Consider the following 55,891-nt stretch of genomic DNA (forward strand, 5'->3'; position numbering starts at 1 on the left):
ACATCGGGTCGGTGCGAGTGGCACGGTCAAGGCCGGAGAGCTTCGCTCCCCGGCGCCCGCCGGTAGCGGATGGCGAGATCGACTTCGGGGGCGGCTGCTGGACGTGTCGGCGCAAGGCCGCTCAGGTGCCGTTGCCGCGCTGGTCGTTGGCGATGACAGCGGACTATCGCCAGCCGACTGGCAAGTCCTGCAGGCGACAGGCACCGTGCATCTGATGGTTATTTCCGGGCAGCATGTCGGCATGCTGGCCGGCTTGCTCTATGGCCTGGTCGCGTTGGCGGCCAGGTGGGGGCTGTGGCCATCACGCCTGCCCTGGCTGCCCTGGGCCTGTACCCTGGCTGGCGGCGGGGCCTTGGCCTATGGCTGGCTGGCCGGCTTCGAAGTGCCGGTACAGCGTGCCTGCATGATGGTGGTGCTGGTATTGGTCTGGCGTTTGCGCTTTCGCCATCTCGGTGTCTGGCTGCCGGTGCTGGTCGCCCTGGATGTCGTGCTCATTTACGACCCTCTGGTCGCGCTGCAATCCGGGTTCTGGTTGTCCTTTCTGGCCGTGGCGATGCTCGCTTTCGTGTTCCGTGGGCGACTGGGAGTGCTGCGGTGGTGGCGGACGCTTGGCCGAGCGCAGTGGAGTATGTCGCTGGGATTGCTGCCTGTACTTCTGGCACTCGGCTTGCCCATCAGCCTGACCGCACCCTTGGCGAATCTGATCGCTGTGCCGTTGGTGAGTGCGGTTATCGTCCCGCTGTCGCTGCTGGGTACCTTGCTGCTGGGTGTACCCCTGCTCGGCGAGACGGTGTTGTGGATCGCCGGCGGGCTTATCTCGATGTTGTTCGGATGCCTGGATGTGCTGGCGGCCTGGCAGCCGGCATGGCTGGCGCCGTCGATGCCATTGTGGGCCTGGGTGATGGTCTGGCTCGGTACCCTTGTCATCTTGCTGCCGGCTGGCATCCCCGGTCGCGCGTTGGGCTGGCTGCTACTCGCGCCTCTGTTGTTCCCGCCCATAGACAGGCCGGAGCCGGGGCAGGCCGAGGTCTGGGTGATGGACGTTGGGCAGGGGCTGTCCGTGCTGGTCCGCACCGCCGAACATGCGATGCTCTACGATGCGGGGCCCCGCTATGGCGACTTCGATATAGGTGAGCGTGTCGTGCACCCGGCGCTTCGTGGTCTGGGCATAGCCGGTCTGGACCTTCTGCTATTGAGCCATGCCGACAGCGACCACGCAGGTGGCGCGTTGGCCATCCAGCGTGGCCTCGAGCCGCTGCGGGTGGTCAGCGGCGAGCCGGATAGACTGCCAGCCGCGCTCGGCCCTGAGCCGTGTCGCTCCGGCCAACGCTGGGAGTGGGATGGCGTCCGTTTCGCCCTGTGGCGGTGGAATGAGGCGAAGGACGGCAATGGCGCATCTTGCGTGCTGCTCGTCGATGCAGGAGGCGAGCGGCTACTGTTGACCGGTGATATCGACGTAGCGGCTGAACAGGCACTGCTGGAGAGCGCCATGCCGATCAGGGCGAGGTGGCTGTTGCTACCGCATCACGGCAGCCGGAGCTCGTCCTCGGAGGCCTTCATCGAGGCGGTGGGCGCCCGTGATGCCCTCGTCTCGCGCAGCCTGCATAACGCTTTCGGTCATCCACACCCAGAGGTCGTCGAGCGACTGCGGCAGGCAGGCATAGGGATTCACGATACCGCGATTTCCGGCGCGCTGCGGCTGAGGCTCGGGCGCTTCGAACCGGTATCGGCATTACGCGACGAGCAGCGATTCTGGCGGGAAAAATGAGAACCCGGGCCGTCGGCGGGCTCTCGCCCCTATGCTAGAGTGGCGCCACTTTTTCGAGGGGGATTCGTCTCGTGTGGGAGCTGGTCAAAGCAGGTGGCTGGATTATGCTACCGATCATTCTCTGTTCCATTGCGGCCGCCGGCATTATCGCCGAACGCCTATGGACGCTGCGGCCCAGCCGCGTCACGCCTCCACATCTGCTAGGCCAGGTGTGGAAGTGGATCAAGGACAAGAAGTTGAGCAATCAGAAGCTCAAGGAGCTCCGGGCCGACTCACCGTTGGGCGAGATCCTGGCGGCCGGGCTGGCCAATTCCAAGCACGGCCGGGAGATCATGAAGGAGTGCATCGAGGAGGCCGCGGCCCGGGTGGTCCACAACCTGGAGCGCTACCTGAATGCCCTCGGCACCATTGCCGGGATTGCGCCCTTGCTGGGCCTGCTCGGCACGGTACTGGGCATGATCGAGATATTCAGTGCCTTCATGGGTTCGGGCATGGCCAATGCGCCGTTGCTGGCGTCCGGTATCTCCAAGGCGCTGATCACCACGGCCGCTGGCCTGATGGTCGGCATTCCGGCCCTGTTCTTCCATCGCTTCCTGCTTCGCCGCGTCGAGGAGCTGGTGGTTGGCATGGAGCAGGAAGCCATCAAGCTGGTCGAAGTCGTGCAGGGTGACCGTGACGTCGATCTGGGCGAGGGCAAAGCGTGAAATTTCGACGCAAGGCGCGGGACAACGTCGATATCGGACTGGCCCCCCTGATCGACGTTGTCTTCATTTTGCTGCTGTTCTTCGTGGTCACCACGACCTTTACACGCGAGACGCAACTGAAGGTCGATCTGCCGGAGGCTGCCAGTGGCACGCCGCCGGAGCAGGCCGAGAAGAAACAACTCGAGGTTGTCATCGACGTCGACGGCACCTTCTCGCTCAACGGCAAAGCTTTGATCAAGCATGATCTGAATACGCTCATGGCCGCCCTGGCCAAAGAGTCGGCAGGCGACACCAGCCTGCCCATGATCATCAGCGCGGACGGCAAGAGCCCCCATCAGGCCGTCATTACCGCGATGGATGCCGCTGGCAAGCTGGGCTTCGCCCACCTGCGCATCACGACCGTCGAGGCACAGCCGGAGCCCTGATGACCTTCGTCGAGCGGCTCCAGCGAGCCTGGTACCACGGCCATCCCGCGCTCTCGCTGCTTCGGCCGCTCGAGGTCCTGTATCGCCAGGTGGTAAGCGTTCGACGACAGCGCTTTCTGGCAGGTGCCAGCGAGAGTTATCGGGCGCCAGTACCGCTTATCGTCGTCGGCAACGTCACGGTTGGAGGTACCGGCAAAACTCCCTTGATCCTGTGGCTGATCGAGCATTGCCGAAGCCGAGGTTTGCGGGTCGGTGTTGTCAGTCGCGGTTACGGGGCCAAGCCGCCATCGCTGCCCTGGCGCGTGGGGGCAGAGCAGACCGCCGAGCAAGCCGGTGACGAGCCCTTGCTGATCGTTCAGCGCACTGGCGTGCCGCTGGTCATCGACCCTGATCGTGCGCGGGCCGTGCAGTATTTGTTGGCCAGCGAGACGCTCGACCTTGTGTTGTCCGATGACGGGCTTCAACACTATCGACTCGCCCGGGACCTCGAGCTGGTCCTGATCGATGCCGCGCGCGGGCTTGGAAACGGACGTTGTCTGCCGGCTGGCCCGCTGCGCGAACCGGCCGAGCGCCTGCAGAGTGTCGATGCGGTGCTGCTCAATGGTGCGATGGCGGACACGATGCAAGGCTATGCGTTTTCGTTGGAGCCTTCGTGTCTTGTCGAGCTGGCTTCTTCAGCGCGGCTGCCGCTCGACCACTTTCCCGCTGGCCAATCGATGCACGCCGTTGCCGGGATCGGTAATCCGGAGCGTTTCTTCGCTACGCTCGAGGCGCTACACTGGCGACCGATTCCGCATCCGTTCGCCGATCACGCCCATTACAGTCTCGAGCAACTGACATTCAGTCCTTCGCTCCCGTTGGTGATGACCGAGAAGGACGCGGTCAAATGCCGGGCATTCGCGCCTTCCGGCTGGTGCTATCTGCAGGTGCGGGCCAAGCCCTCTTCCGCCTTCGTCGCCTGGTTTGATACGCAGTTGGATCGGTTGTTGCCCGATCAATCATAAGCCGCTTGCCTGCCTTGCAGTCGGCGGCTTTCAAGGACTGCGCATGGACACCAAACTTCTCGATATTCTCGCCTGCCCGCTCTGCAAGGGTCCCCTGAAGCTCGCCGACGACAAGTCGGAATTGATTTGCAAGGCCGACGGCCTCGCCTTTCCTGTGCGGGATGGCATTCCCGTCATGCTCGAGGGTGAAGCGCGGACGCTGGATGTCGATGAGCGTCTGGACAAATGAGCACCGCTTTTACTGTCGTTATTCCGGCACGCTATGCCTCGAGCCGTCTGCCTGGTAAGCCGCTACAGGACATCGCTGGCAAGCCGATGATTCGCCACGTCTGGGAGCGGGCTTGCCGAAGCGCCGCGCAGCGCGTCGTCGTCGCCACCGATGACGAGCGGATCCTGAAGGCGTGCCAGGACTTTGGTGCCGATGCGGTGCTGACCCATGTCGAGCACAACTCCGGAACCGACCGTCTGGCAGAGGTGGCACACGCGCTGCGGCTATCGAGCGATGCGATTGTCGTGAACGTCCAGGGTGATGAACCCTTGATACCACCCGCCGTTATCAATCAGGTGGCCGGAAATCTTGCCGCTCACCCCGAGGCGGCGATCGCAACCTTGGCCGAGCCTCTCGAGCAGGTCGAGGCGTTGTTCAATCCAAATGTGGTCAAGGTGTTAACCGATATCAACGGGTTCGCATTGACGTTCAGCCGCGCGCCGTTGCCTTGGGCCCGTGACGAGTTCGGCAATGAGCCTTCGGCGCTACCGGCTGGTGTGCCGTATCGTCGTCACATCGGCATCTATGCCTACCGGGCGGGTTTTCTCGCCGACTTCGTGGCATGGGGGCCGTGCTGGCTGGAAAATACCGAGTGCCTAGAGCAGCTCCGCGCGCTTTGGCATGGCAAGCGTATCCATGTCGATGACGCGGTCGAGCCGCCGCCGGCGGGTGTGGATACGCCGGAAGACCTCGTACGCGTCCGCGGGCTGCTTGGGGCGCCGGCGTGAGGATACTCTTCGTTTGCATGGGAAATATCTGCCGCTCACCGACGGCGGAAGCGGTCGTTCGTGCCAAGCTCGACGAGGCGGGACTCGCTGACCGGATCCTCATCGACTCGGCAGGCACCGGTGATTGGCATGTGGGCAAGGCGCCGGATCCGCGAGCATGCGAGGCGGCGGCCTGTCGCGGCTACGATCTGAGCGCTTTGCAAGCAAGGCAGGTCAGTCCTGACGACTTCCATCAGTTCGACCTGATTCTGGCGATGGATCACGACAACCTGACTCGCTTGCAGGCGCAGCGCCCCGGGGATGCTAGGGCCGAGGTCGACTTGCTGCTGCGTCGATATGGCGCCGATGTGGATGAGGTTCCAGATCCCTACTACGGCGGGGCCGAGGGCTTCGAGTATGTGTTACGGCTCATTGAACAAGCCGCAGACGGTCTGCTCGCCGAAGCCAGGAGACGCCTGTGAGTCTGGTGGTCGAGGCGCAGCGTTCCTTGTTGCCGTTCAACACGCTTGGCATAGAGGCGCGTGCGGCGCGTTATGCCGAAGCGAAGTCCGACGCGGATGTCTGCGACGCCATTCATGCCGCGCGTGGGCTCGGCCTCCCGTTGCGGGTAATCGGTGGTGGTAGCAATCTCGTCCTGACTGCTGATGTTGAGGCGCTCGTGTTGCGGATGGCAAGCCGCGGCATTCGCATCCTGGCCGATGCGGGTGACGAGGTGGTCGTCGAAGCCGAGGCGGGCGAGCCCTGGCATCCATTCGTGCGCCATTGCATCGACTTGGGGCTCTCAGGGCTCGAGAATCTCAGCCTTATACCGGGAACGGTCGGGGCTGCACCCATTCAGAACGTGGGCGCTTACGGTGTCGAGATCAAGGATGCGTTCGTTGGGCTGACGGCAATGGACCGTCAAACCTGTGAGCTCCGGGACTTCGATTTGAATGCCTGCCAGTTCGACTATCGCGACAGCATATTCAAGCGCGCGCCTGAGCGCTTCGTGATTCTTCGCGTACGCTTCAATCTCCGGCGCATGCCGGTGCTCAAGCTCGACTACGGCCCGCTGCGGCAGCGATTGCAGCATGACGGCATCGAGCGACCGACTGCGGCTGATGTCAGCCGCGTCGTCTGCGCCATTCGCAGCGAGAAGCTCCCTGACCCGGCGCAGTTGGGAAATGCCGGTAGCTTTTTCAAGAACCCGCTGGTGGCTGAGTCGGTCGCGGCCACCCTGCGCCAGGAATATCCCGATCTGGTCGCGTTTCCACAGCCAGACGGGCAGGTAAAGCTGGCGGCTGGCTGGCTAATCGAGAAGGCTGGCTGGAAGGGCTACCGTGACGGTAATGCCGGGGTTCACCAGCATCAAGCCCTGGTGCTGGTGAATTACGGTGGCGCAAGCGGTGGGGCGATTCTGGCGCTGGCCGGTCGGATACAGGCCGATATCGCCAACCGTTTTGGCGTCGAACTGGAGATTGAGCCAAACGTGCTTTGAGAGGCGTGCGGCTGGTCATTCAACAGTATCACCTTAGGCGCTAACGTCTTCCTGCTGCTTCCATCGCATCCTTTTCTAAAAACGGGTCAGAAGGTGTAAAGCTATTCAGGACGGAACAGCCAAATAAAAAAGGGATGCCGAAGCATCCCTTTTTCCATTTGCCGATCAGTTCTGGCGCTTCTGCTGATCGTCAGGCTCGGCCTTGGTCGGGGCACTTTCCTGTTGCTCGCCGTCCAGCGGGCTCGGACCGGCTTCCCGCTCTGTCGCTGCTACGGACTCGACCGCGTCGGTAGACGGCTCGGTCGCATCCGCTCGCTTCGGAGCCTCTGGCTCATCAGCTGCGGTTGGCGCCGGAATCTCTTCCGCTTGTTCCGGTGTGGTTACGCTGGCAACAGGCGCTTCTTCTTGCACTGCTGCGGCAGCAGGGGACTCGACCACGTCGCTCGCAACGACCTCCGGGCTCGTCAACGGCTGTTCGGCTGCGACTTTGGCTTCGGCTTCCGCCTTGGTTTGAGCCTCGGCAGCTTCTTTGGCGAGCCGTTCCTGTTCCAGGCGACGGCGACGGACCTCGCGAGGGTCGTTCGGCGCGCGGCCCGACGGGGTGAGGACGGTTGCAGTAACCGCTGGAGGCGCAGCAGGTTCGGACGGGGCCGCCTGCTCGGGCTCGTCTGGCGTAACGGGCGCGCTGGTTTCGGCGGTGGGGGCTACAGGCGCGCGCACCTCCTGGCTCGTTTCGCTGATGTCAGCAGCGGCTGGCGCTTCGATTTCTTCGGCGACTGGCGCAATCGCTGCCGGTTCGGCGGCCGTGCTGACGTCAGCGGCCAGCGGAGTAGCTTCGGGCTTGGGCTGCTCCTCCGTATCCGCGGTGTTGGCGGCAAGGGCTGCAGCGGTTGCGGCGATGGCAACCTGCTCGGATTTGACCGGCGCGTTGTCTTCGCTTACTTCACCGTTGGCCGCTGTCGTCTCGGTCTCGCCCTCGATTTCGTTACCGTTGGCGTCGCGCTGGCGGTCACGACGGTTGCTGCGGCGACGCTGACCACGTGAGCGCCGGCGAGGCCGCTCGTTGCCTTCCGTGTTCTCCTGTTCCTCTTGAGCATTTTCGTCGCTGATTTCCTCGTTCTGCTGCAGTGCTTCTTCGGTCACTGCCTGTTCTGGACGAGGCTTGCGCTCTTCGCGAGGCGTACGGGGTTTGCGTTCGCTGATCTCTTCGGTTTCTGGCGTAGGCTGTACGGCTTCATCCAGCGGTGCGCGTAGCTCACGCTTGCGCTCTTCGCGAGGCTGGCGATCTTCGCGCGGTGCGCGCTCGCGGCGGGCTTGTGGCTGGGCCACGGTATCCGCATTGTCCGATTGCGGCTCACGAACTTCGCGGGGCTCACGCGGCTTGCGATCTTCGCGTGCTGCGCGTGGCTGGCGTTCTTCACGCGGCTGGCGCTCTTCGCGTGCCTGCCGATCTTCGCGCGGTGCGCGCTCTTCCCGGGGCTTGCGCTCTTCGTCGCGATTGCCGCGCGAGTCACGACGGCGATTCTGTTGACGGCTGCTGCGGCGCTCGTCATTGCGCTGTGGCCGGTTGCCGCTTGGCTTCTTCTCTGCTTCGACCTGAGGCGTGTCCTGCTTGCCTGCGAACAGACCAATCAGCGACTTGACCAGGCCCTTGAACAGGCTCGGCTCCTGTGCTGCCGGTACCGCTACGGAGGCAGTCGGGACAGGCGTGGGGGCCGGGGCAGGGGCCGTCCGCTGCGGCGCGGTCTTGACGGCTGCTTCCTGGCGGACCAGGGTGCGCGTAGAGCTGACCGGCTGAGTCTCTTCGACTTCTGTCGGACTCATTTCGTAGCTCGCCTGGCCGGCAATGATGTCCGGGCTGTCGTCACGCAGGCGCTGCACTTCGAAGTGGGGCGTCTCAAGATGGTCGTCAGGCAGGATGAAGATGCGAGCGCGGGTGCGCAGCTCGATCTTGGTGATGGCGTTGCGTTTCTCGTTGAGCAGGAACGCGGCCACCTGGAACGGCACGCGTGCTCGTACCTCAGCGGTACGATCCTTGAGCGCCTCTTCTTCGATCAGGCGCAGGATCGCGAGCGACAGCGACTCGACGTCCCGGATGATGCCCTGGCCGTTGCAGCGTGGGCAGACGATGCCGCTGGTCTCACCCAGGGACGGGCGTAGGCGTTGACGCGACATTTCCAACAGGCCGAAGCGTGAGATACGACCAACTTGGATGCGCGCGCGGTCGGCCTCCAGTGCCTCGCGCACTTTCTCTTCGACGGCACGCTGGTTCTTGGCTGGCGTCATGTCGATGAAGTCAATGACGATCAGGCCGCCGATGTCACGCAAGCGCAATTGGCGGGCAATCTCTTCGGCCGCTTCGAGATTCGTCTGCAGCGCGGTTTCCTCGATATCGCCACCCTTGGTGGCGCGTGCCGAGTTGATGTCGATAGAGACGAGTGCTTCGGTCGGGTCGATGACGATGGAGCCGCCAGATGGCAGCTTCACTTCCCGCTGGAAGGCGGTTTCGATCTGGCTTTCGATCTGGAAGCGGTTGAAGAGGGGGACGCTGTCCTCGTAAAGCTTGATCTTGCTAGCGTACTGCGGCATCACTTGCTGGATGAAGCTAAGCGCTTCGTTCTGCGCTTCTACGCTATCGATCAGCACTTCGCCAATGTCCTGGCGCAGGTAATCGCGGATCGCGCGAATGATGACGTTGGATTCCTGGTAGATCAGGAAGGGCGCCGCGCGATCCTGAGACGCTTCTTTCACGGCTGTCCAGAGCTGCAGCAGGTAATCCAGATCCCATTGCAATTCTTCACTGGAACGGCCGAGGCCGGCAGTGCGGACGATGAGCCCCATGTCGGCCGGGACATCAAGGCCGTTGAGTGCTTCACGAAGCTCGTTTCGTTCCTCGCCTTCAATGCGGCGGGAAATGCCGCCGGCGCGAGGGTTGTTCGGCATCAGTACGAGGTAGCGTCCTGCCAGGCTGATAAAGGTAGTCAGGGCGGCACCCTTGTTGCCTCGCTCTTCCTTTTCGACCTGGACGATGACCTCCTGGCCTTCGCTCAGGACGTCCTTGATGTTTACCCGGCCTTCAGGCGCCTTCTTGAAATACTCGCGGGAGATCTCTTTGAGCGGCAGAAAGCCGTGGCGATCGGCACCGAAGTCGACGAAGGCAGCCTCGAGGCTGGGTTCGACACGAGTGATCTTGCCCTTGTAGATATTCGCTTTCTTCTGTTCGCGGGCGCCGGATTCGATGTCGAGATCGAACAGGCGTTGGCCATCGACCAGTGCGACACGCAACTCTTCGGGCTGAGTTGCGTTAATTAGCATTCTTTTCATGTTGTACCGTCGGTTTCCAATGTGGCGGAAACAACGTTCGGCACACACGACTCTCGCGGTCGGTGTCAGGTGAGTCAGGAATGGTTGTAAGGCACTCCAGTGTCCAGCGATGTGAGGCCAGTTGGGCCGGCGTCGCGACGACGTCTCCTGCAGGCTGCCGAAACAGCTGCAATGGTTCGGGAGGAGGAATCAGCAATCGGTTGCGGACGAAATGAAGCGTCTGCGAAAGCTTGTGCTACGCAACCGGTGGCTGTGCATCTCCACCCAACACTCATACTTTGAAAATCGGGTGCCGCTCGCAGAATCCGGGAGCGGGTTGTCGATTGTCGCGATTCCCCAACGGGGGCACGCATCATGTCTTCAAGGCTTGTTTCGGGGCTTCACCGCTACTGGAGGGAAGCTCCGTCGGACGGCCTCACGTCCTCGAACATTGCTGGGTCGGGAATGGCGATTTCGCTTGCATTCCGCGGCCTGGCCACTTTTGGTGGCGTCCGGGACTATAACAGCAATGTTTAAGTGCTTCAAATCCATGAAAATTGATATGATCCGTCGATGACCAATATCCCCTCCCAGACCTCTGGCGTGCAACTGCTCGAGGTGTCGCCCGAGCTCGCTGGCCAGCGCATCGACAATTTTCTTCGAACCCAACTGAAGGGTGTGCCCAAGACCCTCATCTACCGCATCCTTCGCAAGGGTGAGGTGCGTGTCAACAAGGGGCGCATCAAGCCTGAATACAAGCTTCAGGCTGGCGACATGGTGCGTGTGCCTCCGTTGCGGATTGCCGAGCGCGACGAGCCTGTGCCGCTGGCGCAGGGGTTACTGGAGCGGCTGGAGGCGGCCATACTGTATGAAGACAAGGCACTGATGGTGATCAACAAGCCTGCCGGTATCGCGGTACATGGCGGTAGCGGCTTGAGTTTCGGAGTGATCGAGGCGCTGCGACAGCTGAGGCCCGAGTGCAAAGAGCTCGAATTGGTCCATCGGCTGGATCGTGACACTTCCGGGCTGCTCATGGTGGCGAAGAAGCGCAGCATGTTGCGTCATCTGCACGAGCAGCTTCGCGGTGACGGTGTCGACAAGCGATACATGGCGCTCGTTCGCGGCCGCTGGGACTCAGGCAAGAAACAGGTCAGTGCGCCCTTGCTGAAGAACACGCTGCGTTCCGGGGAGCGGATGGTCGAAGTGACCAGTGATGGCAAAGAGGCGTTGACGCTGTTTCGTGTGTTAAGGCGATTCGGTGATTTCGCCACGCTGGTCGAGGCCAAGCCCGTCACAGGGCGCACTCATCAGATTCGCGTGCACGCGCGGCACGCTGGTCACGGCATCGCGGGTGACTCGAAGTATGGTGACGAAGACTTTTCTCGGGAAATTCGCGAACTGGGCGGCAAGCGCCTGTTCCTGCATGCCTATGCCTTGACGGTGCCGCTACCCGATGGAGCGGAATTGAAGCTCGAAGCGCCTGTCGATGAGCTCTGGACCAGCACCTTGGAGAGGTTGGGTGGATAAGTACAAAGTTCTGATATTCGATTGGGACGGAACGCTTGCCGATTCGATCGAGCGTATCGTTCATTCGATTTCGCGGGCTTCCGAGGCCTGCGGCTTGCTGCCACTAGATGATAATGCGATCAAGGGTATCATCGGGCTGGGTCTGCCGGAGGCCATCGCGGTGCTGTATCCGGACGTGACCGATGTGGCGCTTGTCGAAGCGTTTCGTCGTGCCTACGCCGAACATTATCTACAGTTGGAAAAGGAGCCGTCGGCACTTTACCCGGGTGTGCGCGAGGGGCTTGCGCGCTTTCGAGAGATGGGCTATCTGCTCGCGGTAGCTACCGGGAAGGGGCGCCGAGGATTGAATCGGGTACTCGATGCCCATGGTTGGGGTGGGTACTTCGATGTCACCCGCTGTGCGGACGAGACGGCCAGCAAGCCTGACCCCTTGATGCTTCGTGAAATCCTAGCGCACTGCGGTGTGCAAGCGGAGCAGGCGTTGATGGTCGGCGATTCGGTGTTCGATATCGAAATGGCGCGGCGAGCGGGCGTCGACAGTGTCGCGGTATCGTATGGCGCTCAGTCGGCTGCGGTTCTCCAGGCCTGTGAGCCTTACCTGGCAATCGATCATTTTTCCGAACTCGGCGAGTGGTTGTGCGCCCCTCGCCTCGCAAAAGTAGGTGCGTATGTCTGATCAATGGAAGGAGCCCGTGCAGGGCGACAAGGAAGAACGCAACAGCTGGCGCTTGCTGGAGCGGACTCTGCTGGCCACTGTGCAGGAGCAGCGTCGCGCCAGGCGCTGGGGTATCTTTTTCAAGCTGCTGACGTTCGCCTATCTATTCGTGGCGTTGGCGCTGTTCTCACCTCTGCTACCCATGGGTGGCGATAAGCGAGCCGAGGATTCTCACACGGCCGTGATCAATGTGCGGGGCATGATTGCCGACGAGGAAGCCGCCAGTGCCGACAACATTGTCGGGGCGTTGCGCGAAGCCTTCGAGAACGAGGGTACAAAGGGAGTCGTGCTGCGGATCAACAGCCCTGGCGGCAGTCCGGTACAGTCGGGCTATATCTTTGACGAGATCCGCCGTTTGCGTGGAGAGCACCCGGAGATCAAGGTCTACGCCGTGATCACCGATCTGGGTGCGTCGGGTGCTTACTACATCGCCAGTGCAGCGGACGAGATTTATGCGGATAAGTCCAGCCTGGTGGGGTCGATAGGCGTGACAGCTGCGACATTTGGTTTCGTCGAGACCATGGACAAGCTGGGCGTCGAACGCAGGGTCTATACCTCTGGCGAGCACAAGGCCTTTCTTGATCCATTCCAGCCGGAAAAGCCGGAGGAAACGGCGTTCTGGAAAGGTGTCTTGGCCACGACGCATCGGCAGTTCATCGAGAGCGTCAAGCTGGGCCGGGGAGACAAGCTTCAGGTCGCCGACCATCCCGAGTTGTTTTCAGGTTTGATCTGGTCTGGCGAGCAGGCGCTGGAGCTTGGCTTGATCGATGGCTTGGGGAGCACCAGTTACGTGGCTCGTGAAGTCATTGGCGAGGCGGAGTTGGTCGACTTTACGGTCAAGGATTCGCCGCTGGACCGATTCACCAAAAAACTCGGTGCCAGCGTCGGTGCTCAATTGGCGCTTTGGATGGGCTTGCAAGGGCCGAGCCTTCGCTGAGCAGCTCAGGGTATTGCCACTCCCGCATGGTTCAGCATGCCAACGAGGCTGATAAGCGGCAGGCCGATTAGACTGGTTGCATCGTTGCCTTCGGTTGCACGAAACAGGCTGATGCCCAGGCCCTCGGCCTTGAAACTGCCGGCGCAGTCGAACGGCTTTTCGGAGCGCAGATAGCGGTCGATCTGCTCATCGGTCAGGTTGCGGAAGTGGACTTTGAAGCTTACGCAGTCGACCTGGATGTGGCCGTTGCGGCTGTCCAGCAAGGCCAGGCCCGTCAGGAACTCCACACTTCTGCCGCGACTCGCCTTGAGCTGCTCGGTCGCTCGGTCAAAAGTGTATGGTTTGCCAAGTATCTGCTCGTTGATAACGGCGGCCTGGTCGGAGCCGATGATCAGGTGGTCGGCATAGCGGTCAGCGAGCGCCTCGGCCTTCTGGCGGGCCAGTCGTATAACGAGGTCTGCTGCCCGTTCCTGCGGGAGGGGGCGTTCGTCAATTTCCGGTGCGGCGCTTTCGAACGGCAGCTGCAGGCGTGAAAGCAGCTCGCGCCGATAGGGTGAGCTTGATGCGAGAAGCAGCTGACGCATGTGGCCTTCCTTATATATAGAGGAGGATTCTTTCCCGTCGGGAGAGTGGATATTGTGGGATGGAATTCCTTTGACAGTCGAGAGGTGCGTCCCTAGAATGCCGCGCTTATGTTGAAAGGACCAATACCTCCGCACGTTGATCCGCGCAAGCTCGCAGACCGAGCGGCTCGCTTTGAAGGCGAGCTGCAATTGTCTGGGCTGAAGCGGTTAGTCGATCCTCTCGAGGACGATCAGGGTGTGGTGCTCGCCAGTTTCGATTTCGGGCGTGACGAGCAGCGGACGGTGGTTATCCATAGTCAGCTGGATGTTGCGGTCACCATGATTTGCCAGCGCTGTCTGGAGCCTGTTGTTCTCCCTATTCATAGCGAGTGTGACTACGCCGTGGTGAATGAGGGGGCGAACACAGAGCACCTGCCCAAGGGCTATGACGTGCTGGAAGTGGGAGAAGATCCTCTGGATCTGCTGGCGCTGGTTGAAGAGGAGCTGTTGCTCGCTCTTCCGATTGTTCCACTCCATGACCCAGAGATTTGCCAGCCGCCGACCGGGCCGGAAACGCCCGAATCGAGTGAGAACGAGGTATCGCGGTCCAACCCGTTCAGCGTACTGGCGCAGTTAAAGCGTGACCCAAACGTTTAGGAGTTGATTCAATGGCTGTTCAGCAGAACAAAAAATCTCGTTCCGCACGCGACATGCGTCGTTCGCACGACGCCCTCGAGCCGAACGCGCTGTCCGTGGAGAAGAGCACGGGTGAAGTTCACCTGCGTCACCATGTTTCCCCGGAAGGTTTTTACCGTGGTCGCAAGGTGATCGACAAGGGCGCTGACGAGTAAGTCTTGTCCGCTCCGATCATCGCGATCGATGCAATGGGTGGGGACTTCGGTCCCCACTGCATTGTTCCGGCCAGTCTCGATTGTCTGGCTGAATCCCCCTCGCTGCACCTGGCCCTTGTCGGCCAATCCTCCGTTCTCGAAGAGCTGGTTTCCCGCCACAAGGGTGTCGATCGGTCGCGCCTGCTGATCGTGCATGCGGAGGAAATCATCGGCATGGATGAAAAGCCTGCCCAGGCGCTCAGAGGAAAGCCGCAGTCTTCGATGCGTCTGGCGCTGGAGTTAGTGCGAGAGGGGCGCGCGCATGCCTGCGTCAGTGCGGGCAACACCGGAGCGTTGATGGCGCTGGCGCGGCTCGTGCTCAAGACCCTGCCTGGTGTCGATCGGCCAGCGATGATGACGGCCATTCCGACCCGCGAAGGTACCTGCCTGCTGCTCGATCTCGGTGCGAATGTCGATTGCTCTGCCGAGCAGCTTTATCAGTTCGGCGTGATGGGGTCGGTTGCCGCTCAGAGTCTTGGCATTGCCTCGCCGAGGGTGGCCTTGCTCAACGTCGGTACCGAAGACATCAAGGGTAACCAGCAGGTTAAGGGTGCATCGCTCCTGCTGCAGCGGGCCCGGGACCTCAACTACCAAGGATTCATCGAAGGCGACGGCCTTTTTCGTGGCGACGCGGATGTTGCTGTTTGCGATGGTTTCGTTGGCAATATCCTGCTTAAATCGAGCGAAGGATTGGTGCAAATGGTGGCTTGGCGCGCTGAAGCCCTCTTTCGCCGCTCCTTGATGTCGCGCATCGTCGGGGCGTTGGCGCTTCCGCTGTTGCGTCAGCTTCGAGCAGATCTGCGGCCTGCCCAATATAACGGTGCGTCTTTTCTCGGCTTGCAAGGTATCGTGGTCAAGAGCCATGGTGCGGCGGGGCGGGAAGGTTTTCGGGCGGCGGTGCGGCGGGCTACCGAGGATGTCCGGCACAATTTGCCGCAGCGGTTGCACAGTCGTCTCGAAGACCTTTTGGTTTCGCAGCGGAGCGATAACTCCGGCGACGATGTGACCGCGACTGGCGGCTCGCCATCCAACTGACTTCGCAGCGCCTTTCAGGCGTGTTCTTCTGATCAACAATCAAAAGAGAGCAGTTCATGTCCGCATCACTTGCATTCGTCTTCCCGGGGCAGGGGTCACAGTCCCTGGGCATGCTCGCCGAGCAGGGTGCACAGCAGTCGGTTGTGCTCGATACGTTCGCCGAAGCGTCTTCCGCCCTTGGCTACGATCTGTGGTCGCTCTGCCAGCAAGGGCCGGAGGAAAGCCTCAACCAGACCGACAAAACGCAGCCCGCCATCCTGGCCGCTTCGGTTGCGCTCTGGCGGCTCTGGCTTGCCGAGCATGGCGCGCGACCGGCCTTCGTGGCAGGACACAGCCTGGGGGAATACTCCGCCTTGGTAGCCTCCGGATGCTTGCCTTTCTCTGACGCAGTGAAGTTGGTCGAGCGACGCGGCCAGTTGATGCAGCAGGCGGTTCCAGCTGGAAGTGGTGCGATGGCGGCGATACTCGGGCTCGAGGATGCCGATGTGCTGGCCGCCTGCAGCGAGGCTTCGCAAGGTGAAGTGGTCAGCGCGGTCAATTTCAATGCGCCTGGACAGGTCGTGATCGCCGGTGCGGCCGATGCGGTGGCTCGTGCGGTCGAGGCGTGCAAGGCAAGGGGCGCCAAGCGTGCCATGCCGCTACCGGTTAGCGTGCCTTCTCACTGCGCGCTGATGCGCCCGGCTGCGGAGCAATTCGCCGAGGCAGTCAAGGCCGTCTCCTGGAAGGCTCCCGAAATTCCGTTGGTGCAGAACGTCAGCGCTGCGATCGTGACCGATCTTGAGACCCTTCAAGCCGATTTGCTGGCGCAGCTGTACAGCCCGGTACGCTGGGTCGAGACCATTGTCACCTTGAATGAGCGTGGTGTGACTGATCTGGTCGAGTGTGGCCCGGGCAAGGTACTGTCCGGCCTCAACAAGCGCTGCGTCAAAGGCGTGAACACCTACAATCTGGATACCCCCGAGGCTTTTGCAGCGGCTCGTGACGCTCTGGCCTGAACCAAGGAGAACCATATGAATCTGCAAGGCAAGGTTGCGCTGGTAACGGGCGCAAGCCGCGGTATCGGGCAGGCGATCGCGCTCGAGTTGGGGCGCCAGGGCGCCATCGTCATCGGTACAGCCACGTCACCCTCCGGGGCGGAGCGGATCGCCGACACCCTCAAGGAAAACGGTATCGAGGGAGCCGGTCTGGTGCTCGACGTGACCAACGACGAATCGGTCGCCAGTACGCTGGAACATATTCAGCAACATCTCGGGCAACCCGCCATTCTCGTCAACAACGCCGGTATCACCCGTGACAATCTGATGCTCCGGATGAAGGATGACGAGTGGCATGAAGTCATCAATACCAACCTGAGCAGTCTCTACCGTCTGACCAAGGGTGTGCTGCGCGGCATGACGAAGGCGCGCTGGGGAAGGATCATCAACATTGGTTCGGTCGTGGGTGCCATGGGCAATGCCGGGCAGGTAAACTACGCCGCCGCCAAGGCCGGCCTCGAAGGCTTCAGCCGTGCTCTGGCACGGGAGGTCGGTTCGCGCGGCATCACGGTCAACTCCGTGGCGCCGGGGTTCATCGATACTGATATGACACGCGAACTGCCGGAGGCACAGCGTGACGCATTGCTGGGCCAGATCCCGCTCGGGCGGCTTGGTCAGGCCGAGGAAATTGCCAAGGTTGTGGCCTTTCTGGCATCTGACGGTGCGGCTTACGTGACGGGCGCTACCGTTCCGGTCAACGGCGGCATGTACATGAGCTGATGTGACGCCTGGCGCATCCAAATAGTCAAATGGCAGATTTGTTCAGTTATAAAACTGCGGTGGGTTTATAGACAGAAGGTTGAAAGCAGGTTCATGCTTGCCTGCTTTCAGCTTGAAATGCGGAAAACGCTTTCTATACACTACCGCGCAGACCAGCTGCCTGGATTTTTCCATAGGAGTGAAAACAAGGTATGAGCACCATCGAAGAACGCGTCAAGAAAATCGTTGCCGAGCAACTTGGCGTTAAAGAAGAGGAAGTCACCAACAGCGCTTCCTTTGTCGAAGACCTGGGTGCCGATTCCCTTGACACCGTTGAGCTGGTGATGGCTCTGGAAGAGGAATTCGAGACCGAGATTCCGGACGAGCAAGCCGAGAAGATCACCACTGTTCAGGAAGCTATCGATTACATCAACGCGCACGCGCAGTAAGTTGTAATCCCGCTTCGAAACAGTAAAGCCGCACTGCCTTCGGAAGGTAGTGCGGCTTTTGTTTGAGAATGACTGAAAGGTGGCGGGCCGGTTGAACCGGTCGGCCTCTGCGATGACTCACTTTGCGCGCTTTGGCGCCGTCAGCTTCGGCGTGGGTCCAACGTAAGGGTAAGGAGAATTACTGTGTCGCGTAGACGCGTCGTAATTACCGGTATGGGGATGCTCTCGCCGCTGGGTAACGATGTGCCAAGCAGCTGGCAAGGGATTCTCGCCGGTCGCAGTGGTATCGGCCTGATAGAGCATATGGACCTTTCCGCCTATTCCACGCGCTTTGGCGGGTCGGTCAAGAATTTCGATGTCGAGCAGTATCTGCCTGCGAAAGAGGCTCGCAAGCTCGACCTTTTCATTCAGTACGGGTTGGCCGCCAGCTTCCAGGCTGTGCGCGATTCCGGCTTGGAGATCACGGACGCTAACCGCGAGCGGATTGGCGTTGCGATGGGCTCCGGGATCGGTGGGCTGACCAATATCGAGAACAGCTGCAAGGCCCTGATTGAGCAGGGTCCTCGACGTATTTCGCCCTTCTTCGTGCCAGGCTCCATTATCAATATGGTGTCAGGATTCCTGTCCATTCACCTCGGGCTGCAGGGTCCGAACTATGCCATCGCAACGGCCTGCACCACGGGTTCGCATTGTATTGGCATGGCTGCGCGCAACATCGCCTATGGCGAGGCGGACGTGATGGTCGCAGGTGGTTCGGAGATGGCGGCTTGCGGTCTCGGCATCGGTGGCTTCGCGGCGGCACGTGCGCTGTCCACTCGAAATGATGATCCCGCTGGGGCGAGCCGTCCGTGGGATAAAGCGAGGGATGGTTTCGTGTTGTCCGACGGCGCCGGCGCGCTCGTGCTGGAAGAGCTGGAGCATGCGAAGGCGCGTGGTGCGCATATCTACGCCGAGCTGATCGGTTTCGGCATGAGCGCCGATGCCTTCCACATGACTTCGCCACCCGATGATGGGGCAGGGGCCGCACGTTGTATCCGCAATGCGCTGCAGGACGCCCGTATCGATCCGCAGTGCGTGGGCTATATCAATGCGCACGGCACCTCCACACCTGCTGGCGACAAGGCCGAAGCTGCCGCGATAAAAAGCGTGTTCGGTGAGCACGCCTACAAATTGTCAGTCAGCTCGACGAAATCGATGGTCGGCCATCTGCTCGGCGCTGCCGGTGCGGTTGAAGCGATCTTTACCGTGCTCGCGATTCGCGATCAAATCGCGCCCCCGACGATCAACCTTGACGATCCCGACGAGGGCTGCGATCTCGATTTCGTACCGCATGAGGCCAAGCCGCGGGAGATCGAGGTGGCAGTATCGAACTCGTTCGGTTTTGGTGGCACCAACGGCTCGCTGGTGTTCCGCCGGTTCACCGAGTGAGCTTGAGTTGGGTGGACGGACAACCTCTCGGAGGGGTGTCCGTTCATGATCGCGCGCTTGCCTACGGCGATGGTCTGTTCGAGACCATGCGCGTCATTGCCGGGCGGCCACGCCTGTTCGAACGGCATCTGGCGCGCCTTCAGGCAGGTTGCGAGCGGCTTGGCATCGTTATCGAACCGCATGCCGTGTCGCAAGAGATTCTGGCGTTTAGCCGTGAGCTGGATGACGGCGTTGCCAAGCTCATCATCACGCGGGGCGAGGGGCTCCGTGGCTACGCGCCTGCACCTGCTGCCGTGGCCAGGCGTATCCTGCTGGGGTCACCTGTGCCTCTCTATCCGTCAGAGCATCGCGCTGGGGTGACGCTCTTTCCGTGCCGTACGCGCCTTGCTGAGCAGCCGGCTCTTGCTGGCCTCAAGCATCTGAACCGTCTGGAGCAGGTCTTGGCACGCTCCGAATGGTCGGATGCCTCGTACGCCGAGGGGCTGATGCAAGATATGAGCGGGCGGGTTATCGAAGGGGTGTTCAGCAATGTCTTTCTGGCTAAGTCGGGGCGGTTGATCACGCCGTCGCTTGAGCGGTGTGGCGTCGCCGGGGTCATGCGTGCCGAGCTGATCGAGCGAGCCGGTCAGGCCGGCATTCCAGTGGCTGCGGAAGATGTGTGGCTCGAACAGCTGCTTTCCGCCGATGAAGTTTTTCTCTGCAACAGCCTTTACGGCATCTGGCCGGTCACCGAGTTGGGTGCGCATCGCTGGCCCCATGGCCCGCTCACACGTAAACTTCAGGCCCTGATTTCCGACCTGTCGAGTAGTGCGTGATTCGCAAATTGACTTTGGCGCTGCTGGCGTTGCTGCTGGCCTGTGCTCTGGCTGCCGGGCTGGTAGCCTGGAAGATGCATGCTTCGCTGGAACAACCACTGCGGATCAGTGAGACCAGGCTGCTCGATGTCCGTCCAGGCGATACCCCGAGCGGGTTGCTGCAACGCCTCGAGCGGGAGGGGGCACTGGACGGCTCGTTCTGGTTGCGTCTGTATTGGCGCCTGAAACTCTCGGGGCAGACACTGCATAGCGGTGAGTATCGCCTGCAGCCGGGGATGCCAGTGGCCGATATGATCGGCTTGTGGCAACGAGGCGAGGTCGTCCAGCACAGCCTGACGATCGTCGAGGGCTGGAATTTCCGGCAGCTCCGTACCGCGCTCGCAGGGCTTCCAACGGTCGAGCAGACGATCTCGGCGCTGTCCGATCAAGAGGTCATGGCGAAACTAGGCCACCCCGATGTGCACCCGGAGGGGCGTTTCTTCCCGGACACATACAGCTTTACTCGTGGCGTGACAGACCTGGAATTGCTGCAGCGTGCCTTCTCGCGGCTCGAGTCGGTTCTCGCCGAAGAGTGGCAACAGCGCAGCGACGGGCTTCCCTACGAGAACGAATACGAGGCGCTGATCATGGCGTCGATCATCGAGAAGGAGACGGGTGTACCTGCCGAGCGTGGTGAAATCGCCGGCGTATTCGTTCGGCGCCTCGCGCGCGGCATGCTGCTGCAGACCGACCCGACCGTCATATATGGTATGGGCGAGCAGTATCGCGGTCGCATCACCCGCAACGACCTGCGCAGGCCTACGCCTTATAACACCTATACCAATGCCGGCCTGCCGCCGACCCCCATTGCCATGGTCGGTCGCGAGGCCATTCATGCCGCCTTGCACCCGGCCGACGGTAACAGCCTTTATTTCGTCGCCCGCGGCGACGGCAGTCATGTCTTCAGCGATTCTCTGGAAGCACACAACCGCGCAGTGCGCGAGTACCAGCTCAAGCGGCGTGCCGATTATCGCTCCAGCCCACCCCCCCGGCCCCAGGCGCCGGTGCCTGCCGAGACACAACCGTGACCGGACTTTTCCTGACGCTGGAAGGCCCTGAAGGGGCCGGCAAGAGTACCAACCGGGACTTCCTCGCCGAGCACTTGCGGGCCGCGGGCGAGGATGTTGTGCTCACCCGTGAGCCTGGCGGTACCGCGTTGGCCGAGCGCATTCGCGAGTTGCTGCTGGCGCCTTCTACCGAACCCATGGACAGCGATACCGAGCTGCTGCTGGTGTTCGCGGCCCGTGCCCAGCACCTGGCGCAGGTCATCGAGCCTGCTCTGGCCCGTGGCGCGGTGATCATCTGCGATCGATTCACCGATGCCACCTATGCCTATCAGGGCGGCGGTCGTGGCGTATCCCCACAGCGGATCGGGGTGCTCGAGGACTTCGTTCAGGGCGAGCTGCGTCCGGACCTGACGTTGATCTTCGACCTGCCGGTCGAGGTTGGCCTCAGTCGCGCGGCGGCGCGCGGTCGCCTCGATCGTTTCGAACAGGAAGGGACCGCTTTCTTCGAGTCCGTACGGCACGCCTATCTGGAGCGGGCCAGGTGTTGTCCCGAGCGCTATCGGATCATCGATGCCGCGCAACCTCTGAAGGCCGTTCAGGCAGATCTGCTTTCCTTGCTGCCCGAATTGCTGGAGCGCGCCCGTGGTTGAGGGCATCCTCCCCTGGCAGGCTTCGCTCTGGCAACGCTTGGCCGGGCGCTCGCAGCAGGCTCATGCATATCTGCTGCATGGGCCTGGCGGCATCGGCAAGCGCGCCTTGGCCGAGCATTTCATGAAGTTTCTGCTGTGCCAGCAGCCATCAGCGACGGGCGCCTGTGGTCAGTGCAAGGCCTGCCTGCTGCTTGCGGCTGGTACCCACCCGGACTGCTGTCTCATCGAGCCGGAAGAGGCCGACAAGGCCATCCGTGTCGATCAGGTTCGCCAGCTGGTCGGCTTCGTTTCGCAAACAGCGCAACTCGGCGGTCGCAAGGTGGTACTGCTCGAGCCCGCCGAGTCGATGAACCTGAATGCCGCCAATGCCCTGTTGAAAAGTCTCGAGGAGCCGGCAGGCAATACGGTGTTGCTGTTGATCAGTCATCAGCCCAGCCGGTTGCTGCCGACTATCAAGAGTCGCTGTGTACAGCAAGCGTGCCCGTTGCCGGGCCCTGACATGAGCGTCGCCTGGCTCGCCGAGCGCCTCCCCGAGCTCTCTGCAGAGCAACGTGAGGAGCTCCTCTTACTGGCTGGTAACTCCCCGCTCGCCGCGTTGTCGCTGCATGGTCAGGGCGTGCTGGAGATTCGCGCCCAGATCGTCGACGGCGTGAAAAAACTGCTCAAGCAGCAGCAGTCGCCCAGCCAGCTAGCCGAGGCCTGGAACCCGGTGCCTCTGGTACTGTTGTTCGACTGGTTCTGCGAGTGGACGCACCTGATCCTGCGCTATCGGATGACCGGCGATGAAGCGGGGCTCGGTCTGGCCGATATGCAGAAGGTGGTGCAGTACCTGGCGCAGAAAAGCGCGCCGACGCGGCTGCTCGAGATGCAGGACTGGCTGCTCGCCCAGCGCCAGAAAGTGCTGGGCAAGGCGAACCTCAACCGTGTCTTGCTTCTCGAAGCGTTGTTGGTGCAGTGGGCAAGCCTGCCCGGGCCAAGCTAGAATCCCTCGCAAACGATGTTAGGAATACCGCATGAGCCTGCCAGCAAATCTCGGTCCGCGTAATGGCATCCTGTCGCTGACGATCAAGGACAAATCGGTGCTCTATGCGGCCTTCATGCCGTTCATCAAGCACGGCGGGCTGTTTATCCCGACCAACAAGAGCTACAAGCTTGGCGACGAGGTGTTCATGCTGCTCAGCCTGATGGACGAGCCGGAAAAGATCCCGGTCGCCGGCAAGGTGGTATGGATCACGCCGAAGGGTGCCCAGGGCAACCGTGCCGCGGGTGTGGGCGTGCAGTTCAATGAGGGTGACTCAACGGCTCGCAACAAGATCGAGACCTACCTTGCCGGGGCCATGAAGTCGGATCGCCCGACCCATACGATGTAACCCGTCCTCCCTGAAGCCCGCCGGTCATTCGGCGGCGCATTCCCATCGTCGAAGCGCTGCGACTCCCAGCTGGTTTGTTCTACAATCGCCGGTTTTCGTACCGGGGTACCAACCGCATGCTGGTCGATTCACATTGCCATCTGGATCGTCTCGATCTTAGTGCGCACGGCGGCTCGCTCGATGCCGCGCTGGCGGCCGCTCGGCAACGCGGCGTCGGTCATTTCCTCTGTATCGGTGTGAGCGCCGACAATGCGACCGCGGTCAAGGCGCTGGCGGAACGCTACGCTGATGTCGACTGCTCCATCGGCGTGCATCCGTTGGACCTGGAACCGGGCGCCGAACCGGCTCTCGACTGGTTGCTGGGTGAGCTGGACGATCCGCGGGTGGTGGCGATCGGTGAGACGGGACTGGATTATCACTACGAGCCGGAAGCAGCGGCGCTCCAGCAAGCCTCTTTTCGACTGCATCTGCAGGCGGCCGCGGTGTGTGGCAAGCCCGTGATCGTCCATACCCGAGCGGCACGTGCCGATACGCTGGCCCTGCTGCGTGAGGCGGCCCTTCCGCAGGCCGGCGTCCTGCATTGTTTCACCGAAGATTGGGAGATGGCGTCGTCTGCACTCGATCTCGGTTTCTACATTTCACTGTCGGGTATCGTCACCTTCCGCAATGCCGAAGCGCTGCGTGAAGTTGCGCGCCGGGTGCCGGCCGACCGGCTGCTGGTCGAAACCGACTCGCCCTACCTGGCACCGATACCGCACCGGGGCAAGCCGAACCTGCCCGAGTATGTTCGAGAAGTCGCCGAGTTTCTCGCCGAGTTGCGGGGTGTCCATTTCGACGCGCTGGCCGAGCAAACGACCGAAAATTTCCGCCGACTGTTCCCGCTGGCGCGCGTCGGTGGCTGACCGGCATTCGATGCAGCGTTGTGCCACAGGCCAGCGAATGGCCGGCCCTGTACAATTCGCGCCGCTTCGCTGGCGGCATCGACCCTGACCCACGCCGTCTTCTCTGATTGCTGCTGCTTCCCATCCGTTGGGACGTTGCGATCCCTTTCGTCACAGACCGTATCGAGGTGACGTCATGTCCCATGACAGGTTGCACACCGGCCCGCTTCAGCGGGGCCTGAAGAATCGGCACATCCAGCTGATCGCTCTCGGCGGTGCCATCGGTACCGGGTTGTTTCTCGGATCGGCCGGCGTCCTCCGCAGCGCCGGTCCTTCGATGATATTGGGCTACGCCATTGGTGGCCTGATTGCCTTCCTGATCATGCGGCAGCTGGGCGAGATGATCGTCGAGGAGCCGGTGGCTGGTTCGTTCAGCCATTTCGCCCATGCCTACTGGTCGCCCTATGCGGGTTTTCTCTCCGGTTGGAATTATTGGGTGCTGTACGTACTGGTTGGCATGGCGGAGCTGACCGCCGTCGGCAAGTATGTGCAGTTCTGGTGGCCCGAGGTGCCGACCTGGGCAACGGCTGCGGTCTTTTTCCTGCTGATCAATGCGATCAACCTCGTCAACGTCAGAGCGTTTGGCGAAACCGAGTTCTGGTTCGCCATTATCAAGGTGGTGGCGATTGTCGGGATGATCGCGCTCGGGCTGTATTTGCTGCTGAGCGGGGCAGGGGGTGAGCAGGCCTCGGTCAGCAACCTGTGGGCGCATGGCGGCTTCTTCCCCAATGGCATCAGCGGGATGGTCATGGCACTCGCCATCATCATGTTTTCCTTTGGTGGCCTTGAACTGGTCGGCATCACTGCTGCCGAGGCGTCGGACCCCAAGACCGTAATACCCAAGGCGATCAACCAGGTGGTGTATCGCATTCTTATCTTCTACATCGGTGCGTTGTCGGTCCTGCTCGCGCTTTACCCTTGGGACAGCCTGCTGGCGACGCTCGGCTCCGCCGAAGATCCGTACAGCGGTAGTCCCTTCGTACAGATTTTTTCCCTGATCGGCAGCGATACCGCGGCCCATGTGCTCAACTTCGTGGTGCTGACGGCGGCACTGTCCGTGTACAACAGCGGTGTCTACTGCAACAGCCGGATGCTCTATGGCTTGGCGGAGCAGGGCGATGCCCCGCAAGCGCTGACGAAGGTGAACCGTCGCGGTGTTCCGGTCCTCGCGATCGGGGTGTCCGCGGTGATGACGATGCTCTGCGTGCTGGTCAACTACCTGTTGCCTCAGTCCGCCCTGGAGCTGCTCATGTCTCTCGTCGTGGCGGCACTTCTGATCAACTGGGCGATGATCAGCCTGGCGCACCTCAGGTTTCGGCGGGCCATGGTCGGCCGTGGTATCGACCCCACCTTCAAGGCGTTCTGGCATCCGTTCAGCAACTACCTGTGCCTGGCATTCGTGGCGCTGATCGCAGCCATCATGCTGGCGATGCCGGGGCTTCGAGTATCCATCGTCGCGATTCCGTTCTGGATACTCTTTATCTGGGGATGCTTTCGTCTTCGACGGTCGTTCCGCGGGCACTGATGGCCAGGTCCCAGGGCAAAAAAAACCCGACTTCATGGGAGTCGGGCCAAGACCATTAGGAGTAAAAATGAGGTCGCGTTCCTCTCGCTGCCTCAGCTGGCCAGGCATTGGGGGGATTGCCTGGCCAGTGCTTTGAAGTATTGGCTCGGATCGTCGACTTTGCAGGGCGAAACACCGGGTTTTTAAAACGGATTTGGAATAGCTGCTCGTACCTTGATCGCTCAGGTGTCCAGCGCGCGTCTGAGGATACCCAGGGTCTGGTCGAGCACCTCGCTGGATGTATAAAAGTGAGGCGAAAAGCGAATGCCGCCGCCGCGTTGGGCGCAGACGATCTGTTCCGCTTTCAATTGTTCGAATAGCCTGGTGTGGTCTTGCCCGTTGGCCCTGAAAGTCACGATGCCCGACCGGCGAGCGGCATCCACCGGGCTGAGCACCTGCAGGCCTGGCATCGCGGACAATTCGCGTTGCAGATGATCCACCCGTTCGGCCAGTTGGTGGGCCACGTTCTCCATGCCAACGTCCTCCAGCAGAGACAGGCTCGCCTCCAGTGCCACTGCGCCCAGCATGTTCGGACTGCCGCATTCGAAGCGTCGCGCGCTGCGCGCAGGCTGCCATTCGGTTCGGTCGTAGTCCCCGGCATGCTCGAGCATGTGCCAGCCGTATTCGTGGAGCTTGAGTCGCTCCCGCAGGTCGCTGCGGCAATAGAACACGCCGAGCCCCTCCGGCCCCAGCATCCATTTGTGCCCGTCGGCCATGGCGAAGGCACAGCGGCTTTGCTGGACATCGAAAGGCAGGGCACCGAGTTGCTGTATCGCATCGATGCACAACAGAACGCCATGTCGCTCGCAGGCATCGCCGAGTCGCGGCAGGTCCAGGCGCAGGCCACTGGCGTATTGCACCGCGCTGATCGCCATGAGGCGGGTCCGCGGTCCGCAAGCGTCGAGCAGGGCCGCTTCGGGATCGCTGCCGGCCAGGCTGACCTGCACGACCTCGACGCCTAGTGGGCGAAGCGCTTCCCACACCACACGGTTCGAAGGAAATTCTTCGTTGCTGATGACGATCTGGTCGCCGGCGTTCCAGTCGAGCCCGAACGCGACGAACGACAACGCCTCGGAGGTGTTCTTCACCAGGGCGACATCGCTGATCGCTGGGGCGTTGAGCAGGCGTGCCAGCCTGGCCCGCAAGCGGCTTTCCATAGTGAGCCAAGTCGGGTAGTCCCGCGCGCCGACAGTCATGTTCTCCCGGGCGAACGCGGTCACCGCGTCTGCCGCCCGGCGAGGCCAAGGTGCGACGGCCGCGTGATTCAGGTAACGCAATCCGTCGACTTGAGGAAATTCGTCACGCACTGAACTCATTCTTATTGCCTCGTGCATTTTCTGACTGGATGGGCATAATAGTTCGCCTCGACTCCCTCAGCCGCAGCCCCTATATGCAAAATGAACCCCGCAAGGTTCGCGAGTTTCGTCGCCGCGAACAGGAAATCCTCGATACCGCGCTTCAGTTGTTTCTTGAACAAGGGGAAGACAGCGTCACCGTCGAGATGATCGCCGACATGGTTGGCATCGGCAAAGGCACCATTTATAAGCACTTCAAGTCGAAGGCGGAGATCTACCTGCGCCTGATGCTGGACTACGAGCGCGACCTCAATGAGCTGTTGCATTCGCCAAGTGTCGATCGCGACAAGGAAGCGCTGTCGCGCGCCTATTTCGAATTTCGCATGCGTGACCCCCAGCGTTATCGCCTGTTCGACCGTCTAGAGGAAAAGGTGGTCAAGGGTAACCAGGTTCCGGAAATGGTCGAGGAGCTGCATCGCATCCGTGCGTCCAATTTCGAACACCTGACCCAGCTGATCAAGGGGCGAATCGCTGAAGGTAAGCTCGAGGATGTGCCGCCGTATTTCCACTACTGCGCCGCCTGGGCGCTGGTACATGGGGCAGTGGCGCTCTATCACTCGCCGTTCTGGAGCAACGTGCTCGAAGATCAGGAAGGCTTTTTCCAGTTCCTCATGGATATCGGCGTTCGCATGGGCAACAAGCGTAAGCGAGACTGACGGCTGGTCCGACGCGACGGGAGTACGGCATGCACCAGGCAATACGGCGCGTCGCCGACGCGCTACGGGAGGCCGAACGCACATTGATCATCACGGGTGCCGGGTTGTCGGCCGACTCCGGTTTGCCGACCTACCGGGGAGTGAGTGGGCTTTATAACGGCACGACCGAGGACGGGTTGCCGATAGAGGCGGCGCTGTCCGGGCCGATGCTCCAGCATGATCCGGCGCTGTGCTGGAAATACCTCGCCGAGATTGGCCGCGCCTGCCTGAACGGGCACCCCAATGCAGGCCATCGGGCCATTGCGAGACTACAGCGGCGCCACCTCGGTTGCTGGGTACTGACGCAGAACGTGGACGGCTATCACCTGGCGGCAGGGAGCCCGCCGGATCGGCTGATTGAGATCCACGGCACGCTCGCCCCGTTGTACTGCATGAATTGTCGACGGCGGGACGATGTGCTGGCCACCCGGTTGACCGGTCCGCTTCCGCCCCGTTGCGAATACTGTGCCGGAGTGCTCAGGCCGCCGGTTGTATTGTTCGAGGAGCCGCTCCCCAGCGCCGCGCTCGCCCAGCTACAAGCTCAGGTCGCGAGGGGATTCGATGCGGTTCTGGCTATTGGCACCTCGGCGAGTTTTGCCTATATCGTCGAGCCGCTTTTGCGGGTGCAGCAGGCCGGCGGCTTCACGGCTCAGATCGACCCGATGGTCAGTGAGCTTTCCGGACAAGTTGACGTGCATCTCATGGCTGGCGCCTCAGACGTTTTGCCGCAGCTAATCCGTCACATTTTCCCCGATTGAATTTGCTCATCGCCGTCGTCACGGGCATAGTTCGGCCACTTTCGGCTTCGAACCTACCCGTGCCATGCGCCAACGCCTCGCACTTTTGCTTCCGATCCTGCTCGTCTCGCTGCTGGCGGCCTGTGCCAGTCAGCCCGAGCGTCCCGCAGAGATCGTTGCGCTCGAAGAATTCAGTTTCGAATTGCCTCCCCTCACGGTGCAAGAGCCGGCGGGCGCTGCAGACACGTCCAAGGCTGCGCTCGATGCGCTGACCGACGACGCCCGTTACACACTGCCGGCATTGGCCGACAGCGTGCTCGAGCGGGGCTTTCAGCTGGTAGGGACGCCTTACCGCTACGGGGGCAGCTCGATCAGGACCGGTTTCGATTGCAGCGGCTTCGTCGGCTTCGTGTTTCGCAAGGAGGCCGGCATCGAGCTACCGCGTTCGACGCGCGAGATGATCAATCTCGACGTGCCGAAGGTCAGACGCAGCGAACTGCAGCCAGGCGATGTCGTGTTCTTCAATAACCGCGGGCGTGGCCGCGTCAGCCATGCTGGCATTTACATCGGCGAGCATCGCTTCATCCATTCATCCAGCTCGCGCAGCGGTGGCGTTCGGGTCGACAGCCTGGACGATCAATACTGGCGTTCCAGTTTCATGCAGGCCAAACGTGTCCTCGCGCTCGCCTCCGGCGAGACCAAGACCGTCGCTATTCGCCACTGAGCGCGGCAGGTACGCGGCTGGTTGCATCCTTGACTACATACCGGCAGAGTGATGGCTCGTTTCTCGGACTGCTCTGCTATGCCTGTTCTGGCCCGCTCCCTTCTCGTTTTGCTGATCACCCTGCTGCTGAGCGCCTGTTCTGGTAACAGGCCCGTCGAGCAGGCTTCCGTGCGCTCACCGGCGCCAGCGCAGGCTTTGCCGGGCGCGGCGGAAGACGTCCTGTTTACCGCACTGGGTCTGGTGGGAACGCCTTATCGCTACGGCGGCAACACACCCGCGAGTGGCTTCGACTGCAGCGGCTTGATCGGTTACGTCTATCGCGGCGCGGCTGGACTGGAGCTGCCGCGCACCACTGGTGAAATGAGCAACATGCGGGGCGTCGGTGTCCGGCGAGATGCCCTGCAGGCCGGCGACCTGCTGTTCTTCGCCACGGCGGGTGGGCGCCGCGTCAGCCATGCTGCCATCTATGTTGGCGAAGGGCGGTTCGTCCATGCCCCGTCCTCGGGTGGTACGGTTAGGCTCGATCATCTGTCGGACCGCTACTGGCAGCGCGCCTATCTGAGCGCAAAGCGCATCCTTGATAACGAGCGATTGGCGAGGACGCCGTGACGCGCTGACTTAACGCGCCGTCGCTACGGCCGGTGCCGATTCGGCCGCACGGGTTCTAGCTGTAACGCGGGAGCGTCTGCCGCCCAATTATGGAGGCGGGGAATGCCTGATCTACGCCTACCGGAACAACCCAATGCATGCGAGCTGTGCCAGCGGGCTGCGCCGCTGACGCGTCACCACCTGATCCCGCGCTCGCTTCATGGCAAGACCTACGTGCGCAAGCGCTTCTCTCGCGAGGAACGCATCACCGCAACGCTTTGGGTCTGCCGAGCCTGCCATGATCAGATACACCGGTTGTTCACTGAGAAGGAATTAGCGCTCGGCTATCACACTCGCGAAGCGCTGATGGCCGATCCGCGCCTGCGCAGCTTCGTCGAATGGTTGGCTACCAAACCGGCCGGGTTCACGCCTAGACACTGAACCTGAGGGTGCCCGTCGGAATATTTGGAAATATTCAGCGGGTTGACTTTGGACAGGTGTCGAAATGTCGCACCTCGGCTATGATCGGCACCCCAAACTTCTCGGGTGCGTGTCCTGCGCACAAACCGTCCCCCTTTGTATTAGGTGCCTTATGCCTGAAGTACTTCAGTACGTGCTGATCGGCCTTGCCGTGGCCGCTCTGCTCGGTGTCGTTCTGGAAGAAATAACCCATGTAAACAAAGCCAAGGTGACACTGTTCTTCGGTACCTTCGCGTGGATGCTGCTGTTCGTCTTTTCGCCGGACGGAGCAGAGCGCGAGGGGGTACTGGAAAGCCTCAACGAAAACATCGCAGAGATTGCCGGACTGTGGATCTTCCTGGTTGCGGCAATGACCTTCGTCGCCTATCTGAACAAGAAGGGACTGATCGAGAACCTTATCTACCTGGTCCTGCCTGGTCGGATCAGCGAGCGCGCCTTGCTCTTTCTTACCGCAACCTTCTGCTTCGTATTCTCTTCGTTGGCGGACAACATTACCGCGACGCTGGTATCCATCACGCTGATCATGTCGCTCAAGCTCAGCGCTGAAAAAACCATCAAATACGCGGCTCTGGTCGTGTTCGCCGTCAACTCCGGCGGCGTGGCGCTGATCACGGGTGACGTCACGACCCTGATGATCTTTCTCGCCGGCAAGGTGAAGATCCTTCAACTGCTATTGCTGGCGATCCCTGCCTTCCTCGCCGTCATGCTGCTGGCCGCGATGCTTTCAATCGGCATGACCGGGCAGGTCGTCGTCGAGAACAAGCGTTCGGAGGTGCGCCGAGTCGATATCGCCATTGCGCTGATTTTCCTGGCAACCATTCTGTGCACCATCGTGGGCAACTTCGTCTTCCAGATCCCGCCGGTGCTGACCTTCCTGACCGGGTTGTCGATCATGTTTCTGGTGGCCCGTTTCTTCAGCGACGACATCGAGACCGATCCGATCCTGGAATACGTCCGGCAAGTCGAGTTCGAAACCCTGCTGTTCTTCCTCGGCATCCTTCTGCTGGTCGGGATGCTCAAGGAAATCGCCGTACTCGATGGATTGGTGCGGGTCTACGACCAGGTGCCGGCGGTGTTGGCCAACTACTCGATGGGCTTGCTGTCTGCTGCGATCGACAACGTACCGCTGACCGCAGCGCTGCTGAAGTCCGGGCTGGAAATGGGCGTGGCGGAGTGGATGGTGCTGACCTATGCCGTCGGTGTCGGCGGTTCGTTGCTGGTGATCGGCTCGGCGGCGGGAATCGTCGCCATGAGCAAGGTGCCCGGCCTGACGTTCGGCAGCTACCTGAAGTATTTCCTGTACCTGTTCATTGCGTTCAATACCGGTTTCGCCGGGGTCTTTCTCATGGGGCGTGTGTTGGCCGGTTGAGCCGCATTCAACGCCGGTTGACGGTTCTGGCTCTTGCAGGTGGAATTTCCCGGAGTCTATCCGGGTCTAGCTCCTTAGGCTGGCGCAAACCGGCGCCGGCCGCAGGCAGAGGAAGGAGCGATGGTACTCAGCCGACGCGGGCGCGCCTGCCTTGCCGGTGCGATGCTGATGACTGCAGGCTCGACGCTAGCCGCTACGCCGGATGATGAGTCGCCATTGACCCGTGGGGAATACCTGACCCGTGCGGGCAATTGCTTGAGCTGTCACACCCGGGAAGGCGGCGCGCCGTTTGCCGGGGGAGTGCCATTCGAGACGCCTTACGGCACCCTCTATTCGACCAATATCACGCCCGACCCCGATACTGGGATCGGGCGCTGGGATGACGACGATTTCATTCGGGCGATGCACGAAGGGATCGGTCGGCAGGGGGAGCATCTCTACCCCGCATTCCCTTATACCGCTTACACGCTGATGAGCCGCGACGACGTTCTGGCTATCAAAAGCTACCTCGATAACGTCGAGTCGGTGGCCTACCAGCCACCCGAAAATCAGTTGGTATTTCCCTTCGATCAGCGCGCGCTGCTGGCCGCCTGGAAGTTTGTGAACTTCGACGCGGCCCGTTTCGAACCGGTTTCCGATCAGGATGAAGAGATTAACCGCGGCGCCTACCTCAGCGAGGCAGTTGGGCACTGCGGCGAGTGTCATACACCCAGAACCCTGACTCAGGGCCTGGACAGCAAGCAGCATTACGCGGGCGCGACGCAGCAGGGCTGGACGGCCTGGAACATTACCAGCGGCGCGCGAGGAATCGGCAACTGGTCGGAGCAGAAGCTGCTGAACTATCTGTCGACCGGGCATCAGCGCGGCGAAGCCGTTGCCGGTGGGCCGATGGCCGAGGTGGTGAGTGACAGCCTGAGCTGGCTGAGCGAGCAGGACTTGCGAGCGATTGCACGGTATCTGATGCAGGTCCCAGCAAAGGACGGGCAGGTGCCCGCGCGTGACGAAATCGAGCCGGCCGGTGCCAACCCAGAGGACCCCATCCATTCGTTGTTCGTTGCCGCTTGCGAAAGCTGCCACTACCCAGACGACAGGGGGCGAGGCGGCCCATACCCCACGTCGTTTCCAAACTACTCAGCCGTCCGCGACCCGAACGGGACCAACCTGATCCGCGTCATGCTTGATGGTCTGATCCGCGGCGGACGCAGCGACGAGGCGTTCATGCCGGCCTATCGGGACCTCCTCACCGACGAGCAGATCGCTGCACTGGCGACCTACATCGGCCAGCGTTTTGGTGGCCACGACAATAGCTTCAGTGCGGACGACGTCGCCGCGCTGCGTGACTAGCAGGAGGTCTCACATGACGCTTGCATTGGAGGTGAACGGCCAGGTCCACAAGCTGACGGTCGACCCGTCGACACCGTTGCTCTATGTGTTGCGCAATGAACTGGGCCTCAAGGGGCCGAAATTCGGATGTGGCCTGGGTGAGTGCGGTGCCTGCACGGTGCTGGTCGACGGCGCTCCGGTGCGCTCCTGCCTGCTCCCAACTGCCTCGTTTGTCGATCGCCAGGTGGTATCGGTAGAGGGTTTGGGCAATGCGTCAGATCCGCATCCGCTGCAACAGGCATTCATCGATGAGCAGGCTGCGCAGTGCGCCTATTGCATCCCCGGCATGATCATGACCGCCCAGGCACTGCTGGCGCGCAACCCGCAACCGAGCGAGGCGCAGATCAAGCAGGCGCTCCTGGCCAACTTCTGTGGCTGCGGCACCCACCTGCGCATCGTTCGCGCAGTTCAGCGGGCCGCAGCCGCGATGAGCGAGGGCAGGCAAGCATGAGTGGCCTCTCGCGGCGCGGATTTCTGCAAGGCTGCTCCGCTGCGCTGGTAGTGGGGTTCAGTTTCGGCCGTCCCATTATGGCCACGGCGGCGGAGGCGTTTGGGCTGGGAGACATCGACAAACCGATCGATCGTGATGAAGTCGATAGTTGGCTGGTCATGCGTGACGACGGGCAGGTGGTGGTATACAGCGGCAAGGTAGAGCTGGGCACAGGCGTGGAAACCGCGTTGCGGCAGATAGCGGCCGAGGAGTTGTGCATCGCCTTCGCCACCACTTCGCTGGTTCAGGGCGATACTCGCCTGACGCCCAACCAGGGCGTGACGTCCGGCAGCAAGACGATACAGATCGGCGCACAGCAACTGCGGCAGGCAGCAGCCACCGCGCGCCAGGCGCTACGCGAGCGAGGCGCCGAGGTACTGGGGGTGGCTGTCGATGAAGTCGAGGTGCGTGACGGGCAGGTTCGAATCGCGGCCACGCCGCAGCGCTCGGTCAGCTACGCGGCGCTGATAGGCGGCCAGCCATTTTCCAGGCGTGTCGAGGCAAGCGCGCCGCTGTTGGAGGCGGAACGTTATCGCCTGGTCGGGACTTCGGTGCCGCGGGTCGATATCCCAGCCAAGGTATTCGGCGAGTTCAGCTTTGTTCAGGATGTCCGTCTGCCCGGCATGCTGCATGGCCGTGTCGTACGGCCACCGATCACGGGCGCCAGCACCTTGCCGGTACGGATCGAATCGATAGATGACAGCGACCTTCCCGCAGGCGTGCGTGTGGTGCGCCGTGGTGCGTTTCTAGGGGTGGTCGCGGAGACCGAGTGGGAGGCGATCCAGGCGGCGCGTCGTTTGAAGGTCGTCTGGACCCATGATGTGAAATTGCCGGAGATGGCGCGGCTGCATGACTTTCTCGAGTCGCTTCCGGCCCGCACGCGCCGGATCGTCGACCGTGGCGAGTTGCATCCGCAATTCCAATCGGCCGATAAGGTGCTCGAAGCGCAGTACCAATGGCCGTATCAGAATCACGACTCCATTGGCCCGTCCTGTGCTGTCGCTGACGTACGGGCGGAAGAGATCACGCTGTGGTCGGGCACCCAGGGTCCGCATCAGCTGCGCGAGGCGATCGCTGCGCTGACCGAGCGCCCCAAAGAATCGGTCCGTGTGATCTATGCAGAAGCGTCCGGGTGCTACGGCCACAACGGTGCGGATGACGTGGCCGGGGATGCGGTGCTGATGTCGATGGCTGCAGGACGGCCGGTCAGGGTCCAGTGGTCGCGCGAGGATGAGCACGGCTGGAACCCGAAGGGACCGGCCATGCGGATGCGCTTGCGCGGCGCCTTGAGCGCGGCGGGTGACGTCCGCGGCTGGTCGTTTCGCAACTGGACGCCGACCCATTCGACCCGTCCGAGCGCCGACGCGGGCGATAGGGCGCTGCTGGCCGGCATGCTGATCCACGGCATGCCGGATTTCGATCGAACGGTGGGCGGTGACCGCAACGCGCCGGTGGATTATCGCTTCGAGCATTGTCGCGTGGAGATCAACTGGTTGGCCGTCACCGACACGCCATTGCGGCCATCGGCGCTGCGAGCCCTGGGTGCAGTGCCGAACTGCTTTGCCAACGAGTGTTTCTTCGACGAATTGGCCCATGCTGCGGGGCGCGACCCGCTGGCGATGCGGCTGGATTATCTCGATGACCCGCGGGGCCGCGCCGTGCTCGAAGCGGCTGCCAAAAAAGCTGACTGGCAGCCGGGTCGTAGCCGCGCTACGCCCTGGCGCAGCGGTGTCGTGACGGGGCGCGGGCTCGCCTACGCCCGTTACGAAAACGAAAACGCCTACGTGGCCGTGGTGGCCGATGTCGAGGTGAGCGAGCGGGGGGTGAGGGTGTTGCGGGTGGTCGTAGGCCACGATTGCGGGCTGATCATCAATCCCGACGGCGTCCGCAACCAGATCGAGGGGAACGTTCTCCAGGCGACCAGTCGTGCACTGAAAGAGGAGGTCAGGTTTGGTCGCGAGGGGGTGACCAGCCTGGAGTGGGGTGCCTACCCGCTGATCACTTTTGCCGAGATACCGCAGGTCGACATCGTGTTGATCGATCGTCCTGACGAACCGTCGCTTGGCGCTGGCGAGGCTACCACCGCGCCGGTGCCCGCTGCCATCGGCAACGCCATATTCGACGCCACCGGGCTAAGGCTCCGTCAAGTGCCGTTCACCCGGCAGCGCCTCCTGGCTGCTCGGGACGAGGCGTGACGTCTACCAGTGCAGGTTGAAGTGCGAGCCCAGCACGAAGGTGTCATCCAGCAGGTCCCAGCGTTCGACGCAGGCGTGTTTGTCAGGCCCCGCGTGTAGCTTCAGCCGATTGAATGAGTTAGGTGAGGTGCCGCGCACCCGTGAAGACAAGGTCGTGCCTGCCTGCACCATCCAGATTTCGCGCGACAGCGCGGTGTATTGCTTGGACAGCGGAAGTACGTAAGGCAGATGGATGTGCCCACCCATCACCAGGTCGAGCCCTTCATCGGCCCAGCAGTGCAGGGCGGCGTCGGCTCCGTGCTGCAGGTTGCTGAGGTCGCTCAGCACCATCGCGCCGAATGGCTGGTGGGCCACCACGATACGCAGTTTGTCGTGGCTGGTTCGTCTGAGCCTGTCCCGCACCGCCTGGACCTGCCGTTGCGTGACGAGACCGTCCTTGTGGCGCCTGGGGTGGGTGGTGTTGAGGCCGATGATCAGGGCCTCGTCGTTTTCGAACGTGGGTTCCAGATCGTCGCCGAAGTGACGCCGGTAGTTGTGATAGGGCGTCAGGAAGCGGGCGAAGAGGTTGTACAGCGGAATATCGTGATTGCCCGGGATCACCAGCGTCTCGGGAATGCCGTGTGCGTGCAGACGCTGGACGAAGGCCTGTGCCGCAGCGAACTGGCTGGCGCGGGCGCGCTGGGTGATGTCGCCGGAGAAGACCAGCAGGTCCGCGCCGTGCTCGCGCACATGGCGTTCCATGGCCTCCACGACAGCGGGCTGCTCGGTGCCGAAGTGGGTGTCGGATATCTGCACGATGATCGTCATTGGCTGGCGTTTTCTCTTCGGGATTCCGGTTTCCGGGGGCACGTTAACCTATTCGAAGCCTGGAGCGCGCCAGCGTTCCGGTAAAAGCGCTTCGCATCCCCGGGCGACATCGCTTTCGGTTGCGCGGCACAGGGCCTTGGACTAACCTCCGCGCTGCTTCAGGTGCCCCCTGGCGAAACGCCAGTCGGGTGAAACAGGGAAGCCGGTCCATTCGTAGAAGATTCCGGCGCTGCCCCCGCAACGGTAGGCGAGTCACGAACCGCTCGACGCCACTGTGCCGCAGGCACGGGAAGGCGCGGTTCTCGGACCCCGAAGGGTCCACTCGCAAGCCCGGAGACCGGCCTGTCGCACTTCACGGCAGCGCGGTGGGCGCTGATCGGCGTGCGCCCGTGGGGTGCATTCCTGTCGCCCCTTTCCGTCTGCCCTTATCGACTGGATGTCGTGCGGCGGGCACGACGGAGACCCCACCTTGATCTGCAAGTCATTCAATACAACCGCGGCGTTTGCATTGCTCGGCCTCGCGCCGTTCACCTTCGCGCATGCTGCGCAAACCTCGCTCGACCTCGACTCGACCGTCGTCACGGCCACTCGAGTCGATACGCCGACGCCGGCGCTGGCGGCAACGACCGTCATCGACCGGGAGGAGATCGAGCGCAGCCAGGCAACCTCGCTGCCGGACGTTCTGCGCCGTGTGCCGGGATTGTCGCTGGCCAACAATGGCGGTCCGGGCAAGACCACCAACCTTTTTCTGCGTGGCACCAACTCCGACCACATGATCGTGCTCATCGATGGCGTGAAGGTCGGTGCCGTCAGCAACGGTGCTGCGGCTTACCAGGACTTTCCGGTCGAGCTGATCGAACGTATCGAAGTGGTACGAGGGCCGCGTTCGAGCCTCTACGGTTCTGAAGCCATCGGTGGCGTCATCCAGATATTCACGCGCAAGGGTGAGGGGCAGGGCGCGCGACCATTCTTCTCGGCGGGCTATGGCACGCATGACACCCTGAGCGGTAGTGCGGGGATCACCGGAGGTGACGGCAAGGGTTGGTACAGTCTGGGTATCAACAGCGAGGACACCGATGGGATCGATGCGACCAATCACAACAGCTTCTCCAACGATCCGGACGCCGACGGCTATCGCAATCTGGCCGGCTCGCTGAACGTCGGCTACCGTTTCGACAACGGGCTGGAACTGGCCGGCAACCTGCTGCGGGCCAAGACGCACAACGAATACGACGGCGGCGATGACGCCTACATGGACGGCGAACAACACGTCGTCGGAGGCAGCGCACGCTATGCGCCGCTGAACAACTGGATGGTCACGCTGCAAGCCGGGCGCAGCCAGGACAAGAGCGACAGCTACAGCGACGGAAGCTTCTCGTCACGCTTCGATTCCCGCCGCGACCAGTTTTCCTGGCAGAACGACATCGAGCTGGCGGAGCGGCACACCCTGACCCTGGGGTACGACTATCTGCAGGACGAGCTCAGCAGCGATTCCGACTACCAGATGAATTCACGGCACAACAATGGTGGTTTCGCTCAATATCTGGGGGGCGCAGGCCGGTTCGACTGGCAGCTCAACGCGCGCCGCGACGTGAACGAAACCTTCGGCGGCCACAACACCGGCGCGGTTGCTCTGGGTTATGCGCTGGCCGAGAGCCTGCGCGGTTATGTCAGCTACGGCACTGCGTTCAAGGCGCCGACCTTCACTCAGCTTTACTACCCTGGCTTCTTCGGCATGTACGAGGGCAACCCGGACCTGGAACCCGAGGAGTCGAAGAATCTCGAGGTCGGTCTCGAAGGGCAACCTGGCTGGGGCAGCTGGAGCGTCAACCTGTTCCGCAACGAGATCGATAACCTGATCGCCGCGACGGGCCCCAACAACGGCTATATCAACGTGGACGAGGCCCTGATCCATGGGGCGGAGTTCAATATGGCGAGCGACTGGCAGGGCTGGTTCTGGAGCGCCAATGCAACCCTGCTCGAAGCGGAAAACCGTTCGGACGGTGCCAACAACGGTCGAAGCCTGCCGCGCCGCCCGCAACAGCTTTTCAATCTGGAAATGGACCGCGCGTTCGATCGCTTCAGTGTGGGCGCTACCCTGCATGCCGAAGGCGCCCGCTACAATGACGCAGCCAACCAGACCGAGCTGGGCGGTTTCGCGACCCTCGACCTGCGCGCCGAGTACCGTATCGATCAGGAATGGCGACTGCAGACGCGTGTCGCCAACCTCCTGGATGCCAACTACCAGACCATTGACGGCTACAACCAGCCTGGCCAAGCGGTCTATTTCACCGTTCGCTATCAGGCCCTCTGATCGCACAGGGTGCGACGAAACCGAAGGAGAACACGCATGATCAAACTGTCCCCCCGAGCCCAACTGGCCGTTGGCGTCGCCCTGGTGGCGCTGATGGCCGTGACCCGCGGGCAGCATCTTGCCTCGGTGAACCTGCCGAGCGCCTCGTGGGCGGTGTTCTTCGTCGCGGGAATCTTGCTGGCGCCGCGCTGGGTTTTCCCCATGCTGTTCGTGGAGGCGTCACTGCTGGATCTTGCAAGCGTCGGTTGGCAGACCGCCAGCAGCTATTGCCTGTCGCCCTCCTACTGGCTGTTGCTGCCGGCCTACGGTGCGCTCTGGTTGGGCGGGCGCACCTATGCCCGGCTGCACCAGGCGCATTGGCACAGTCTGGCGACGCTGATGGCGTGCATGGCGTTGAGCGCCTTCGTTGGTTACCTCTTCTCCGGGGGTGGCTATCTGTTTTTCTCAGGCCAGTATGCGGACCCGACGCTGGCGCAACTGGCTGAGCGGATCCTCCATTACTACCCGCGCAACCTCGCCAACATGGCGCTCTACGTCGGCGTCGCGACGGCGCTCTATGTCGGCCTGCGCGGCGTCAGCGCTCAGCGGGCGGAGGCTCGCGCATGACCGAGTCGGCTGAACGCGACGCCCGGCATCGCGCGCGGATGCAACGCAAGAAGGCGGTCGTCGATGAGAAGATCGCCGCGGCCCAGGACGAATATGGCCTGTTGCTGGTTCACACCGGTAACGGCAAGGGCAAGAGCAGCTCGGCCTTCGGTATGGTGGCGCGTGCGCTCGGCCACGGCATCAAGGTGGGCGTGGTTCAGTTCATCAAGGGTGCGGCGAGCACGGGCGAGGAGAATTTCTTTCGGCGGTTCCCCGAGGACGTTCGCTACCACGTGATGGGCGAGGGCTTCACCTGGGAAACCCAGGATCGTCAGCGCGACATTGCCAAGGCTGGCGAGGCCTGGGCGGTAGCGGTCGAGCTGCTGAGTGACCCCCAGATCGGCCTGGTGGTGCTCGATGAGCTGAACATCGCGTTGAAGTACGGCTACCTGGAACTCGACACCGTACTGGCCGATATCGAATCGCGGCCGCTGCTGCAGCATGTAGTGGTGACCGGCCGGGGCGCGCCACCTGCGCTGATCGAGGCCGCCGACACCGTTACCGAGATGAGCCTGGTCAAGCACGCGTTCAAATCCGGGGTCAAAGCGCAGAAGGGAATCGAGTTCTGATGCCGCCAGCAAGCACCGGAGCGCCGGACAGGATGCTCGCGGATGAATGAAGCGCGCCACTGTCCTGCATTGCTCGTTGCTGCTCCGGCGTCCGGCCAGGGCAAGACTACCGTCACCGCCGGTCTGGCGCGTCTTCATGCGCGGCAGGGGCGGCGGGTGCGGGTCTTCAAATGCGGCCCGGATTTTCTCGATCCCATGGTGCTGGCCCGCGCCAGCGGTCATCCGGTCTACCAGATCGATCTCTGGATGGTCGGTGAAGCCGAGAGCCGGCGTCTGCTCTGGGAGGCGGCAAGGGACGCGGACCTCATCCTCATCGAGGGGGTGATGGGGCTGTTCGACGGCACGCCATCGGCGGCGGATCTGGCACGGCACTTCGGCGTCCCGGTGCTGGCCGTGGTCGATGGGTCCGCGATGGCGCAGACCTTCGGCGCGCTCGCTCATGGCCTGGCAAGCTATCAGCCGGACCTGCCGTTTGCCGGCGTGCTCGCCAACCGTGTCGGCAGCCCCCGTCATGGCGAAATCCTGCGCGACTGCCTGCCGGCGCACATCGATTGGTTCGGGGCCATGCCGCGCAGTGAAGCGGTCGGCCTACCGAGCCGCCATCTCGGGCTGGTGCAAGCACAGGAGCTGGCCGATCTGGATGCGCGCCTCGACGCCGCGGCGGACGCTTTGGCCGAGAGTTCAGGCGGTGACCTGCCCGCGCCGGTCTGTTTCTCACCGCCGGCTGTCCTGGATCGGCCGCCGCTGCTCGAAGGCGTGCGGGTCGGTGTGGCACGCGATGCCGCATTCGCCTTCGTCTATCAGGCCAACATCGATCTGCTTCAGGCCATGGGCGCTGAGCTGCTGTTCTTTTCACCGCTCAGGTTCGCGCGTCTGCCGGCCGTCGATAGCCTCTATCTACCCGGTGGCTATCCGGAGCTGCATCTGAAGGTTTTGGCTCGCAACCGTGCCATGGGGGAGGCGATACGCGCCCATCATGACGCCGGCAAGCCTACGCTGGCCGAGTGCGGCGGCATGCTCTACTTGCTCGAGGGTCTGACTGATCGGGAGGGCGCACGCGAGGATATGCTCGGGTTGCTGCCCGGTGAGGCGCGCATGCAGAAGCGCCTGGCCGCGCTGGCCCTCCAGGAGGTGCAGTTACCGGAAGGTCGACTGCGCGGGCACACCTATCATCACTCGGCGCTCGACTCGCCGATGCAGCCACTGGCGCGCGGCGAATGCCCGAACTACAAACGCACCGCCGAAGCGGTGTATCGTCAGGGCCGCCTGACGGCTTCGTACATTCATTTCTACATGCCATCCGATCCGGTGGCCGCTGCGGCCCTGCTGACGCCATGACCGATCCCGTCTTTACCGAAGAACAGCGTGCCGGGGTTTATCGTGCTATCGCCGAGCGGCGCGACATGCGGCATTTCGCCGGTGGCTCGATTGCTCCCGAACTGCTGGCTCGCCTGCTCGAAGCGGCTCATCAGGCGCCGAGCGTCGGGTTGATGCAGCCCTGGCGTTTCGTGCGTATCCGCCGACCCGCACTTCGCCTTGCCATCGCGGAGCTGGTGGAGACAGAGCGTCTTAACACGGCGGCCGCGCTGGGCGAGCGCGGCGACGCCTTCATGCAACTCAAGGTCGAGGGCATCCGTGATTGTGCGGAAGTCCTGGTCGTCGCGCTGATGGATGGCCGCGAGAAACACATCTTCGGCCGCCGCACGTTGCCGGAAATGGACCTGGCGTCGGCGTCCTGCGCGATTCAGAACCTCTGGCTGGCTGCGCGTGCCGAAGGGCTGGGCATGGGCTGGGTCTCGTTGTTCGATCCTGCGCAGCTGGCCGCCTTGCTGCAGATGCCCGAGGGTGCCAAGCCCATCGCGATCCTTTGTTTAGGTCCGGTCGAGACCTTCTATCCCGCGCCGATGCTGGCGCTCGAAGGCTGGGCCCAGCCACGGCCACTGGCCGAGCTTTCCTACCTCGATTGCTGGGGCAACCCGGCATGAGCCTGGCGTTGTCCTGCCTGGCTGGCATCGGTATGGATGCCTTGCTCGGCGAACCACGACGCGGACACCCGCTGGTGGCGTTCGGACGCTGGGCCGATACCCTGGAGCGCCATTTCAACGGGCTCGATGGGCGAGGCTGGCGCAGCCATGGCGTGACCGCCTGGTGCCTCGCTGTGTTGCCGCTGACGGCCCTGGCCTGGTTGCTGTCACGCCTGCCCGGCATCGGCGGGCTGGTCGAGATTCTGCTGCTCTACTTCGCGCTGGGCTTGCGCAGCCTGGGCGATCACCTGTTGCCGGTCGCACGTGCGTTGCGCCAGGGCGACCTGCCCGAAGCGCGTCGACGCGTAGGCTTTATCGTCAGCCGCGACACCCGTGAGCTGGACGCGCAGGGCGTCGCCCGTGCCGCGACCGAGTCGGCGCTGGAGAATGGCAGCGATGCCGTCTTCGCGGCACTGTTCTGGTTTGCATTGGCGGGCGCGCCCGGCGTGGTCCTGTATCGCCTGAGCAACACCCTCGATGCCATGTGGGGTTACCGCAACCAGCGCTTCGAGCGCTTCGGCTGGGCTGCGGCGCGCATCGACGATCTGCTTAACTTCGTCCCGGCCAGGCTGGTGGCTCTGACCTATGCCGTGCTGGGGCAGACGCGCCGCGCTCGGCACTGCTGGCGCACCCAGGCACCGCTGTGGGACAGCCCCAACGCCGGCCCGGTGATGGCGGCCGGTGCTGGGGCGCTTGGCGTGACCCTGGGCGGCGCGGCGATCTATCACGGCGAACTGCACCAGAGACCGGTGCTGGGTGAGGGAGATTCACCCGGGCCACGCGACATCGAGCGTGCACTGGACATGGTCTGGGCGGGTGTCGGCGTCTGGATCCTGGTGTTACTGGTGGGGGCCGGTTTGCATGCTTGAACATGGCGGCAGGCTGCGCGCCGCGGCGCGGCAGTTCGAGATTCCACTGGCCGACTGGCTGGATCTGTCGACCGGCATCGCCCCTTATGGATTCGACCTTCCCAGCGTTCCGGGCGAGGCCTGGCTGCGCCTACCGGAGGTCGAAGACGAGCTCGATGCGGTCGCTCGCAATCACTATGGGGTGGCTTCGCTGCTGCCGGTCGCCGGTTCGCAGGCGGCGATCCAGGCCTTGCCACGGCTGCGGCGGCGGTCACAGGTCGGCATCGTGTCTCCGTGCTACGGGGAGCATGCCGAAGCCTGGCGTCGTGAAGGTCACCGGCTGAGCGAATTCAGTGAAGGCAGCGTGCCGCGGGCGCTGGACCACTTGGATGTACTGGTGGTGGTCAATCCGAACAACCCGACCGGTCGCCTGTTGTCACCGGGGCAGCTGCTCGACTGGCATGCGCGGCTGGCCGAGCGCGGGGGCTGGTTGGTCGTCGACGAGGCCTTCATGGATGCGACACCGGAACACAGCCTCGCGGTGCACAGTCAGTTGCCCGGTCTCATCGTGCTGCGTTCATTTGGCAAATTTTTCGCGATGGCAGGTGCGCGGCTGGGCTTCGTGCTCGCCGAAGCCGATCTGTTGCAGGCGCTGGACCGGATGCTTGGGCCATGGTCGGTCGCCGGCCCCTCGCGCTTCCTGGGCCGTGCGCTGTTGGCTGACAGTGCCGGCCAGCAGCGCCAACGGCAGCGCCTGCTGGCGGACACCGAGCGCCTGGCGCAGTTGCTGGCGTCGCAAGGGCTGGCACCGACCGGCGGTTGCGCCCTGTTTCAATGGGTCGTGACCGAGGAGGCGAACATGTTGCATGAGTTTCTCGGCTGTCAGGGCATTCTCGTCCGACGCTTTCGTTACCCCTCCAGCCTGCGCTTCGGGCTGCCGCCGGACGAGGCCGGCTGGGCGCGGTTGGCGAGGGCGTTGACGCTTTACCAGGCCATTCGCGGATGACCAGCCTGATGGTGCAGGGCACCACCTCCGATGCCGGCAAGAGCACCCTGGTGACCGCCCTGTGCCGCTGGCTCAAGCGACAGGGCGTGGCGGTGATCCCGTTCAAGCCGCAGAACATGGCGCTCAACAGCGCGGTCACGGTGGACGGCGGCGAAATCGGTCGCGCCCAAGCCGTGCAGGCACAGGCCGCCGGTCTGGTGCCGCACACCGACATGAACCCAATTCTGCTCAAGCCCAACAGCGACGTCGGCGCCCAGGTGATCATCCATGGCCGTGCCGTGACCTGCATGGACGCTACGGCCTACCACGACTACAAGCGCGTCGCCATGCAGGCGGTGCTGGAGTCCCACCGGCGCCTGAGCGCGACCTATCAGGTGGTCATGGTGGAGGGCGCGGGTTCGCCGGCGGAAATCAACCTGCGCGCCAACGATATCGCCAACATGGGCTTTGCCGAGGCGGTCGATTGCTCGGTCATCCTTATCGCCGATATCGACAAAGGCGGTGTTTTCGCGCATCTGGTGGGCACGCTGGAGCTGTTGTCGCCGAGCGAGCAGGCCAGGGTGAAGGGTTTTGTGATCAACCGCTTCCGTGGCGACATCGCCCTGTTGCAGCCGGGACTGGATTGGCTCGAGGCGCGTACCGGCAAGCCGGTCCTGGGAGTGCTGCCTTACCTGATGGACTTGCACCTCGAGGCCGAAGATGCCGTGGATGTGCGCCAGGCGCCGAAGGCTGAGTCGAGCCTGCGCGTGGTGGTGCCGGTGCTGCCGCGCATCAGCAATCACACGGATTTCGATCCGCTGCGCCTGCATCCGCAGGTGGACCTGCGTTTCGTCGGGCCTGGCGAAGCCATTCCGTCGGCGGACCTGATCATTCTGCCCGGCTCGAAGAGCGTCCGGGCCGATCTGGCCTGGTTGCGCGAGCAGGGCTGGGACCGCGCCATCCAGCGGCACCTGCGCTACGGCGGCAAGCTACTGGGTATCTGCGGCGGGCTGCAGATGCTTGGCGAGTCGGTCGCCGACCCGCTTGGTCTGGAAGGACCGGCAGGCGTCAGTCACGGGCTCGGCCTGCTGCCCCTGCACACCGAATTGGCGGCGCACAAGCAGCTGCGTAACGTTCGTGGGCGGCTTTGTCTTGGCGATGTCGAGGTGACCGGCTACGAGATTCATGCCGGTGTCACCCGGGTCCCGGAGACTGCACGCGCAGCGGTGCGCCTGGATGATGGCCGCGCCGACGGTGCCGTCAGCGACGACGACCAGGTTTTCGGGACCTATCTGCACGGCTTGTTCGAGGGGGCGGATGCCTGTGCCGCGCTGCTGCGCTGGGCCGGGCTGGCTTCGGTGGAGCGGATTGACTACCACGGCTTGCGAGAGCGTGACATCGACCGGCTCGCCGACCTGATCGATCGTCATCTGGACACCGACCGGCTACGCGAACTCTGCGGCTTGTGATGCCGCGCTGCGCGAGGAATACCTGATGCTTGACCTGATTCTCGGTGGTGCTCGCTCCGGCAAGAGCCGCCTGGCGGAGCGCCTCGCCAGCGACAGCGGCCTGGCTGTGACCTACATCGCCACCAGTCAGCCGCTGGACAGCGAAATGGCTGCACGTATCGACCAGCACCGGGCGCGGCGGCCGGCTGGGTGGGCGTTGGTGGAAGAGCCGCTGGCGCTCGCGACGGTGTTGCGTGAGCACGCCGATCATGAGCGCTGTCTGCTGGTCGATTGCCTGACCCTCTGGCTGACCAACCTGCTCATGCTGGAGGATAGGGCGCGCCTGGCCGGTGAGCGCGACGCGCTGCTCGACTGCCTGGACGGCTTGCCCGGTCGCGTGTTGCTGGTCAGCAACGAGACCGGTCTTGGCGTGGTGCCCATGGGTGAACTGAGCCGCCGTTATGTCGACGAGGCTGGCTGGCTGCACCAGGCCATCGCCGCCCGTAGCGACCGAGTCGTCTTTACCGTGGCGGGATTGCCGATGATCCTGAAAGGAGAACCCTTGTGAACGAACCCTGGTGGCAGGCGCCCTGCCGTGTGCCAGATTCGGCGTCGCGCGAGCGCGCACGGCGTCGTGACGCCCAACTGACCAAGCCACCTGGTGCGCTTGGCCGGGTCGAGGCCCTGGTACCGGTTCTGGCCGGGCTCCAGGGGCGCGATCGGCCCGCCTTGAACCGGGTATGGATCAGCATTTTCGCTGGTGATCACGGGGTGGCGGCCGAAGGTATTTCTGCCTTCCCCCAGTCGGTGACTGCTCAGATGCTCTCCAATTTCGTCCGTGGTGGCGCTGCGATCAGCGTGCTGGCGCGGGCGTTGTCGGCCGCGCTCGAGGTGGTCGACCTCGGCACGGTTCATCCGGTTGGGCCCTTGCCTGGGGTACGGCATCTGGCGCTAGGGCCGGGTACGGCGAATTTCGTCCAGGGGCCGGCGATGTCGGCCGAGACCTGCCGCCAAGCGTTGGCGGCGGGGCGCGACAGCGTGCATCGGGCGCAGGCGCAGCATCAGGCCGAACTCTTTATCGGTGGCGAGATGGGCATCGGCAACACCACCACGGCCGCGGCGTTGGCGTGCGCATTGCTCGGTTGCGATCCGCAACGGCTCGCCGGCCCCGGGACCGGGCTCGACGCCGCCGGCGTGGCGCGCAAGCGTGCCGTCATCGAGCGTGCGCTGGCGCGGCATGCCGGCCCGCACGACACTCTGGATTGGCTGCAGCGGCTCGGGGGGTTCGAATTGGCGGCGCTGACCGGCGCTTATCTGGCGTGCGCGCAGCAGGGCATCGTCGTGCTGGTCGACGGATTCATCTGCAGTGTCGCGGCGCTTTGTGCGGTGCGCCTGAACCCCGGTTGTCGTGACTGGCTGCTGTTCGCCCATCGTTCGGCAGAGCCCGGACATCTGGCGGTCCTCGATGCGCTAGACGCCCAGCCGCTGCTCGATCTGGAGCTGAGGCTGGGTGAGGCGAGCGGGGCAGCGCTCGCGGTGCCCTTGTTGCGACTGGCCTGTGCCCTGCACGATGAAATGGCCACCTTTGCCGAGGCGGCTGTAGCCGGTCAGTCCGCATGAACCTGCATCTGGACATGCTGCGGCATGGCGAGACGACGGGGGGGGGAGGTTTTCGAGGCCGTCTCGATGACGAGCTGACCGCCGAGGGTTGGCAGCAGATGCGCCGGGCTGTTGCCGAGCGGGCGGGCTGGTCGCGCATCATCAGCTCGCCACTCAAGCGATGCGCCCGTTTCGCAGCAGAGCTGGCCGAGGGACAAGACCTCGAGCTGGAGGTGGAGCCGGCGTTTCGTGAATTGGATTTCGGCGCATGGGAAGGCCTGACCGCGGCTGAACTCATGCTCGACCGAAGCGAGCAGCTGGGCCGCTTCTGGGCGGATCCTTATGGCTTCACGCCCCCCGGCGGCGAGTCGTTGATGGTGTTCGAAACTCGGGTGCTGACGGCGCTGGAACGGCTCGCCGACCGTTGGGCCGGTGAGCGGATCTTGCTGGTGACCCATGCCGGCGTGATGCGCCTGCTGCTTGCCGAAGCGCGCGGCCTGCCGCGCGAAAGGCTGCTTCAGGTGGAGGTTGGGCACGCCAGCCTGTTCGGGCTGAATGTGGGCTTTCGCGACGCAACGCTCTGGCTGGAAGAGACATGTCTTCCTTTCTGATCGCGCTGCAATTTCTCACCTGCCTGCCGATTCGCCTGCGCGATATGCCTTCGGCCGATGCCATAGGCCGCTCACTGTCGTTCTATCCCCTGGTGGGGCTGTTGCTCGGGGTCGGGTTATGGCTGCTCGCCCTGGTGCTGGAGCAGACAGCGCCGGCCTTGTCGGCAGCATTGGTGTTGAGTGTCTGGGTGGCCTTCACCGGCGCGCTTCACCTGGATGGGCTCGCGGACAGTGCGGACGCCTGGCTGGGCGGGTTCGGCGACCGCCAGCGGACCCTGGACATCATGAAGGATCCGCGCAGCGGTCCGACTGCCGTCGTGGTGCTGATCCTCTTGCTGTTGCTCAAGTTCGTGGCCCTTTGGGTGCTGCTCGGCGAAGGCGAACGGGTGGCGCTGCTGCTGGCTCCTTTGCTCGGGCGGGCCGCGCTGCCCGCACTGTTCTTGTATACCCCTTACGTGCGGCCGGGCGGGTTGGGTCAGGTGCTGTCCACGCACCTGCCGCGCCGAGAGGCCCGGTGGGTGCTATTGGCGGTGGCAATCGGGTGTGTGCTGCTGGGCACCGCCGGATGGCTGGCACTGGCCGTTGCGCTGCTGGTTGGCATGCTGGCGCGGCGTGCGATGTGCCGGCGCCTCGGCGGCACGACAGGCGATACCGCTGGCGCCATGCTGGAGCTGGTCGAATGCGCGGTGCTGGTCGGTTTGGCCCTGCGCGTCTGAACCCTCAATCAAGCAGCGCGACTGACTTGATCTGCGCCCACAGTTGCTTGCCGGGCGCGACCGCCAACTGATCCGCCGAGCGCCGGGTAATGCGTGCCAGCACAGCCGTGCCCTGCGCATCGAGACGCACCAGGACGTGGGCCGGTGTGTCCGCCTCGGCGAGCTGCGCGACACGAACCGGCAGCAGGTTGCTGATGCTCGTCCCCTGTGCCCGCTCCAGCGCGAGGCTGACGTCCCGGGCATGGACTCGAAAGCGTAGGCGATGCCCGACCGGCTCGTGGCGCAACCCCACTAACACCTCACCGCCGACAAAGCCGAGCCGGGTGAGGTGGTAGTGCGGGTCGTGTTCGATGATCTCCGATTCGATCACCACGCCGGCCTCGTCACCGAAGGCAGTAGGCAGGTCGAGCCGTGCCAGGGTTTCACCCAGCTCGCCATGCGCCAACACGGCTCCGTCACGAAGCAGCACCAGATGATCGGCCAGCCGCGCCACCTCGTCGGGCGCATGGCTGACATAGAAGGTGGCGATGTCGAGCTGCTCGTGCAAGCGCTCGAGATACGGCAGGATTTCCGCCTTGCGTTGCGCATCCAGCGCCGCCAGGGGTTCGTCCATCAGCAGCAGACGAGGGCTGGTCAGCAGTGCGCGGGCGATGGCCACGCGTTGGCGTTCACCGCCGGAGAGCCGGTCGGGCGCACGCTCGAGCAAGGCGTCGAGGTCGAGTAGCTGTACGGCCTGATCCCAGGCGACGCGCCGGCTCCTGACGGGCACGCGCTTCATGCCGAACTCCAGATTGCGCCGGACCGAAAGGTGGCTGAACAGGTTGGCGTCCTGGAATACATAGCCGACCGCCCGGCGATGAGGCGGCACGAAGAGGCCGCGAGCGGAGTCGAGCCAGCATTCGCCATCGACCTCGATGCGCCCGGCGGCCTGTGCCTCCAAGCCTGCGATGCAGCGCAGCAGGCTCGTCTTGCCCGAACCGGAGGGCCCGAAAATGGCGGTCACACCGCGCCCGCACAGGTGCAGGTCGACGTCGAGGCTGAAGCCGCCCTGATTCAGTTGGAGGCGGGCGCTGATCGTACGGGGCGTCTCGTTCATCCGCGCCAGACCTGGGCGCGCCGGCCGCCATAGAGCATCAGCAGGACGACAAAGGCGAAGACCAGCATGCCGGCGGCCAGCCAGTGCGCCTGGGCGTATTCCATGGCCTCGACATGATCGTAGATCTGTACGGAGACCACCCGGGTCTTGTCCGGAATGTTGCCACCGATCATCAGCACGACACCAAACTCACCGACGGTGTGGGCAAACCCCAGCACGCTGGCGGTGACGAACCCCGGTCTTGCAAGGGGCAGCACGACATGAACGAAGCGATCCAGCGGGCTGGCTCGCAGCGTCGCCGCCGCTTCGAGCGGCCGCTCGCCAATCGCCTCGAACGCGTTCTGCAGCGGTTGAACGACAAACGGCATGGAATAGAACACCGAACCCACCACCAACCCGGCGAAGCTGAAGGCAAGCGTGCCCAGCCCGAGCCACTGAGTGAGCTGGCCCACCGGCCCGTTGGGTCCCATGGCCACCAGCAGGTAGAAGCCGAGCACGCTTGGCGGCAGCACCAGCGGCAGGGCAACGACGGCACCGATCGGGCCACGAAGACGCGAGTCCGTCCGTGCCAGCCACCAGGCGATGGGGGTGCCGATCAAGAGCAGGATCAGCGTGGTGACGCTGGCGAGCTTGAGCGTCAAGCCGATCGCCGCAAGACCGGACTCGTCAATCGGCAGCATCGGGCTCGTCCAGGTCGTAGCCATGACCCTTGATCAGCGCCGTGGCTGCCGGGCTTTTCAGGTAGTCCAGCAGGGCGCGGGCCGCCGGGTTATCCGCCGCGGTGTTCAACAGCACCGCATCCTGGCGGATCGGCGGATGGAAGCGGGGCGGGACGATCCAGGCCGAACCCGCGATGCCGCCATTCTTGTCGATCACCTGAGACAACGCGACGAAGCCCAGCTCGGCGTTCCCGCTGGCGACGAACTGGTGGGCCTGGGCGATGTTTTCACCCTGCACCAGCTTGTCCTGCACGCGAGTGCTCAGGCCGAGTGACTCAAGGGTAGCGACGGCCGCTGCGCCGTAGGGCGCCGTTTTCGGATTGGCGATGGCGAGATGCGCGAATGGCCGCTCGCCGAGCACCGTGCCCTCGGTGTCGACATAGCCCGCTGTTGGCGACCAGAGCACCAGCTTACCGATCGCATAGGTGAACCGACTGCCGTCGACCACGAGGCCGTCGCTTTCCAGTTGCTTGGGGATGTTCTCGTCGGCGGCCAGGAGCAGGCCGAAAGGAGCGCCGTGGCGTATTTGCGCGTAGAGCTTGCCGCTGGAGCCGAAGGCGAGGAGTGCGCGATGCCCCGTGTCGCGTTCGAAGCGCTCGGCGATGGCTTGCATGGGGGCGCTGAAGTTGGCCGCCACGGCAACCTGGACTTCATCGGCATGGCTGCTGAAGGCGGTCCAGCCGAGCACCAGCGCAAGCGGCCAGCGTGTGATGGGCATTCTGCGGATTCCTAATCGACGGCGATGATCACATGCGACGCCTTGATCAGCGCCGTGCAGGGTTGACCGACTGCCAGACCAAGTGCCTCGGCGCTCTCGTTCGTAATCACGGCACCGAGCGTTCGGTTGCCCGGCAGCGAGAGTTTGACGTCGCAATTGACGGCGCCGGGTACCAGCGCGCTGATGGTGCCGGTGAGCCGGTTGCGCGCGCTGATCCGCGTGTCGGGATCTGGCGTCAGCAGGACGAAGCTGGCCTTGATCAGCGCAATGGCCGTCTTGCCGACGGCAAGCTGGAGCTCGTCGATGCTGTCATGGGTGAGGGTGGCGGTAATCGTCTGACCGTCGCCAATGTCGAGCTGAAGGCTGCCGTTGACCGCGCCTTTCTCCACCCGGGTGATACGCCCTCTGAACTGGTTGCGCGCGCTGGTCTTCATGGCGATGGCCTTCAGCAGCTTGTCGATGTCGTCGAAGCCCTCGATGCCCTGGGACACCTGAGCCAGAAACCGCTCGTATTCGTGTTGCATGCGACGCCAGACGTGAAGCATTTCACGGCCGAAATCGGTCAGTTGGGTGCCGCCGCCGCCCGCACCTCCTGCAGCGCGCTTGACCAACGGTCGTTCGGAGAGGTTGTTCATGGCGTCAACCGCGTCCCATGCCGCCTTGTAACTGAGGTTGGCGGCTTTGGCAGCTTGGCTGATCGAGCCGGTGGCTTCGATCTGTTCCAGCAGTTCGATGCGTTTGCCACCGAGATAGCCTTTCTCACCTCGGTTGAACCAGAGGCGGCCATCGATGCGCAACGGGTCCAGCGGTGCGGAGGGGTTCATGTCGGCTCCCTTGTCGAGCGGGCATTCTGCCAAGCGCTATATTGATTTGTATATAGCGCGGTGGGTTCGAATCGTTGCCGAGCCGCTAGCAGCGGAGTAGCTTGGCGGTGATCAGGCCGGGAGAACGTCCATGAAGGTTCGTCTGTTTGCTGCTTGTCTCACCTTGACCGTGATGGCCGGCCCTGCGCTGGCTGCCGAGTGCCCCGCCGTGCTCGCGCACGAGCTGCCGAAGCTGCGCGCCAAGGAAACCCTCGACCTTTGCGAGCGCTATCGGGGCAAGGCGCTGGTGGTGGTCAATACCGCGAGCTTTTGCGGCTTCGCCCCGCAGTTCAAAGGGCTCGAAGCGCTTTATCAGCGCTACAAGGACGAGGGCCTCGAAGTCCTTGGGGTGCCGTCAGACGATTTCTTTCAGGAATCGGAGGACGCCGCCGAGACGGCCGAGGTCTGCTATGTGAATTACGGTGTGACCTTTCAGATGACCCAGACGCAGCCCGTCCGCGGCCGCGACGCAACGCCGTTGTTCAAGGTCCTGGCCGAGCAGGCCGGCGGTGCACCGCGCTGGAACTTCTACAAATACGTGGTCGACCGCGAAGGCCGGGTGGTGGACTATTTTTCCAGCAAGGTGGAGCCGGACGACCCGGAACTGATCGCCGCAGTGGAGAAGGCGCTGGAGAAGTAGCGCGGGGAAGCCCCGGCCGAGCGGCCGGGGCAGGGTGTATCAGAAGCGGTAGGTCAGCCCGGCACCGAAGCCGTGTGCGCTGTTTTCGTAGGTGGCGTCGTAGTTGGCGACGAGCGCGCCACCCTGGTAGGAACGGCTACGGCTGATGTCGACTTCCTCTTCCCACAAGTAGGAGTAGGCCAGGTCGAGGGTCACGTCATCCGTTGGATTCCATGCGAGGCCAAAGCTGATCGCGGTGCGATCACCGGTTGGAATACGTGGCGAACGATGGACGTTGTTAGTTGGGCTCTGATCAAACGCCAGGCCGGTGCGCAGCGTCCATTGCTTGTTCAGCTTGTATGCGGCACCAACCGCGTACGACCAGGTGTCATGCCAGTCCTGCTCCTCGACGATGGGGGCGAGATTGCCCTGCAGCGATGCGGGGATGCCGTCATTCTCGATGATGATCGCTTCGAAGCGGCTCCAGCGGGTCCACATGGCGCCAGCGTATACCGTCCACTGGTCGTTGACGTCGTGAGTCACCGACAGGTCCACCGACTCGGGCGTGTCGAGATCGAGCGAGGCGTCGTATTTGCCGGAGGCGCCATCTAGATCGAAGCTGCCGCCGGAGAGCTTGGTATCACCCTCGAGCTTGTAACCGACCTTCGAGTGATAGGTGATGCCGGCACGGGTGCTTGGAGTGAATTCGTACAGCAAGCCGGCGTTGAAGCCGAGGGCGGTGTCGTCGCCTTTTACCTTGACCTGACCGTCGTTCGAGCCAAGCGGGCCGAACGGATTGGGCGATGCGCTACGTAGCTCACCGTCGATGCGGTTGATCGTCGGGCCGAAGCCAACGGACAACTTTTCGTTGAAGCGGTAGCTCACGGTGGGTTGCACGGTGATCACGCGTACTTCGCTGTAATCGCCGAAATAGCGACCTTGGAAGCCGCTCTCGTAATCGGTTACCAGGCCGAACGGTACGTAGATGCCCACGCCTACGGCCCATTTGTCATCGACAGGCTTGACGTAATAGCCCATCGGTACAGCGGTGACCGGAACCATGTCGCCGTCGTTGCTGCCGCCGTAAGGCGGATTCAGGCCGCCCAGCGCAGGGCCGGAGAATGAGCCCGAATTGTCATCGATATCCGTCTTGGCATTGATCGCCGCCATGCCGAAGCTGACTTCTTCGCGCTTGAGGCGGGACATGCCGGCGGGGTTGCCGAACAGGGTAGTGGCGTCATCGGCAGAGGAGGAACGACCGGCAAACGAGGTGCCCATGCCGCTGATGCTCTGTTCGTTGAGGGCGAAGCCGGCAGCCATGGCCTGAGTGGAAAGGGCGCCTACGGCGACGGCAAGTGCAGTCTTCAACCATGTTGTTTTCATTGTTGTACTCCGGGGGTAAAAGCGGCTCGGACCCTATCAAGCTTCAGGGTTTGGCGGCAAACGAAAGAGTGCAATTTTTCGTAAAGCGCGACGATCGGCGCCGATAAGCGAGTCAATGTCTGGCAAAACTCGTTGGGCGAAAGCTGACCGATCGGCCATTTTCCTTCACTTAGGCCACCGGTCGGTCCGGCTGGGTGATCCACTCGCTCCAGGAACCCGGATAGAGCCGGGCCAGTGGATAGCCAGCCAGGCTCAAGGCAAAGAGGTTGTGGCACGCGGTGACGCCCGAGCCGCAGTAGGCCACGAGGGGCTGCGCGTGGCATTCGGCCAGATAGGGGCCGAAGCGCTTCTTCAACTCGGCGACCGTACGAAAGCGCCCGTTGGCGTCCAGGTTGTCGGTGAAAGGCACGCAGTGGGCGCCGGGAATGTGGCCTGCGACCGGGTCTATCGGCTCCACTTCGCCAAGAAAGCGCGGCCAGGCTCGTGCATCCAGTAGCGTTTGCTGACCCGAACCGAGCGCCGCCCGGATCTGCTCGGCGTCGATCGTCAGTTCGTCATCCGGCTGACCTTCGAAGGTCCCCATCGGCAACATGGTCGCCTGCAGGTCGATCGGCAGGTCAGCCTCACGCCAGGCTTTGTAGCCGCCGTCGAGCAGGTACACGCCGTCGCGCTTGCCCAACCAGGCCAGCAGCCACCAGGCGCGGGCGGCGAATGCGCCTGGCCCGTCGTCGTACAGCACGATCTGGCTGTCGTTGCTCAGGCCCCAATGCCGGAGACGCGCAATGAGTGCCTGTGCCTGGGGCAGTGGATGGCGCCCGGTAACACCCGGGATGACCGGACCGGACAGGTCGCGTTCGAGGTCGGCATATTGCGCTCCGGGAATATGCCCCTCGGCGTACTGGCGGGCCCCCTGCTCGGGGTCGTCCAGCGCGAAGCGGCAATCGAGTATGCGAAGGTCGGGCTGTGTCAGGCGTTCGACCAGCGCCTGCGCAGACAGCAATTGGGCAAGGGGCATGGCAGGGCTCCGTTCGATGATCCCGGAACGTTAGCACGCCGACTGGCTGGCGATCTTTGCGCGGCGAACCGGCGGTCGCGATATATACTTCGCGGCTCTTAGATCGGAGCCGGCGGTAAGCCGACAACCAAAGGAGGGCCTAGTGGCCATCGAAACTCAATGGGTCCTGGACGACGCTCACCTGGCCCGCCTGTGCGCCGAGTGGCGTGGATTGCCCTACGTGGCCCTGGACACCGAGTTCATGCGGGTGGACACCTTCTACCCGATCGCAGCCCTGCTGCAGGTTGGCGACGGCCGTCGCGCCTATCTGATCGACCCGCTGCGGATTAGCGACTGGTCGGGTCTGGCCGGGTTGCTCGAGGACCAGGCGGTCGTCAAGGTGCTGCATGCCTGCAGCGAGGACCTGGAAGTTCTCTGGCGGCTCACTGGCAGCCTGCCCGCGCCGCTGTTCGACACCCAACTCGCTGCCGGCTATCTGAACATCGGCTTCTCCATGGGCTATTCGCGGTTGGTGCAGACCGTGCTCGGCCTCGAACTGCCCAAGGGTGAGACCCGGTCCGACTGGCTACAGCGACCGCTCAGCGAGACGCAGATCCAGTATGCCGTCGAGGACGCTCAGCATCTGGCTGAACTCTACGAAGCGCTGTTGCCCAGGCTGTCCGATGAAAAGCGCGCCTGGGTGTTGGAGGATGGCGCCGAGTTGGTCGCGAATCTGCAGCGCGAAGTCGATCCCGACGAGGCCTACCGCGAAGTGAAGCAGGCCTGGCGCCTCAAGCCACGCCAGTTGGCCGTGCTGCGGGCGCTGAGTGCCTGGCGGGAGCGGCAGGCGCGGGCGCGCAACCAGCCGCGCAACCGTGTCCTGCGCGAGCCGAGCCTGTGGCCCTTGGCCCGCACGCAGCCGGGGGATCTGGTGACGCTGGCGCGCATCGAGGACATGCATCCGCGCACGGTACGCCAGGACGGCGAAACGCTGCTCGAGCTGATCCGATCGGCTGCGGCACTGCCGGAATCGCAATGGCCTGCACCGCTTCCCGAGCCGTTGCCATTGGAGTGCTCTTCGCTACTCAAGAAGTTGCGCGCGGTCGGCCAATGCGAAGCCGAAAAACTCGACATTGCGCCCGAACTGATGCTGCGCAAGAAAGTGCTGGAGGCGCTGTTGAAAACCGGCTATCCGAATGGCCCCTATGCCTTGCCCGATTCGCTGCGCGGATGGCGTCGCGAGAAAATGGGCCAGGCTTTGCTCGATGCCCTGGAGGGGCAATCATGAAACGCATCTGCTCGATCTACAAAAGCCTTCGCAAGAACGAGATGTATCTGTACGTGGACCGCGCCGAGGCGCTGACACGCGTTCCGGAGGGCCTGCTCGCCGCCTTCGGGCCGCCCCAGCATGCCTTCGACCTGGTACTCACGCCCGAGCGCAAGCTGGCACGCGAGGACATCAGCAAGGTGCTCGAGAACATCGAGACCCAGGGCTTTCACCTGCAAATGCCGCCACCCGAGGATGACTACATCGAGCATCTGCCTGAGGAGTTGCTGCGGCGAAACGATCCGGCCTG

General features: G+C 63.1%; 59 protein-coding genes and 1 riboswitch (2 of these 60 only partly in view). Of the genes, 49 read left to right on the forward strand and 10 right to left on the reverse strand.

Features of this window, described 5'->3' with window-relative positions:
- The 8 genes from MST27_RS13215 to murB all read left to right on the forward strand — a co-directional run.
- Positions 1-1,768, forward strand: the 3' portion of a protein-coding gene (locus MST27_RS13215) for a DNA internalization-related competence protein ComEC/Rec2 (protein ID WP_243606410.1). 458 nt of this gene lie to the left of the window's left edge; only the last 1,768 of its 2,226 coding nucleotides appear in the window; its start codon lies off the left edge, out of view; the stop codon is at positions 1,766-1,768.
- A gap of 71 nt (positions 1,769-1,839) precedes the next feature.
- Entirely contained in the window at positions 1,840-2,472 is a 633-nt protein-coding gene (locus MST27_RS13220; protein ID WP_243606411.1) for a MotA/TolQ/ExbB proton channel family protein, read from the forward strand.
- Positions 2,469-2,897, forward strand: a complete 429-nt coding sequence (locus MST27_RS13225; RefSeq protein WP_243606412.1) for an ExbD/TolR family protein — start codon at positions 2,469-2,471, stop codon at positions 2,895-2,897. Before MST27_RS13220 ends, MST27_RS13225 begins: the two co-directional genes overlap by 4 nt.
- The gene (lpxK, locus tag MST27_RS13230; RefSeq protein ID WP_243606413.1) at positions 2,897-3,901 is read left to right on the forward strand and encodes a tetraacyldisaccharide 4'-kinase; all 1,005 of its coding nucleotides are present in this window, start codon (positions 2,897-2,899) and stop codon (positions 3,899-3,901) included. The genes MST27_RS13225 and lpxK overlap by 1 nt, the downstream gene beginning before the upstream one ends.
- Before the next feature lie 43 nt (positions 3,902-3,944).
- The gene (locus MST27_RS13235) at positions 3,945-4,130 is read left to right on the forward strand and encodes a Trm112 family protein (protein WP_008570668.1); all 186 of its coding nucleotides are present in this window, start codon (positions 3,945-3,947) and stop codon (positions 4,128-4,130) included.
- On the forward strand, positions 4,127-4,897 hold the full coding sequence (kdsB, locus tag MST27_RS13240; protein ID WP_243606414.1) for a 3-deoxy-manno-octulosonate cytidylyltransferase: 771 nt from the start codon (positions 4,127-4,129) through the stop codon (positions 4,895-4,897). The genes MST27_RS13235 and kdsB overlap by 4 nt, the downstream gene beginning before the upstream one ends.
- Complete coding sequence (locus tag MST27_RS13245; protein WP_243606415.1) at positions 4,894-5,358, forward strand: low molecular weight protein-tyrosine-phosphatase; 465 nt, start codon at positions 4,894-4,896, stop codon at positions 5,356-5,358. Before kdsB ends, MST27_RS13245 begins: the two co-directional genes overlap by 4 nt.
- Positions 5,355-6,374 carry a UDP-N-acetylmuramate dehydrogenase gene (gene murB / locus MST27_RS13250; protein WP_243606416.1) on the forward strand — a complete coding sequence of 340 codons (1,020 nt, stop codon included), beginning with the start codon at positions 5,355-5,357 and terminating at the stop codon, positions 6,372-6,374. Before MST27_RS13245 ends, murB begins: the two co-directional genes overlap by 4 nt.
- Positions 6,375-6,539: 165 nt before the next feature.
- Here the strand turns inward: murB and rne are convergent, their stop codons facing one another.
- Complete coding sequence (gene rne / locus MST27_RS13255; protein WP_243606417.1) at positions 6,540-9,698, reverse strand: ribonuclease E; 3,159 nt, start codon at positions 9,696-9,698, stop codon at positions 6,540-6,542.
- 552 nt (positions 9,699-10,250) lie between these two features.
- On the opposite strand from rne, the gene rluC reads away from it, so the two are divergent.
- The 3 genes from rluC to MST27_RS13270 are packed head-to-tail and all read left to right on the forward strand — an operon-like array spanning position 10,251 to position 12,856.
- Positions 10,251-11,204, forward strand: a complete 954-nt coding sequence (rluC, locus tag MST27_RS13260) for a 23S rRNA pseudouridine(955/2504/2580) synthase RluC (protein WP_243606418.1) — start codon at positions 10,251-10,253, stop codon at positions 11,202-11,204.
- Positions 11,197-11,880 carry an HAD-IA family hydrolase gene (locus tag MST27_RS13265; protein ID WP_243606419.1) on the forward strand — a complete coding sequence of 228 codons (684 nt, stop codon included), beginning with the start codon at positions 11,197-11,199 and terminating at the stop codon, positions 11,878-11,880. The genes rluC and MST27_RS13265 overlap by 8 nt, the downstream gene beginning before the upstream one ends.
- Positions 11,873-12,856, forward strand: coding sequence for a S49 family peptidase (locus MST27_RS13270; protein WP_243606420.1), 984 nt, complete (start codon positions 11,873-11,875; stop codon positions 12,854-12,856). The genes MST27_RS13265 and MST27_RS13270 overlap by 8 nt, the downstream gene beginning before the upstream one ends.
- 5 nt (positions 12,857-12,861) lie before the next feature.
- On the opposite strand, the gene MST27_RS13275 is transcribed toward MST27_RS13270, so the two are convergent.
- Entirely contained in the window at positions 12,862-13,440 is a 579-nt protein-coding gene (locus MST27_RS13275; RefSeq protein ID WP_243606421.1) for a Maf family protein, read from the reverse strand.
- A 108-nt stretch (positions 13,441-13,548) separates the two neighbouring features.
- On the opposite strand from MST27_RS13275, the gene MST27_RS13280 reads away from it, so the two are divergent.
- The 14 genes from MST27_RS13280 to MST27_RS13345 all read left to right on the forward strand — a co-directional run bounded on the left by MST27_RS13280 (position 13,549) and on the right by MST27_RS13345 (position 25,301).
- Complete coding sequence (locus tag MST27_RS13280) at positions 13,549-14,076, forward strand: YceD family protein (protein WP_243606422.1); 528 nt, start codon at positions 13,549-13,551, stop codon at positions 14,074-14,076.
- Positions 14,077-14,087: 11 nt separating this feature from the next.
- Complete coding sequence (rpmF, locus tag MST27_RS13285) at positions 14,088-14,270, forward strand: 50S ribosomal protein L32 (RefSeq protein ID WP_019342480.1); 183 nt, start codon at positions 14,088-14,090, stop codon at positions 14,268-14,270.
- Between the two features lie 3 nt (positions 14,271-14,273).
- A complete protein-coding gene (plsX, locus tag MST27_RS13290) occupies positions 14,274-15,344 on the forward strand; it encodes a phosphate acyltransferase PlsX (protein WP_243606423.1) in 1,071 nt (356 codons plus the stop codon).
- A gap of 56 nt (positions 15,345-15,400) precedes the next feature.
- Complete coding sequence (fabD, locus tag MST27_RS13295; protein WP_243606424.1) at positions 15,401-16,339, forward strand: ACP S-malonyltransferase; 939 nt, start codon at positions 15,401-15,403, stop codon at positions 16,337-16,339.
- A 15-nt stretch (positions 16,340-16,354) separates the two neighbouring features.
- On the forward strand, positions 16,355-17,098 hold the full coding sequence (gene fabG / locus MST27_RS13300) for a 3-oxoacyl-ACP reductase FabG (protein ID WP_243606425.1): 744 nt from the start codon (positions 16,355-16,357) through the stop codon (positions 17,096-17,098).
- A 191-nt stretch (positions 17,099-17,289) separates the two neighbouring features.
- Entirely contained in the window at positions 17,290-17,526 is a 237-nt protein-coding gene (gene acpP, locus MST27_RS13305; RefSeq protein WP_003283670.1) for an acyl carrier protein, read from the forward strand.
- 183 nt (positions 17,527-17,709) lie between these two features.
- On the forward strand, positions 17,710-18,954 hold the full coding sequence (gene fabF / locus MST27_RS13310) for a beta-ketoacyl-ACP synthase II (RefSeq protein ID WP_243606426.1): 1,245 nt from the start codon (positions 17,710-17,712) through the stop codon (positions 18,952-18,954).
- 2 nt (positions 18,955-18,956) lie between these two features.
- The gene (gene pabC / locus MST27_RS13315; RefSeq protein ID WP_243606427.1) at positions 18,957-19,769 is read left to right on the forward strand and encodes an aminodeoxychorismate lyase; all 813 of its coding nucleotides are present in this window, start codon (positions 18,957-18,959) and stop codon (positions 19,767-19,769) included.
- Complete coding sequence (gene mltG / locus MST27_RS13320; RefSeq protein ID WP_243606428.1) at positions 19,766-20,836, forward strand: endolytic transglycosylase MltG; 1,071 nt, start codon at positions 19,766-19,768, stop codon at positions 20,834-20,836. Before pabC ends, mltG begins: the two co-directional genes overlap by 4 nt.
- Entirely contained in the window at positions 20,833-21,465 is a 633-nt protein-coding gene (gene tmk, locus MST27_RS13325) for a dTMP kinase (RefSeq protein WP_243606429.1), read from the forward strand. The genes mltG and tmk overlap by 4 nt, the downstream gene beginning before the upstream one ends.
- Positions 21,458-22,447: a DNA polymerase III subunit delta' gene (locus MST27_RS13330; protein WP_243606430.1), complete on the forward strand. Its 990-nt coding sequence runs from the start codon at positions 21,458-21,460 to the stop codon at positions 22,445-22,447. The genes tmk and MST27_RS13330 overlap by 8 nt, the downstream gene beginning before the upstream one ends.
- A 31-nt stretch (positions 22,448-22,478) precedes the next feature.
- Positions 22,479-22,835: a PilZ domain-containing protein gene (locus MST27_RS13335; RefSeq protein ID WP_019342489.1), complete on the forward strand. Its 357-nt coding sequence runs from the start codon at positions 22,479-22,481 to the stop codon at positions 22,833-22,835.
- 116 nt (positions 22,836-22,951) lie between these two features.
- Positions 22,952-23,737, forward strand: coding sequence for a TatD family hydrolase (locus tag MST27_RS13340; RefSeq protein WP_243606431.1), 786 nt, complete (start codon positions 22,952-22,954; stop codon positions 23,735-23,737).
- Positions 23,738-23,912: 175 nt separating this feature from the next.
- Positions 23,913-25,301 carry an amino acid permease gene (locus tag MST27_RS13345; protein ID WP_243606432.1) on the forward strand — a complete coding sequence of 463 codons (1,389 nt, stop codon included), beginning with the start codon at positions 23,913-23,915 and terminating at the stop codon, positions 25,299-25,301.
- 221 nt (positions 25,302-25,522) lie between these two features.
- Here the strand turns inward: MST27_RS13345 and MST27_RS13350 are convergent, their stop codons facing one another.
- Entirely contained in the window at positions 25,523-26,656 is a 1,134-nt protein-coding gene (locus MST27_RS13350; protein WP_243606433.1) for an aminotransferase class V-fold PLP-dependent enzyme, read from the reverse strand.
- Positions 26,657-26,730: 74 nt separating this feature from the next.
- Here MST27_RS13350 and MST27_RS13355 point away from each other — a divergent pair, with 74 nt between their 5' ends.
- The 9 genes from MST27_RS13355 to MST27_RS13395 all read left to right on the forward strand — a co-directional run bounded on the left by MST27_RS13355 (position 26,731) and on the right by MST27_RS13395 (position 35,356).
- Complete coding sequence (locus MST27_RS13355; RefSeq protein ID WP_243606434.1) at positions 26,731-27,351, forward strand: TetR/AcrR family transcriptional regulator; 621 nt, start codon at positions 26,731-26,733, stop codon at positions 27,349-27,351.
- A 29-nt stretch (positions 27,352-27,380) separates the two neighbouring features.
- Positions 27,381-28,148 carry an NAD-dependent protein deacylase gene (locus MST27_RS13360; RefSeq protein WP_243606435.1) on the forward strand — a complete coding sequence of 256 codons (768 nt, stop codon included), beginning with the start codon at positions 27,381-27,383 and terminating at the stop codon, positions 28,146-28,148.
- A 64-nt stretch (positions 28,149-28,212) separates the two neighbouring features.
- The gene (locus MST27_RS13365; RefSeq protein ID WP_243606436.1) at positions 28,213-28,851 is read left to right on the forward strand and encodes a C40 family peptidase; all 639 of its coding nucleotides are present in this window, start codon (positions 28,213-28,215) and stop codon (positions 28,849-28,851) included.
- Positions 28,852-28,929: 78 nt separating this feature from the next.
- The gene (locus MST27_RS13370) at positions 28,930-29,460 is read left to right on the forward strand and encodes a C40 family peptidase (RefSeq protein WP_243606437.1); all 531 of its coding nucleotides are present in this window, start codon (positions 28,930-28,932) and stop codon (positions 29,458-29,460) included.
- 102 nt (positions 29,461-29,562) lie between these two features.
- A complete protein-coding gene (locus MST27_RS13375; RefSeq protein ID WP_243606438.1) occupies positions 29,563-29,880 on the forward strand; it encodes a hypothetical protein in 318 nt (105 codons plus the stop codon).
- Positions 29,881-30,031: 151 nt separating this feature from the next.
- Positions 30,032-31,288 carry a sodium:proton antiporter NhaD gene (nhaD, locus tag MST27_RS13380; RefSeq protein WP_243606439.1) on the forward strand — a complete coding sequence of 419 codons (1,257 nt, stop codon included), beginning with the start codon at positions 30,032-30,034 and terminating at the stop codon, positions 31,286-31,288.
- A gap of 120 nt (positions 31,289-31,408) precedes the next feature.
- Positions 31,409-32,632 carry a c-type cytochrome gene (locus MST27_RS13385; RefSeq protein ID WP_243606440.1) on the forward strand — a complete coding sequence of 408 codons (1,224 nt, stop codon included), beginning with the start codon at positions 31,409-31,411 and terminating at the stop codon, positions 32,630-32,632.
- 13 nt (positions 32,633-32,645) lie between these two features.
- Positions 32,646-33,122 (forward strand): (2Fe-2S)-binding protein, encoded by a 477-nt coding sequence (locus MST27_RS13390; RefSeq protein WP_243606441.1) that lies wholly within the window; start codon positions 32,646-32,648, stop codon positions 33,120-33,122.
- Entirely contained in the window at positions 33,119-35,356 is a 2,238-nt protein-coding gene (locus tag MST27_RS13395) for a xanthine dehydrogenase family protein molybdopterin-binding subunit (protein ID WP_243606442.1), read from the forward strand. The genes MST27_RS13390 and MST27_RS13395 overlap by 4 nt, the downstream gene beginning before the upstream one ends.
- 3 nt (positions 35,357-35,359) lie before the next feature.
- Here the strand turns inward: MST27_RS13395 and MST27_RS13400 are convergent, their stop codons facing one another.
- Positions 35,360-36,163, reverse strand: coding sequence for a metallophosphoesterase family protein (locus tag MST27_RS13400; protein ID WP_243606443.1), 804 nt, complete (start codon positions 36,161-36,163; stop codon positions 35,360-35,362).
- A gap of 143 nt (positions 36,164-36,306) precedes the next feature.
- Positions 36,307-36,523, forward strand: a riboswitch (cobalamin riboswitch).
- A 112-nt stretch (positions 36,524-36,635) separates the two neighbouring features.
- Here MST27_RS13400 and btuB point away from each other — a divergent pair.
- The 12 genes from btuB to MST27_RS13460 are packed head-to-tail and all read left to right on the forward strand — an operon-like array spanning position 36,636 to position 47,922.
- Positions 36,636-38,477 (forward strand): TonB-dependent vitamin B12 receptor, encoded by a 1,842-nt coding sequence (gene btuB / locus MST27_RS13405; RefSeq protein ID WP_243606649.1) that lies wholly within the window; start codon positions 36,636-36,638, stop codon positions 38,475-38,477.
- A gap of 36 nt (positions 38,478-38,513) precedes the next feature.
- On the forward strand, positions 38,514-39,083 hold the full coding sequence (locus tag MST27_RS13410; protein WP_243606444.1) for a hypothetical protein: 570 nt from the start codon (positions 38,514-38,516) through the stop codon (positions 39,081-39,083).
- Positions 39,080-39,691 carry a cob(I)yrinic acid a,c-diamide adenosyltransferase gene (gene cobO / locus MST27_RS13415; RefSeq protein ID WP_243606445.1) on the forward strand — a complete coding sequence of 204 codons (612 nt, stop codon included), beginning with the start codon at positions 39,080-39,082 and terminating at the stop codon, positions 39,689-39,691. The genes MST27_RS13410 and cobO overlap by 4 nt, the downstream gene beginning before the upstream one ends.
- Positions 39,692-39,733: 42 nt before the next feature.
- Entirely contained in the window at positions 39,734-41,029 is a 1,296-nt protein-coding gene (locus MST27_RS13420; RefSeq protein WP_243606446.1) for a cobyrinic acid a,c-diamide synthase CobB, read from the forward strand.
- The gene (bluB, locus tag MST27_RS13425) at positions 41,026-41,676 is read left to right on the forward strand and encodes a 5,6-dimethylbenzimidazole synthase (protein ID WP_243606447.1); all 651 of its coding nucleotides are present in this window, start codon (positions 41,026-41,028) and stop codon (positions 41,674-41,676) included. The genes MST27_RS13420 and bluB overlap by 4 nt, the downstream gene beginning before the upstream one ends.
- Positions 41,673-42,584 (forward strand): adenosylcobinamide-phosphate synthase CbiB, encoded by a 912-nt coding sequence (gene cbiB, locus MST27_RS13430; protein WP_243606448.1) that lies wholly within the window; start codon positions 41,673-41,675, stop codon positions 42,582-42,584. The genes bluB and cbiB overlap by 4 nt, the downstream gene beginning before the upstream one ends.
- The gene (gene cobD / locus MST27_RS13435; RefSeq protein ID WP_243606449.1) at positions 42,577-43,569 is read left to right on the forward strand and encodes a threonine-phosphate decarboxylase CobD; all 993 of its coding nucleotides are present in this window, start codon (positions 42,577-42,579) and stop codon (positions 43,567-43,569) included. The genes cbiB and cobD overlap by 8 nt, the downstream gene beginning before the upstream one ends.
- Positions 43,566-45,017, forward strand: coding sequence for a cobyric acid synthase (locus tag MST27_RS13440; protein ID WP_243606450.1), 1,452 nt, complete (start codon positions 43,566-43,568; stop codon positions 45,015-45,017). Before cobD ends, MST27_RS13440 begins: the two co-directional genes overlap by 4 nt.
- 25 nt (positions 45,018-45,042) lie before the next feature.
- Entirely contained in the window at positions 45,043-45,564 is a 522-nt protein-coding gene (gene cobU / locus MST27_RS13445; protein ID WP_243606451.1) for a bifunctional adenosylcobinamide kinase/adenosylcobinamide-phosphate guanylyltransferase, read from the forward strand.
- The gene (cobT, locus tag MST27_RS13450) at positions 45,561-46,616 is read left to right on the forward strand and encodes a nicotinate-nucleotide--dimethylbenzimidazole phosphoribosyltransferase (protein WP_243606452.1); all 1,056 of its coding nucleotides are present in this window, start codon (positions 45,561-45,563) and stop codon (positions 46,614-46,616) included. Before cobU ends, cobT begins: the two co-directional genes overlap by 4 nt.
- Entirely contained in the window at positions 46,613-47,206 is a 594-nt protein-coding gene (locus tag MST27_RS13455) for a histidine phosphatase family protein (protein ID WP_243606453.1), read from the forward strand. The genes cobT and MST27_RS13455 overlap by 4 nt, the downstream gene beginning before the upstream one ends.
- Positions 47,191-47,922: an adenosylcobinamide-GDP ribazoletransferase gene (locus MST27_RS13460; protein WP_243606454.1), complete on the forward strand. Its 732-nt coding sequence runs from the start codon at positions 47,191-47,193 to the stop codon at positions 47,920-47,922. The genes MST27_RS13455 and MST27_RS13460 overlap by 16 nt, the downstream gene beginning before the upstream one ends.
- A gap of 4 nt (positions 47,923-47,926) precedes the next feature.
- Here MST27_RS13460 and modC read toward each other — a convergent pair whose 3' ends face one another.
- Genes modC through MST27_RS13480 form a run of 4 tightly spaced genes read right to left on the reverse strand, consistent with a single transcriptional unit; the run spans position 47,927 to position 51,279 of the window.
- On the reverse strand, positions 47,927-49,018 hold the full coding sequence (gene modC / locus MST27_RS13465) for a molybdenum ABC transporter ATP-binding protein (RefSeq protein WP_243606455.1): 1,092 nt from the start codon (positions 49,016-49,018) through the stop codon (positions 47,927-47,929).
- Positions 49,015-49,698, reverse strand: coding sequence for a molybdate ABC transporter permease subunit (gene modB / locus MST27_RS13470; protein ID WP_243606456.1), 684 nt, complete (start codon positions 49,696-49,698; stop codon positions 49,015-49,017). The genes modC and modB overlap by 4 nt, the downstream gene beginning before the upstream one ends.
- Positions 49,685-50,455 (reverse strand): molybdate ABC transporter substrate-binding protein, encoded by a 771-nt coding sequence (gene modA, locus MST27_RS13475; protein WP_243606457.1) that lies wholly within the window; start codon positions 50,453-50,455, stop codon positions 49,685-49,687. Before modA ends, modB begins: the two co-directional genes overlap by 14 nt.
- Before the next feature lie 11 nt (positions 50,456-50,466).
- The gene (locus MST27_RS13480) at positions 50,467-51,279 is read right to left on the reverse strand and encodes a TOBE domain-containing protein (RefSeq protein ID WP_243606458.1); all 813 of its coding nucleotides are present in this window, start codon (positions 51,277-51,279) and stop codon (positions 50,467-50,469) included.
- A 130-nt stretch (positions 51,280-51,409) separates the two neighbouring features.
- Between MST27_RS13480 and MST27_RS13485 the strand changes: the two genes are divergently transcribed.
- A complete protein-coding gene (locus MST27_RS13485) occupies positions 51,410-51,958 on the forward strand; it encodes a glutathione peroxidase (RefSeq protein ID WP_243606459.1) in 549 nt (182 codons plus the stop codon).
- Between the two features lie 39 nt (positions 51,959-51,997).
- Here MST27_RS13485 and MST27_RS13490 read toward each other — a convergent pair whose 3' ends face one another.
- Positions 51,998-53,320, reverse strand: coding sequence for an OmpP1/FadL family transporter (locus MST27_RS13490; protein ID WP_243606460.1), 1,323 nt, complete (start codon positions 53,318-53,320; stop codon positions 51,998-52,000).
- Between the two features lie 169 nt (positions 53,321-53,489).
- The gene (locus MST27_RS13495) at positions 53,490-54,335 is read right to left on the reverse strand and encodes a sulfurtransferase (protein WP_243606461.1); all 846 of its coding nucleotides are present in this window, start codon (positions 54,333-54,335) and stop codon (positions 53,490-53,492) included.
- Positions 54,336-54,477: 142 nt separating this feature from the next.
- Between MST27_RS13495 and rnd the strand changes: the two genes are divergently transcribed.
- Entirely contained in the window at positions 54,478-55,602 is a 1,125-nt protein-coding gene (gene rnd, locus MST27_RS13500; RefSeq protein WP_243606462.1) for a ribonuclease D, read from the forward strand.
- Positions 55,599-55,891, forward strand: partial view of a YcgL domain-containing protein gene (locus MST27_RS13505; RefSeq protein ID WP_243606463.1) — the 5' portion only. 1 nt of this gene lie beyond the right edge of the window; 293 of the gene's 294 nt are visible here — the first part of the coding sequence; its start codon is at positions 55,599-55,601; the stop codon is cut by the window's right edge — 2 of its three bases fall inside, at positions 55,890-55,891. Before rnd ends, MST27_RS13505 begins: the two co-directional genes overlap by 4 nt.

The organism is Stutzerimonas marianensis (assembly GCF_022810315.1).
Lineage (GTDB): Bacteria > Pseudomonadota > Gammaproteobacteria > Pseudomonadales > Pseudomonadaceae > Stutzerimonas > Stutzerimonas marianensis.

Bases quoted from the DNA above. Each gene is read 5' to 3' on its own strand.
- MST27_RS13480 (WP_243606458.1), bottom strand. From the start codon at position 51,279: ATGAACCCCTCCGCACCGCTGGACCCGTTGCGCATCGATGGCCGCCTC.
- kdsB (WP_243606414.1), top strand. From the start codon at position 4,127: ATGAGCACCGCTTTTACTGTCGTTATTCCGGCACGCTATGCCTCGAGC.
- MST27_RS13455 (WP_243606453.1), top strand. From the start codon at position 46,613: ATGAACCTGCATCTGGACATGCTGCGGCATGGCGAGACGACGGGGGGG.
- MST27_RS13420 (WP_243606446.1), top strand. From the start codon at position 39,734: ATGAATGAAGCGCGCCACTGTCCTGCATTGCTCGTTGCTGCTCCGGCG.
- MST27_RS13270 (WP_243606420.1), top strand. From the start codon at position 11,873: ATGTCTGATCAATGGAAGGAGCCCGTGCAGGGCGACAAGGAAGAACGC.
- MST27_RS13400 (WP_243606443.1), bottom strand. From the start codon at position 36,163: ATGACGATCATCGTGCAGATATCCGACACCCACTTCGGCACCGAGCAG.
- MST27_RS13355 (WP_243606434.1), top strand. From the start codon at position 26,731: ATGCAAAATGAACCCCGCAAGGTTCGCGAGTTTCGTCGCCGCGAACAG.
- rpmF (WP_019342480.1), top strand. From the start codon at position 14,088: ATGGCTGTTCAGCAGAACAAAAAATCTCGTTCCGCACGCGACATGCGT.
- MST27_RS13335 (WP_019342489.1), top strand. From the start codon at position 22,479: ATGAGCCTGCCAGCAAATCTCGGTCCGCGTAATGGCATCCTGTCGCTG.
- fabD (WP_243606424.1), top strand. From the start codon at position 15,401: ATGTCCGCATCACTTGCATTCGTCTTCCCGGGGCAGGGGTCACAGTCC.
- MST27_RS13340 (WP_243606431.1), top strand. From the start codon at position 22,952: ATGCTGGTCGATTCACATTGCCATCTGGATCGTCTCGATCTTAGTGCG.
- cobD (WP_243606449.1), top strand. From the start codon at position 42,577: ATGCTTGAACATGGCGGCAGGCTGCGCGCCGCGGCGCGGCAGTTCGAG.
- MST27_RS13280 (WP_243606422.1), top strand. From the start codon at position 13,549: ATGTTGAAAGGACCAATACCTCCGCACGTTGATCCGCGCAAGCTCGCA.
- MST27_RS13365 (WP_243606436.1), top strand. From the start codon at position 28,213: ATGCGCCAACGCCTCGCACTTTTGCTTCCGATCCTGCTCGTCTCGCTG.
- MST27_RS13390 (WP_243606441.1), top strand. From the start codon at position 32,646: ATGACGCTTGCATTGGAGGTGAACGGCCAGGTCCACAAGCTGACGGTC.
- MST27_RS13345 (WP_243606432.1), top strand. From the start codon at position 23,913: ATGTCCCATGACAGGTTGCACACCGGCCCGCTTCAGCGGGGCCTGAAG.
- MST27_RS13275 (WP_243606421.1), bottom strand. From the start codon at position 13,440: ATGCGTCAGCTGCTTCTCGCATCAAGCTCACCCTATCGGCGCGAGCTG.
- MST27_RS13495 (WP_243606461.1), bottom strand. From the start codon at position 54,335: ATGCCCCTTGCCCAATTGCTGTCTGCGCAGGCGCTGGTCGAACGCCTG.
- modB (WP_243606456.1), bottom strand. From the start codon at position 49,698: ATGCTGCCGATTGACGAGTCCGGTCTTGCGGCGATCGGCTTGACGCTC.
- MST27_RS13410 (WP_243606444.1), top strand. From the start codon at position 38,514: ATGATCAAACTGTCCCCCCGAGCCCAACTGGCCGTTGGCGTCGCCCTG.
- MST27_RS13360 (WP_243606435.1), top strand. From the start codon at position 27,381: ATGCACCAGGCAATACGGCGCGTCGCCGACGCGCTACGGGAGGCCGAA.
- cobO (WP_243606445.1), top strand. From the start codon at position 39,080: ATGACCGAGTCGGCTGAACGCGACGCCCGGCATCGCGCGCGGATGCAA.
- MST27_RS13375 (WP_243606438.1), top strand. From the start codon at position 29,563: ATGCCTGATCTACGCCTACCGGAACAACCCAATGCATGCGAGCTGTGC.
- MST27_RS13395 (WP_243606442.1), top strand. From the start codon at position 33,119: ATGAGTGGCCTCTCGCGGCGCGGATTTCTGCAAGGCTGCTCCGCTGCG.
- nhaD (WP_243606439.1), top strand. From the start codon at position 30,032: ATGCCTGAAGTACTTCAGTACGTGCTGATCGGCCTTGCCGTGGCCGCT.
- MST27_RS13440 (WP_243606450.1), top strand. From the start codon at position 43,566: ATGACCAGCCTGATGGTGCAGGGCACCACCTCCGATGCCGGCAAGAGC.
- lpxK (WP_243606413.1), top strand. From the start codon at position 2,897: ATGACCTTCGTCGAGCGGCTCCAGCGAGCCTGGTACCACGGCCATCCC.
- acpP (WP_003283670.1), top strand. From the start codon at position 17,290: ATGAGCACCATCGAAGAACGCGTCAAGAAAATCGTTGCCGAGCAACTT.
- modC (WP_243606455.1), bottom strand. From the start codon at position 49,018: ATGAACGAGACGCCCCGTACGATCAGCGCCCGCCTCCAACTGAATCAG.
- MST27_RS13235 (WP_008570668.1), top strand. From the start codon at position 3,945: ATGGACACCAAACTTCTCGATATTCTCGCCTGCCCGCTCTGCAAGGGT.
- fabG (WP_243606425.1), top strand. From the start codon at position 16,355: ATGAATCTGCAAGGCAAGGTTGCGCTGGTAACGGGCGCAAGCCGCGGT.
- MST27_RS13385 (WP_243606440.1), top strand. From the start codon at position 31,409: ATGGTACTCAGCCGACGCGGGCGCGCCTGCCTTGCCGGTGCGATGCTG.
- MST27_RS13370 (WP_243606437.1), top strand. From the start codon at position 28,930: ATGCCTGTTCTGGCCCGCTCCCTTCTCGTTTTGCTGATCACCCTGCTG.
- rluC (WP_243606418.1), top strand. From the start codon at position 10,251: ATGACCAATATCCCCTCCCAGACCTCTGGCGTGCAACTGCTCGAGGTG.
- cobU (WP_243606451.1), top strand. From the start codon at position 45,043: ATGCTTGACCTGATTCTCGGTGGTGCTCGCTCCGGCAAGAGCCGCCTG.
- MST27_RS13460 (WP_243606454.1), top strand. From the start codon at position 47,191: ATGTCTTCCTTTCTGATCGCGCTGCAATTTCTCACCTGCCTGCCGATT.
- bluB (WP_243606447.1), top strand. From the start codon at position 41,026: ATGACCGATCCCGTCTTTACCGAAGAACAGCGTGCCGGGGTTTATCGT.
- rne (WP_243606417.1), bottom strand. From the start codon at position 9,698: ATGAAAAGAATGCTAATTAACGCAACTCAGCCCGAAGAGTTGCGTGTC.
- cbiB (WP_243606448.1), top strand. From the start codon at position 41,673: ATGAGCCTGGCGTTGTCCTGCCTGGCTGGCATCGGTATGGATGCCTTG.
- MST27_RS13350 (WP_243606433.1), bottom strand. From the start codon at position 26,656: ATGAGTTCAGTGCGTGACGAATTTCCTCAAGTCGACGGATTGCGTTAC.
- MST27_RS13485 (WP_243606459.1), top strand. From the start codon at position 51,410: ATGAAGGTTCGTCTGTTTGCTGCTTGTCTCACCTTGACCGTGATGGCC.
- MST27_RS13490 (WP_243606460.1), bottom strand. From the start codon at position 53,320: ATGAAAACAACATGGTTGAAGACTGCACTTGCCGTCGCCGTAGGCGCC.
- modA (WP_243606457.1), bottom strand. From the start codon at position 50,455: ATGCCCATCACACGCTGGCCGCTTGCGCTGGTGCTCGGCTGGACCGCC.